The organism is Citricoccus zhacaiensis (assembly GCF_014645315.1).
Lineage (GTDB): Bacteria > Actinomycetota > Actinomycetes > Actinomycetales > Micrococcaceae > Citricoccus > Citricoccus zhacaiensis.
Window position 1 is genome coordinate 1 of the sequence record NZ_BMLQ01000009.1, and the last position, 55,672, is coordinate 55,672.

A 55,672-nucleotide genomic window follows, 5' to 3' on the forward strand; every position below is an offset into this window, starting at 1 on the left:
GCACAGCCGCTTACGAGTCCTGGCTGCATCACTACAATCACCACAGACCCCACACTGGCATCGACGGCAAGACCCCCTCAGCCCGCGTTCACAACGTCACGGGGAAGTACAGCTAGAGCTGGGAAACCCCAGCCGTCAGAGGAGGGACTCCAGGGGTTCGATGAGCTCCGGACCGTTGTTGCGGACGTTGCCGACAGCAGTGCCCACCTCATCCAGAGTCCAGGCAGACGCGGTCCGATAGGCCTGCTCCCGCACCTGAGCCACCAGAGCCTCGGCTGCCTCCGCGGACGGGAGCTTCACGGGATCCAACCAGGCGTCCAGGGTGTCCCGGTCCAGGGGCAACGGGAGCCGGTCGTGCAGTCCACCCAGCTGCTCGAGCGTGTCGAGACTCGCCTGGTTCATACCGTCCCGCCGGGCCGATTCGAGGTCAGCGGCATCGGGCGAGGGCCCCGTGAGGATGGTGCAGCTCAGCAGCCACCGCCCCGGGTCACCCTCCGGCACGGATTCGTCCTTCCACCACTCATAGAGTCCCGCGAAGTAGGTCGGCGAGCCGTCCGCGGAGTGGACGTAGAAGGGACGCTTCTTCGCAGACTTAGGCGCGCCCGCGTCCGGTTTGAGCCATTCGTAGTACCCGTCCACGGGGACGGCACAGCGGCGGGCCCTCACCGCGGAGCGGAACGTCGGTTTCTCCGTGACGGTTTCAGACCGCGCGTTGAACGCCCGCGAGCCGACGGACAGGTCCTTGGCCCACGGCGGGACCAGTCCCCACCGGGCCACGTGGATCTCCCGGCGCGTTCCGGCCACGGAGCCCGACGTCGGCACGGCACGTTCCAGCACCACGGCCACATCATCGGTGGGCGCCACATTCCAGTTCGGCGGCAACACCAGTTCCTCGTCGAGGTCCGCCCCCGAGTCCGCCACCAGGTCACCGATGGCCCTGGCCATCACATACCGTCCACACATGGCTTCAGTCTGCCGCAGCCTCTCGTCTGATGGTCAACCCGTCGGGGATCAGTCTTCGACGAAGGGGTTGCCGCAGGCCCAGCCTTGCGGGTTCTCGTGGCAGTCCTCGGCGACGTTCTTGGACGTGGACCGCCAGATGTCCGCGGTAACCGGCTCGCTCGGGACCTCGGCGGTGCCCGGGATCGCGATCCACGGGCCATCGTTGACGGAGAACTGCCCCCGGTAGGACGTGGTCAGCCCCACTGCGTATTGGCCGGTGTCCTCGTAAACGTGGCTGGTGGTGGTCTCTTGGTTGAACTCCACCTGCGGCCCACCCGGGTACGGATTCGACAGCGGCTCCGAGCCGTCCCCGTAGTCCCAGGTCCACTGCACCGGAACCGCCTGAATCGCCACCTGCTGACCCAACATCGTGGTGGTCAACGTCTGGTCCTCCTCGGTCGCGAAGAAATTCGTATTCCCACGAATCAAACCGAAGCCACCCGAGTCAGACTCGATCTCGGACGGGGCAATATCCAAAGCACGGAAATCAGCCAACGTCACCACCGGCATCGGCGGTCCCGCCGGAGTACCGGTCTGGCCGGCCGCCGGGTCCTCGACCACGGGTTCGGTGTCTGTAGAACAGAACGGCGAGCCCGTGCGTTGAAGAGTGTTGAGGTCACTTGCCCGGTACGCTGCGCGGATCAGCCACTGGCCGTCGGGCCCACATGCCGACTCTTCGGCCCCGAGGCAATCAACCATCGACACGCCTTCAATGTCCATGCAGTAGACCTGAGAGATCACAATCGTCCGATTCGGGTCCGGACCGATCGATGCATCCGAGGTGTTCGCGTCATCGGACGAGGCGACGGTCTTCTCAGACGGTTCCGGGGAAGGTTCGCTACCCCCACCGCCTCCTCCACCACTCTGTACTTTCGGGTTGCAGCCCTTTCCTGCCTGAACGCCGAAAGAGGTCTCATGGGAAACCAATGATGAACTATGAGAGTGGGTACAAGTGTCGGCCCAAGCCGGAGAAGCGCTCCCCAACCCGATGGCCTGGAGCATCAACGTCAGGGCCAAAGCAACGAAGACTCCGATTGACAACCGACTGGAAGCAGACATCGTCACTGCCCCTGAGCGTTAAGTTCGTCTAGCACCCAATGACCACGGTCATCGTCAAAAGTCAGGGCTGCTACCCATGAATCGTCTTCAGTCTCGCCACCAGAGGCCTCAGGGACGTGCTCTCCGTTTGAACGAAATAGATCGACGGCCGACTCCGAAGAGAGAAACGCAGTCGTTCCGCCTCCATGATCTGGATCCAGTTTCGTAAATTGCATCTCAATCTCTGCTGGCCCCGTGACCACCCAACTTCCAGCCTCGTAAATGTCCGTCAGCCGTACGACCTGGTCCGCGCAGAAGGCGCATTCTTCCGCGGAGACGTTTTTCATCGGCTCAGCGTCGCCAGTCTCGCGGAGATAGAAACTGGTTTCCCACCAGAACTCGACGGCCGCTTCGAGCCCCTCTTCCGTTGGTTCCTTCGCCGCTTCGGGCATCTCAGGTACCGGCACGTTCTTGGCCGGAGAGGTCTCGGTCGCCGGCTCATACGATCCCGAGGCGGACGAACTCGGCGATGCACTCGACGAGCCATCGGATGAGGCAGATTCACTCGACACCGCCGTGGCACTCGGCGTAGCAGGGGACGACTCCCCCTCTCCCCCGTCACCGGAACACCCGGTCAACGCCAAACCCACGGCCATGACACCGGCCAGGCCAGCCAGTCGGACAGGACGATTCACCGGATCGGTCATGCAGACCCCTCCCTCAGGGCCACAGGGCCACCGACCACGAACCCGGAAACCAACTCATTCCCAGACGAGGCAGTACGCCGTCCCCACGGCTTGCCAACACGCATCAACACTGCAACCCAACCAGATCCCGCCTGCCAGGCTCCCGACCAGTCTAAACAGACCCCCATGAACCACGTCACAGATATCCACAACGCAAATCCGAGGCCTTCGGATACGTCTCACAGGGAACCTGCCACCCATGCCGCGCCAGATGTGATGGGATGGATCCGAAACCACCCACGAGTCGGAGCCCTGCCTCACCACGGGCCCCGGAAGGAGCAGCACCGTGCCTCAGAAGGTCCAGGCGGTCGTCGCCACGGCGAAGGACGCCCCCGTCAGCATCGAGACCATCGTCATTCCGGATCCGGGTCCGGGTGAAGCCGTCGTCGACATCCTCACCTGCGGCGTGTGCCACACCGACCTGCACTACGTCCAGGGCGGCATCGGTGACAACTACCCCTACCTGCTCGGCCACGAGGCCACCGGTGTCGTCTCCCAGATCGGTGAGGGCGTCACGGACGTGGCCGTCGGTGACAAGGTCATCCTCAACTGGCGGGCCGTCTGCGGTGAGTGCCGCGCCTGCAAGAAGGGCCAGCTCCAGTACTGCTTCAACACCCACAACGCCACCCAGAAGATGACGCTCGAGGACGGCACCGAGCTCGATCCGGCACTGGGCATCGGCGCCTTCGCCGAGAAGACCCTGGTCGCCGCCGGCCAGTGCACCAAGGTCGAGGGCGTCTCCGATGAGCAGAACGCCGCTGCCGGACTGCTCGGCTGCGGCATCATGGCTGGCATCGGCGCAGCGATCAACACCGGCGAGGCCAAGCGTGGCGAGTCCGTGGCCGTCATCGGATGCGGCGGCGTGGGCACTGCCGCCATCGCCGGAGCCAAGCTGGCCGGGGCCACCACCATCATCGCCGTGGACCTCGATCAGCGGAAGCTGGACAAGGCCGTCGAGTTCGGAGCCACCCACACGGTCAACTCCAAGGACCAGGACGCCGTCGAGGCCATCCAGGCCCTCACCGGAGGATTCGGTGCCGATCTCGTCATCGACGCCGTCGGCCGTCCCGAGACCTACAAGCAGGCGTTCTACGCCCGCGACCTGGCCGGCCGCGTCGTCCTCGTCGGCGTCCCGACGCCGGAGATGCAGCTGGAACTGCCCTTGCTGGACGTCTTCGGCCGCGGCGGATCCCTGAAGTCCTCCTGGTACGGCGACTGCCTGCCCTCCCGGGACTTCCAGATGCTGATCGACCAGTACAACCTGGGCCGCCTCGACCTGGATGCCTTCGTCACCGAGACCATCGGCCTCGGCGACATCGAGTCCGCGTTCGCGAAGATGCACTCCGGTGACGTCCTTCGCTCGGTGGTGGTGCTCTGATGGCTCGCATCAACAAGATCGTCACCTCCGGCACCTTCTCCCTGGACGGCGGCACCTGGGAGGTGGACAACAACGTCTGGATCGTCGGTGACGACGAGACCTGTGTGGTCATCGATCCCGCCCACGACGCCCTCGAGGTCCAGAAGGCCGTCAACGGACGTCAGGTCCTGGCCATCCTGCTGACCCATGGACATGACGACCACATCCGCGCCGTCCAGGTGTTCCGATCCCTCGTGGACGCCCCCGTGCTGCTGCACGAGGCCGACCGGATGCTCTGGGACACCGTCTACCCGGACCAGGCCCCTGACGGCACCATCACCGACGGCGAGACGTTCACCGTGGCCGGCATCCAGCTCACCGCGCTGCACACCCCGGGTCACTCCCCCGGCTCGGTCTGCTTCCACTCGCCGGAACTGGTCAGCGAGTCCGGAACCCAGGGCGTCGTCTTCTCCGGCGACACCCTCTTCCAGGGCGGACCGGGTGCCACCGGGCGGTCCTACTCGGACTTCGGTACCATCGTGGAGTCGATCAAGAACCGGCTGTTGACGCTGCCGGACGAGACCACGGTCAACACCGGCCACGGGGACTCCACCACGATCGGCGCCGAAGCCCCGCACCTGCAGGAGTGGATCGACCGCGGTCACTAACCGCCGGGCCGGTTTCCCGCCAGGCGCCGCCAGTCTCTGACGGGAACACCGATTCTGTGAGCACCGCCTCCTCCGAACACCCTTCCGGAGGCCTCGTCCTGTTGGGCGGGGCCTCCGGTTCGGGCAAGTCCTATCTGGCCCGCACCTACGGCCGCCCGCACCTGCTGCTGGACTCCTTCTACCGGGAGATCTCCGAGGACCAGAAGGCCGACCCGCAACGGTCGTTCCCCCGCACCGCCTACGGTGAGATCGACTGGGACCACCCACGGACGTGGAATGCACGCGCCGCCGTGGATGCGATCATCGAACTCCGGGAGACCGGCCGCACCCGCGTGCCCGACTACTCCATCACCACGTCATCCATCACCGGCTACGTGGACCTCGAATTGGCCGGAGGACCGATCGTCGCGGAGGGCATCTTCGCCGCAGAGCTCCCCCGCATCCTCACCCGGCTCGGCGTCGACTTCCAAGCCTGGTACATCGACCAGCACCAGCTCACGACGGCGGCCCGCCGGTTGGCGCGCGACCTCGCCGAACGCCGGAAGCCAGTCCCCTTCCTCGTCCAGCGAGGCTGGTCCCTCCTCCGCAAGGAGCGGGAGATCCGCGACCACTACCTGGAAGCCGGCTTCACGCCGGTGCCGAAGGGCGAACTGCATCGGCGTCTCGCGGCGCGCTGACGGCGCGGTGCCAACGCCGCCGCGGACCACAGCGGTGGCCTACTCAGACTGACTACCGAGACGAACCACCGAGATGAAGCCGGCGAACCTCCGGACGGCTGACCCGATGACCGACTGACCGGATGATCTAGCGTGGCGGAACCGTCCGGAGCAGGTCAGCCCAGGGCCGGTCCTCGACGGGCTGGTAGGCCGCGCGCAGTCCAGCGGCGAACGTCTCCACATCCAGCCCCGGCACCGCGTCCGTGGCCGCTCCCGCCGTCGCCGGATCCCAGTCCAGGCCGAGTGCCTCGTAGACATCCACGAGCACGGCCCGGATCGGCGCGGGATCCTCCACCACGACCGATGAGGAGAACAACCAGGCCCCCTTGACGACCCGCTGCGCCGTGCCCGCCAGCTTCACAGGTCCACGCTCGGCACCGCCCGGGCCGGGCGGCAACGGCGTGTGCACCGAGTACTCCCCCGGGCAATACTCCCCGGGGATCTCCCCGACGGCGGCCGGTACCCCAGCGTTCCGGAACACCCGGGCGAACATCTCGCCGAACCCGGCGAAGCGGTCCTGGAACCCCTGCATCGCGTCCTGGTCACGCTGGAGGTGATCCACCACCACGCTACCCTCGTGATAGGCCGCGGCCCGACCGCCCGCACGCCGGACCACGGGTGCGAAGCCGTGGGCACGGCACGCCTGCTGGGCTCGAGCGAAACCGGGCAGCCGGGTGTCCCGCTGGCCGAAGGCCACGGTGGGGGCGGGGCGGTAGAGGCGGACCATCGGGGAGGTGATCACGCCGTTCTGGGTGGCACGGAGCAGCGTGATCCCGTAGTCCAGATCCTCTGCCGGGCCCAGCGATGGCCCCTGCCGGGTCCACTGCAGCACGACCGGCGGAGCCGCGTGCCGAGCCGACGGCTGGACCATCTCAAGCATCGGCGGACGGGACCTTCCGCACCGTCTGGATCTGTTCGGATCGCCCGAACGGGCCCCGTTCGTCATGGAGGATGGAGGAGGTCAGGCCGATCCCGTCCGAGCCCATGTTCGAGGTGGTCGCATAACCCAGCCACGGACCCACGGGGTCGCGGTAGAGGTGGATCTGCAGGTCGACGTTCGGGAAGCCGTAGCCGCCAGGTCCGGCGTCCAGCACGGGGGCGACCCCGTTGGCGGTGTCCGCCATCCCCATCAGCCGGACGAGGTCACTGGTCGGCTCCCCCGCGATCATGTCCACCGCAGTGGTGGACCAGCAGCGCCCATGCCCGGGGGCGTGATCCGGGGCCACCCGCATCTCCAGCGACTTGATGTAGCCACCGGGCCACCGCTGTTCCATCGCGGAGAACGGTCGGCTCTGAGCCACCGAGGTGAGGGCGGAGTCGTTCGTGAGAGCCACGTCGGCCGTGTCCGAGGTGACGAGGCGCCAGGCACGGGCCACCAGGACGGCACGCCCCTGGGCCACCAGGGTCGACTCCACCAGTTCGATGGTCCTCCCGGGGCGCACGGTGCGGGTGGTGACCGTCAGGGGCCCGTAGTGCAGTGTCCCGAGGATCTCGAAGGACAACCGGGCCAACCGCAGCTCGGGACGCGGATCGTGGGCCAGGATCTCTGCCGTCATCAGTCCGGAGACCGGGGCCATGTGGAGCTCATCGTCACGCCACGTGCCCTGGGCGTGGACCAGCGAGTCGAACTCCGAGGTACGCACCCCGTCCACCACGCTGGGAGGCGAGGTCCGCTGAAAGTTGGCGCCGACGTCGTGCCCCTCGATGCCGGAACCGCCGGCCATGGTGGTGGAAGTCATGCCCTCCATCCTGCCAGAACCGTGCCGTGGCACCCGGTTGCCCGCGGCCGCTACCGGCCCTGGTCGAACCGGTAGAGGATCCGGGCGACCTCACCGCGGGTGATGGACTGGTGCTGACGGAAACTGCCGTCCGTATATCCGGTGGTGAGTCCAGCGTTCTTCATCCAGGCGATCGCGGCGTGGTGGGTGCTGCCCACGGGCACGTCCTTGAAGGACTTGCTCTTCGGCGCGGCCCCCTTCGGCTTGGCCGCCCGGTACAGGAAGGACGCGAATTCACCGCGGGTGACATTGTCATAGACGCCGAAAGCCCCGTCGGCGTGACCACGCGCGACGTTCGAGTCCTTGGCCCAGCTGATGGCGCCGTAGAAGCTGTTGCTCTTGACCACGTCCTTGAACGGCTGCTTCGCCGCGGGGGTGTGCTTCGGGTCCAGGTAGCGGTACAGGAAGGCGACCGACTCTCCGCGGCTGATGCTGCGGCCCGTACGGTACGTGTTGTCCCCCGCGTAGCCGGTCGAGACCCCGCTCCACTTCATCCAGTCCACCGCCTGGAAGGCCGCGTCATCGCTGGTGATGTCGGAGAAGGTGGCGTCGCACCGACTGGCCGTCATGGCCAGGTCCTGCGTCTGTCCCGATCGGGTCAGGGCCACCGAGGTGTACGTCACCGTGGCATTGTTCTCCAATTCCAGGCGGATGTTGGAGCCCTGGCCCACGGAGACGGCACAGACGGTCGGCCCGCCGGCCCTGATCTGCAGGCGTCCGGCTCTCTCTCCTCCGCGTTCCACGCGGATGTTGGCCGTGCCGGAAGCCACCTGGGCGGTCACAACGACACGATCAGCCTGGCCGGCGTTCTCGATCCGGATGGCCTCGCCCTTGGCGTCGGCCTGAATGGTGCCGGAGCCCTTCGTCGTGCCGTTGCCGTAGAAGATGTCATCATCAGCCCAGCTCAGAGGTGCGGTGTGCTGGCCGAGGTACCGCTGGGCGCCGGCCACTCCGCCGCGGAGGGCCCGGACGGCGTACTGGGCTGTCTCACCGGGGGTGTTGGACAACTGCGTGCTCGTGCCCGTCACGGTCTTGCCGGCAATCCACGTCTGGTTGGACACCGCGCCGCCGCCCTGCGGAACCGCGCGGTACATGATCTGGTAGTGATCCGCACCGGAAACGGCGTTCCAGCGAGCGGTGGCCTGCGCACCCGGGCTGCTCACCCGGTAGTGGTTGGACGGCAAGGACGGTGTTCCGGGCTTCTCATTGGCCTGGGCCGCGGCCACCAGGCGGTCCACATTCTTGCGAATGGTCGGCAGCTGGGCATTCAGGTACCGTCCCGGGCAGGCGGTGGTATTGGTGACCCTGTGCCCCAGAATGGTGGGAACGGTGACCCTGGTGCCATCACTCCAGCGGGCACTGCTCTTGCCCCGCTGGGTCAACGTGACCGTGGCTGTCGGGTCGACGTCATACCGGTAGGCCTGCCAGGCGAGCACCTTCTCGATGGACCGCACCATGGGTGCCGGGGCCGAGGCGACGTCATAGTCGCCCATGGCGGAGATGCCGATGGTGTCCGAGTTGAACCCGCCAGCCTGGGCGCCCTGGACGGGCTTCTCGATCGATCCCCGGCGGCCCTGGAAGATGTTGCCGTACTTGTCCACCAGGAACTGGTAACCGATGTCACCCCAGTTCAGGGAGACCGCGTGGTACTTGAAGATGCCGCGGATCTGGGCGTAGGCGCCCGAGGCGGAGTAGTTGTTCGACCCGGCCGTGTGGTGCACGTACATGGCCTGGAGGTCCGTCGACGGGGTCCCCCAGTCCTGGACCACACTCTCGTCCGCCCCCCACTGCGCGCGGGTGATGATCTTCGGCTTGATCGCATCGGCCGAGGCGTTGGCTGTGGCGGTGGCCTGCGCGGTCCCGGTGATCAGTCCCTGCTGTTCGTGGATGGCGGGCCTGAAGGCCGAGTCGCTGCCCGTGCCGAGTGAAGCGGCCGGCACGGCGGTGGATCCCTGGGCGGACTGCGCCGATTCCTGGCTGGCCAGGCCGGCCTGCTGCTCGAGTTGCGCCAGGTCACCTGAGGCGACCGAGGCTGCCTCCAGCTTGCCGTCGGTCTCGGCCGTGCCCGGATCGATCAGTTCCAACTCCAGACCGGCCGGAACCTCGCCGTCCGCCGTGGTCACCCGGACCTGGATGGCATCGCCACCGCTGGAGATCAACGGCTCGGTGCCCACGCGGTCCGCATGGGGCGCCTCATCGCCGTCATGGATCTCCATGCTGTTCCAGTCGGTCCACTCCCCGGCCTCACGCACACGCAGGGACACCTCGGTGACCTGGTCCGTCTCCGTGATATCCCACGTCACGCCCGCGACGATGAAGTCCATGGTCTCCACCGGCCGGGTCAGGGTCGCGATCCTCTCAACCTCGACCTCCTGCGTGGACGAGATGGCACCGTCGAAGACGGAGTCGGTCAGTTCCTCGGCTTCGGGGGCGACCGGTGCCTCGGCGGCAGTGCCGGAGGTGGTGTCGGTGTCAGTGGCGGGGGCGGTGCCTGCGGCTTTGGCCTGCAGTTCCCGGAGCACGACGTCGGAGGGCTGGGACACGCTGGCCGGGGACTCCGGTGCGGTGCCCGACGCGGGCGTAGAACGCGCCGAGAGCGTCGAGGACATCAACGAGACCTCGGGCTCAGAAGCCTCGGACTCAGCGGCCGCCGACTCGGTGGCGGTTTCGCTGACCTCGGGTGCCGAGGACGCCGACGGCTCGGCGATGTCAGGCGTGTCCGTGACCGAGGGAGCCGGCGTGCTGTCAGGGGTTTGCGTCGCGTCAGGAGCCGGTGTCACCTCAGGGGTGTCCGGCACCTCGGGGAGGGCCTCAGGGTCGATGCCGCCGAGGGCGATGGACCGCTCCTCGGCCCCCTTGACCTCGGAGGCCACCTCACCTGACTCAATGGCCGGGTCAACGGCATTCTCGCTGGTGGCCGTGTCCACCACCGGAGCAGCAGTGGTGTCCGGCAGGACAGGCATGGCCGTGGCCGGAAGGACGGTGGTGGCGGTGAGCGTGAGTGCCAGTGCAGTGGCGGCACCGGCTTTCAGGACAGGGTGGAGCGTCCGGGACATATCAGTTTTTCCCTCAAGTGGTGCAGAGCGGTGGACGTGGACGTGGGTTTCCCCTCCACGCCACAGATATGTTATCAAGCGTTTATTGGCTTGTAATCACTTTTGTCCCTTTGGCCTCAGCCTTAACACAGAGTTCACTCCGTGGTTGGCGCTGATGACAAGCCAGAAGTTGATGACAGGCCAATACAAGACAAAGGGACACCGAGTCACCCTCAGGGGTGGACCCGGTGTCCCTTTGCGCGCCGTCGGTGGACGGCTGTCAGAGCTCTCCGCTGACCTTAGAAGTCCCAGTCATCGTCCTCCGTGGTTTCGGCCTTGCCGATCACGTAGGAGGAGCCGGAGCCGGAGAAGAAGTCGTGGTTCTCATCCGCATTCGGGGACAGCGCCGAGAGGATGGCCGGATTCACGTCGGTGACGGTGGAGGGGAACATCCCCTCGTAGCCAAGGTTCATCAGGGCTTTGTTGGCGTTGTAGTTCAGGAACTTCTTGACGTCCTCAGCCAGGCCGACGGAATCGTAGAGGTCATGGGTGTACTGGACCTCGTTCTCGTACAGTTCGAACATGAGCTCGAAGGTGTAGTCCTTGAGCTCCTGCTGGCGCTCCGCCGACTCTTTCTCCACCCCGCGCTGGTACTTGTAGCCGATGTAGTACCCGTGCACGGCCTCGTCGCGGATGATGAGACGGATCAGGTCTGCGGTGTTGGTCAGCTTGGCGCGGGAGGACCAGTACATGGGCAGGTAGAAGCCCGAGTAGAAGAGGAAGGACTCCAGGATGGTGGAGGCCACCTTCTTCTTCAGCGGATCGTCACCGTGGTAGTAGTCCAGGATGATCCGGGCCTTCCTCTGCAGGTTGGCGTTCTCCTGGGACCAACGGAACGCGTCGTCGATCTCCTTGGTGTTGGAGAGCGTGGAGAAGATCGAGGAATAGCTCTTGGCGTGCACCGACTCCATGAACGCGATGTTCGTGTAGACGGCCTCTTCATGGGTGGTCAGCGAGTCCGCGATGAGGGAGACGGCGCCCACGGTGCCCTGGATGGTGTCCAGCAGGGTCAGCCCGGTGAAGACCCGCATGGTGAGGGTCTTCTCGTCCTCGGACAGCGTGGCCCAGGACTGGATGTCATTGGACAGCGGCACCTTCTCCGGGAGCCAGAAGTTGGACGTCAGGCGGTTCCAGACCTCCACGTCCTTGTCATCCTGGATACGGTTCCAGTTGATTGCCTCGACGGTCTCGAGGGTCTTGACAGCGTCGGCCATCATCTCAGGTGTCGTCCTCACTTCAAGGGTGCAGTGCTGTGGGTGGTTCGTGGTTCAGCCGGACGGGCCGCCGGGAAGGCGACCCGCCCGGCCAAGGCTAGTGGTCGGCGTCGGGCCCGGAAGCCTGACGGGTCAGAGCATGCAGGAGACGCAGCCCTCGACCTCGGTGCCTTCCAGCGCGAGCTGGCGCAGGCGGATGTAGTAGATGGTCTTGATGCCCTTGCGCCAGGCGTAGATCTGGGCCTTGTTCAGGTCACGGGTGGTGGCCGTATCCTTGAAGAACAGGGTCAGGGACAGGCCCTGGTCCACGTGCTGAGTGGCGGCGGCGTAGGTGTCGATGACCTTCTCGTAGCCGATCTCGTACGCATCGTCGTAGTACTCGAGGTTCTCGTTCGTCAGGTAGGGAGCCGGGTAGTAGACGCGGCCCAGCTTGCCCTCCTTGCGGATCTCGATCTTCGAGGCGACCGGGTGGATCGAGGAGGTCGAGTTGTTGATGTAGGAGATCGAACCGGTCGGCGGCACGGCCTGCAGGTTCTGGTTGAAGATGCCGTGCTCCATGACGGAGGCCTTCAGCTCGCGCCAATCGGCCTGGGTGGGGATGGTCACGTTGGCACCGGAGAACAGCTCGGCGACCCGTGGGGTGGCCGGCTCCCAGACCTGTTCGGTGTACTTGTCGAAGAACGTCCCGGAGGCGTACGTGGAGTCCTCGAAGCCGCCGAACGTCGAGCCGGTCTCCATCGCGATGCGGTTGGAGGACCGCAGGGCGTGGAACAGCACCGTGTAGAAGTAGATGTTCGTGAAGTCGATGCCTTCTTCGGAGCCGTAGTGCACCCGCTCGCGGGCCAGGTAGCCGTGCAGGTTCATCTGGCCCAGGCCGATGGCGTGCGAGGAGTTGTTGCCCTGGACGATGGACGGCACCGAGTTGATCTCAGACATGGTGGACACTGCGGTGAGCGCCCGGATGGCCGTCTCGATGGACTTGCCGAAGTCCGGCGAATCCATGGTCTTGGCGATGTTCATGGACCCGAGGTTGCAGGAGATGTCCTTGCCCACGGAGGCGTAGGTCAGGTCCTCGTTGAACTCCGAGGCCTCGGAGACCTGGAGGATCTCGGAGCACAGGTTGGACATGGTAATCCGGCCCTTGATCGGGTTGGCCTGGTTCACCGTGTCCTCGAAGACGATGTACGGGTAGCCGGACTCGAACTGGATCTCGGCAAGGGTCTGGAAGAACTCGCGGGCGTTGATCTTGGTCTTCTTGATCCGCGCGTCGTCGACCATCTCGTAGTACTTCTCCGACACCGAGATCTCGGTGAACGGCTTGCCGTAGACGCGCTGCACGTCGTACGGGCTGAAGAGGTACATGTCCTCGTTCTTCTTGGCCAGCTCGAACGTGATGTCCGGGATGACGACACCCAGGGACAGGGTCTTGATGCGGACCTTCTCGTCCGCGTTCTCACGCTTGGTGTCCAGGAACCGGTAGATGTCCGGGTGGTGGGCGTGCAGGTACACGGCGCCGGCACCCTGGCGGGCACCGAGCTGGTTCGCGTAGGAGAAGGAGTCTTCGAGGAGCTTCATCACCGGGATGACGCCGGAGGACTGGTTCTCGATCTGCTTGATCGGGGCGCCGTGCTCACGGATGTTGGTGAGGGACAGCGCCACGCCGCCGCCGCGCTTGGACAGCTGCAGGGAGGAGTTGATGCTGCGTGCGATCGACTCCATGTTGTCCTCGATGCGCAGCAGGAAGCAGGAGACGAGCTCGCCGCGCTGGGCCTTGCCGGCGTTGAGGAAGGTCGGGGTGGCGGGCTGGAAGCGTCCGCCCACCATCTCCTCCACCAGGTCGATGGCGAGTTGCTCATCGCCCTGGGCCAGGTGCAGGGCCACCATGCAGACGCGGTCCTCGTAGCGCTCCAGGTAGCGATTGCCGTCGAAGGTCTTCAGCGCGTAAGACGTGTAGAACTTGAAGGCGCCCAGGAAGGTGGGGAAACGGAACTTCAGCCCGTAGGCGCGGTCCCAGAGACGCGTCCGGAACTCGGCGGAGTACTGCTCCAGCGTCTCGGCCTCGTAGTAGTCGTGCTCCACGAGGTAGGTCAGCTTCTCGTTCAGGTCGTGGAAGAAGACGGTGTTGTTGTTGACATGCTGCAGGAAGTACTGACGGGCCGCGGCATGGTCTGCCTCGAACTGGATCTTGCCGTCCGCACTGTAGAGGTTCAGCATGGCGTTCAGCTCGTGATAGCCCAGGTTCTGCCATGCCGCCGGCAGCTCCTTGGCCGACCTGATCATGTCCTGCTCGGTGATTGTCATCCCCAAAACCTTTCCAGTCCTTCGCGCACGGCCGTGACGTCCTCCGGCGTGCCCATGAGTTCGAATCTGTACATCAGGGGCACCTCGCACTTGTGCGCCACGATGTCCCCGGCGAGGCAGTAGGCCTCGTAGAAGTTGGTGTTCCCTGCGGCAATGACGCCCCGGATCAGATTCCGGTTCGACTTGACGTTGAGGAATTTGATGACCTGCTTCGGCACGGCTCCCTTGCCGTCTCCTCCGCCATAGGTCGGCAGGATGAGGACGAAGGGCTCCGTGGCCAGGAGGGTCGGCTCCTTGGTGATGATCGGCAACCGCGCCGCTTCACCCTCCGGCAGTTCCAGTTTGGAGACGAATCGGTGGGTGTAGCCGGAGGCGGAGGAGAAATAGATCAGGCGTGCGGCCGTCTGTTGTGGGGCCTGAGACCCCACAACACCTGTCGGTCTGCTGTCGCTGACCACGCTCGTCATGGTGACCTCGGGAACCTCAGGCCACCGAGGCGGCAGCGGCGGTGGCCAGCTCCTCGATCTTGTCCGGACGGAAACCGGACCAGTGCTCGGCACCCGAGATGACGACCGGGGCCTGCATGTAGCCCAATGACCGAACGCGCTCCAGTGCCTCGGCATCCTGGGACATGTCCACGGTCTCGTAGGCGATGCCCTTCTTGTCCAGGGCGCGGTAGGTGGCATTGCACTGCACGCAAGCCGGCTTGGAGTAAACGGTGACGGTCATGGTCATTCCCCTGTCCTCGGTTACCGCGTCCGGATTGCCGGACCGGCGGGCGTTTCTGCTCTGTGGTCTGTGTTCTTGCGTCATGGCCGCGAAATCCGTCCAGGACCTGTTCAACAGGCCCCGCTACCGTGGATTCCGGGTCTGCCCGGACTCTCCGGCGTGAAAAACCGCGCGGTCCGAACTGCTGACATCAATACTACATCTAGTGGTGACCGTATGGAACAACCACAAGATCCTGTCTTACATGGTTGAGATTAGTTTCCCCCAGTTCGTCCACAGGCAGTGTGGATGAACGGACTGTAAACACATCCACCCGGAACGCCGGAATCTCGCCGATCGACGGTTGCGAGCCGGAGAACGTCCACAGGGTGTGGACGCAGAGGCCCGGCGTTGTGCACAGATTCTTTCGACCCCGCACGGCGGCGTGTCCCGTCCACAGTGGCGGCGTGTCGGCACGGTGTCGCCACCGGCCGGCATCACGGACAGGACACGGCTAGCCTCAAAGCACCACAGGAGGCACCACAGAAGGGACTCCCATGCCCACACCAGAGACACCCCGCCGCCTGGTCAACACCCAGAACCTCGTCGCCCACGCCGCCCACGCCGACCTCGCCGCGGGCGCGATCTGGAAACTCGAGGAGCCGGTCCGGGAGCTCGATTCGAACATCATCGCGTTGCCGGCCGGTGATGGGATCGACGCGCACCAGGGCCCGGACAACGACGTGATGATCCATGTCCTCAACGGCTCCGGCACGCTGGGAACCGCAGAGGGAGACCTGGCCCTACGGCCCGGAGACCTCCTGTGGATGCCCCGGCGTTCGATGCGCCGCTTCACCGCGGGTGATTCCGGACTGATCTACCACACCGTCCACGTCAGGAAGCCGGGCCTGCTGCCGACTCTGCGCCGATGACGTCGCTGCCGAACTGGGCGACCGCGTCCCCGATGGACCGGTGCAGGGTGGGGTAGGCCCATGGGATCCGGGCCAGCTCGGCCAGCGGCACCCGGGCGTGGACGGCCACGGTGAGCGCCCCGAGGATCTCCCCGGCATGAGGGCCCACGACCGCCGCGCCGACGAGCACTCCCCCACTCGTCCCGGTCCCGGCTCCCGGCCCAGTCCCCACCCCCGTCCCCTTCTCGTCCGCATTCCCCTCCGCCCGAGCCACCAGGGTCAGGTGCCCTCGAACCTCGTCGATCCAGCCCCGGCTCGAGGCCCCGAGATCCACCCTCACCACGTGGACCTCCGAGGCATCGCCGCCCTGATGCTCCACGGCCTTCCGGGCCTCACCCTCAGAGAGCCCGACGGCGGCCACCTCCGGATCCGTGTACGTCACCCGGGGTACGGCATGCCGGGGGAAGGGGCGCGGAGCCGCTCCGGCCAGGAGCTGGTCCGCCACCACCGCCGCCTGGGCCATGGACGTGTGGGTGAAGGGGCCAACACCGGTCATGTCCCCGATGGCGTATCGGCCCGGCACGGGCTGCCCACCCTCCGCGGCCGCGCCGTCCAGGACGCGGCACCAGTCATCCACGTCCACGGGGTCCCGCGGCACCCGGCCGGTGGCCAGCAGCACTCGGTCCACGGTCAGCCGGTCCCCCGTGGTCAGCTCCAGGTCCACGGGGCCGGCCGAGGCCGGGATGCCGTGCGACGTCTCATACCGGGAGGCCTCCCCGGCCTGCACACCACTGATCTCCGTCCCCGTACGGACGTCGATCCCCTCGGACCGGAACCGCTCCGCCACCAGCTCGCCGGCCTCCGGGGCCTCGCCCGAGAGCAACCGTCCACCGCGCACCAGGAGGCTGACGCGGACCCCGAACCCGGTCAGCGCCTGCGCCAGTTCACATCCCACGGGCCCACCGCCCACGATGGCGAGGGAGGCCGGGAGTGTCTCCGCCGTCACCACGTCCCGGTGGGTCCACGTCACCGCATCCGGCAGGCCGGGCACCGGGATCCGCACCGATTCCGAGCCGGTGTTCAGGACCACCGCACGGCGGGCCGTCCAGGTCTGGCGCGCGCCGCCGTCGTTCGGGGTGACGGTGACGCTGGTGCCGTCTGAGGCCGGGCCGGTTGCGGGGCCTCCCGCGATCTCGGCCCGGCCGTGGACGAACGTCGCGCCGGTGCCGAGCAGCCGCTCCACGGCCACCCCGTCGTCCCAGTGGTCCGTGGCCTCCTCGCGGATCCGCTGCGCCACCCTCGCCCACGAGGCGTCCGCCCTTCGGGACTCGTGCAGCATCATCTTCGACGGGATGCAGCCGTAGTACGGGCATTCGCCGCCGACCAGGTGCTCGTCCACGGCCAGCACCGACCAGCCGCCGCGCGCCAGCCGTGCGGCGATGTCCTCCCCGCCGGGCCCGAGTCCGATCACGATGGCGTCGACCGTCCTGGACGCCGAGATGGACGTGACAGACGTGGCGGCGGGCGTGGGAATCGACGCCGGGATGGGAGTGGACGCTGGGGTGGAGGGGGAAGCCATGGGACCAGACTTCCATCAGCGCACCCCGGGTGGCGAGAGACAGTGAACCCGGCCCACGCCGAACGCGGGCGTCCGAGCCCGGCGACCGGACACCCTCCCCCTGAAGGCGTCCCGGCCCCTACGCTGAGCCCATGGTCACCGTTGCCGAGAACCTCATCCAGACCCTCTTCCTCAATGGCGTCAAGCGCATCTACGGCCTGCCCGGTGATTCGCTCAATGCCATCACGGAGTCCCTCCGGACCCACCCCGGGATGGAGTGGGTGCACGTGCGCCACGAGGAGACCGCGGCGTTCGCCGCCGGGGCCGAGGCCGAGATGACCGGAGATGTGGCGGTCTGTGCGGGCAGTTGCGGGCCGGGAAACCTGCATCTGATCAACGGGCTCTACGATGCCCAGCGCAGCCGTGTCCCGATGCTCGCGCTCGCCGCCCACATCCCCACGGAGGAGATCGGCACCACCTACTTCCAGGAGACCCACCCGCAGGAGCTGTTCCGGGAATGCTCCGTCTATGTGGAGTACGTGGCCGATCCGAAGCAGATGCCCCGCCTGCTGGAGATCGCCCTGCGCACCGCCATCGAGCAACGCGGCGTGGCGGTCCTGGTGATCCCCGGCGATGTCGCCTCGGCGGCCGCCCACGACGATCGCCGCACCCTCGTGCGGAAGGCCCGCTCCGCCGTCGTGCCCCTGCCGGACCAGTTGCAAGAGGCTGCCGGGATCCTCAACGCGGCGCGGAACGTCACCATTCTGGGCGGTGCGGGGACCGCGGGAGCGCACGCCGAGGTGATGCAGTTGGCCGAGCGGCTGGCCTCGCCGATCGTGCACGCGATGCGCGGCAAGGAACACCTGGAGTACGACAGCCCCTATGACGTCGGCATGACCGGCCTGCTCGGCTTCGCCAGCGGGTACAAGGCCATGTACGAGGCGGACGCCATCCTCATGCTGGGCACGGACTTCCCGTACCCGCAGTTCTATCCGGACGATGCCCGGGTGGTCCAGGTCGATCTCAGAGGCGAGCAGATCGGGCGCCGGCATCCCGTGGACGTTGCCCTGGTGGGTGGGGTCCAGGAGACGGCGGCCGCGCTGGTCCCGCTGCTGGAGCAGAAGAAGGGCAAGCACCTCGCGGACGCGCGGAAGCACTACGCCAAGACGCGTGCGAAGCTGGACGACCTGGCCACCCCGGCCCGGAAGGGCGCAGCGGTGCATCCGCAGTACCTGGCACGGCGGATCAGCGCGCTGGCGGCCGAGGACGCCGTGTTCATCCCGGACGTCGGCTCCCCCGTGGTCTACGCCGCCCGGTACCTGGAGATGAACGGACGACGCCGGCTGCTCGGCTCGTTCTCGCACGGCTCCATGGCGAATGCGGTCCCGCAGGCGATCGGCGTGCTGGCCCAGGATCGCGCCCGGCAGACCGTCACGCTCTCCGGCGACGGCGGGCTGACCATGTTGCTCGGTGACCTGCTCACGCTGGTGCAGATGAGGCTGCCGGCGAAGGTGGTGGTGTTCAACAACTCGTCCCTGAACTTCGTGGAGCTCGAGATGAAGGCCGCCGGGCAGCTGCCCTTCGCCACGAGCCTGGAGAACCCCGACTTCGCCGCCGTGGCCCGGGCCATGGGCATCAAGGGCATCCGGGTGGAGGACTCCGGTGACGTGGACGCGGCCCTCACGGAGGCCTTCGCGCACGACGGCCCGGCTCTGGTGGACGTGGTGACGGACCCGCAGGAACTCACCATTCCGCCGGCCATCCAGTTCGAACAGGCCAAGGGCTTCGCGCTGTACTCGCTCCGCACGGTCCTCTCGGGCCGCGGCGACGAGCTGTTCGACCTGGCGAAGACGAACCTGCGCCGGTTGTTCTAGTCCCGGCTAGGGTTGCCGGGTGGACCGTACGCCGAAGAACCTCATCCTCGCCTACGTCCTGTGTGTGGCCCTCGGACTGGTGGGGGCACACCGGTTCTACCTGGGGCATCGTGCGCTCGGCGTGGTGTACCCGGTCCTGACTGTGGCCGGCCTCGCCAGCGCTCCGTGGGGCATCGGGTTCGTGTTCGGCGGGATCGTGATCCTGCTGTGCCTGCTCGACCTGGTGCGCCTGCCCGGACTCGTCCGGCGGGCCGACGGCGGCCTCAACTAGGCAGTTCACCGTTGCGGGATGCGGCCCCTGCAGTGCGACTACCAGGTGGCGGCGACGAAGCCGTGCAGGTCGGCCTCCAACTCGATCCGTGAGCGCATCAGCTCAGCGACCAGGCCGGCGTCGAGAGCAGTACGCAAGCGGTCCCGGGGCACGGAGACGGTCATCCCGGCCACCGCTGCGCCCGAGCTGTCCCGGACGGCCACCCCGACCGCGCCGACGCCCTCCTCGGTGCCCTGATCGTTGATGGCGAAGCCGCGGATCCGGATCATCGCCAGTTCGGCGGCGAGCCGCGTGTGGGACCGCGCGTCGAAGGGACTGCCGACCAGTTCAGCCTGGTGGCGGTACAGCTGTTCGACCGTGGCCGGGTCCATCGTCGCGAGCAGGGCCTTACCGCCCGAGGCCGCGGCGGCCGGCAGGGCCACGCCCTGGCGGTCGCCCACTCGAACGGAGTGGTCCCCCTCCACGGAGGTCAGAAAACGAACCTCGGTGCCGGCACGGACCATCAGGTTGGCCGTCTCCCGCAGCCGGCCGGCCAGCATCTCCAGGTGCGGATAACTGCGGTGACGTAGCTCGGCCGTCCAGGGGACCCCCACCGGCGGCAGACCCAGGGCCGGGCCCGGGATGTAGCGACGGGAGGCGTCCTGGACGGCGTACCCGCGGTAGACCAGCATCGCCATGAGGCGGTGTGCCGTGGAGACGGAGACGCCCAACAGCCGGGCCGCAACACTGATGCGCACCCGGCCGTAGTCACGCACCATCTCCATCAGGGTCAGGGCGTGGTCCACGGAGTCGACGGGATACCTCGGCGACTGCCGCAGGGATGGCGTTTTCTGCACAGTAGATCATTTTGGCAGTGTTCCTGTGCTGAGGTTCACAGTAGATCTATGATCCAGAGCACATCCGCCTCGGACGCACCGTCCGTGGCGCCCCACCGACAGGCCGCCATCACCGTCCAGGGCTCACCGCAGGGCAGTGGGCTGTCCCGCCGCCAGGCCACCCTGGCCGTGGTGGTCTGCTGGCTCCTCGTGGTCTTCGATGGCTACGACCTCATCGTCTTCGGCACCGTCCAGACTTCGCTGCTGGAGAACACCGGCTGGGGCCTGGACAACGCCACCCTCGGCCTCATGGGGTCCATGGCGTTCGTCGGGATGATGATCGGCGCCCTGCTGGCCGGGCGGATGGCCGATTCCTGGGGCCGCCGCCGTACCATCCTGGCGTGCGCCGTCACCTTCTCGATCTTCACGATTCTCTGTGCCATCGCCCCGAGCGCCTGGGTCTTCGGAGCTTTCCGGCTGCTGGCCGGGATCGGCCTCGGCGGCCTGGTGCCCTCGGCCAACGCCATGGTGGCCGAGCTGGTCCCCGAACGCTGGCGCTCCTCCATCGCCACGTTGATGATGTCCGGCGTCCCGATCGGCGGTTCCCTGGCCGCCCTCATCGGCATCCCCCTGATTCCGGCCCTCGGCTGGCAGTCGATGTTCCTCGTGGCCGTCCTGGCCCTCGTCATCGTGGTCCCGATGGGCCTGGCCTACCTCCCCGAGACCCTGCCGTCCGAAGCCGCGGCCCGGGATCGCCCCGGCGCCTCACCGGCCACTGGCAAGGCGGCGAAGGCCGGCGGTTTCTCCCTGTTGCTCCGTGATCCCTTCCTGCTGGCCTCCATCATGTTCGCCCTGGCCACCCTGGCCACGCTGTTCGCCTGGTACGGACTCGGCACGTGGCTGCCGCGCGCCATGGAAGCCCAGGGCTATGACCTCGGCTCCGCCCTGACCTTCTCGCTGTCCCTGAACGTCGGTGCCGTTCTCGGCTCGATCGTCACGGCCTGGGCCGGCGACCGCTTCGGCGCTGTCCGCTCCAGCGTCATCGCCGCCGCTCTGGCCGGCGTGGCCCTGCTCGGCCTGTTGCTCTCCCCGCCCGTGTGGCTCGTGTACGTGATCTTGATGGTGGCCGGCGTCGGGACGCACGGCACGCAGTGCCTGATCATCGCCGCCGTGGCCAACCACTACCCGGGGCACCTGCGCGGCACGGCCCTCGGCTGGGCCCTGGGCGTGGGGCGCCTGGGTGCCGTGACGGCCCCGCTGGTGGCCGGTTTCCTGCTCGACGGCGGCTTCGGCGCCGGATCGATCTTCGTCGCCTTCGGCGTGGCAGCCCTGGTGGCGGCGGTGCTGCTGGTCGTCATCATCGCCCAGGGCAACGGCGGGCGCGGCGTCGGATCGCGCCAGGTCACGGCGAGCTGAATCGTCTGACAGAGTTCCACGGCCGGGGTCATCAGCCCGCGAACGGGCGCGTCGGGATTCCGGGCACCCCTACCTCCGCCACGAACAAGGCACCGGCCAGCGGGTCCGCATCGGTATCCACGTCTTCCTGCGAGGTGGTGATGAACAGCCGGTCCAGGTGCTCACCGCCGAAGGTGCAGGCGGTGGTCTTGGTGGCCGGCACCTCGATGACCTCGTCGAGGTGGCCATCCGGCCGGTACCGGTGGATCACGCCCTGGTCCACCACGGCCACCCAGACCCCTCCGTCGGCGTCCACGGTCAACCCGTCCGGCTGGCCGCCGCCGGGAATACGCACGAAGGTCCGCCGGCCGCTCAGGCCGGACTCGGTGTCATAGTCGAAGACCGAGACCAGACCGGTCGGCGTGTCGTTGTAGTAGGCCAGGGACCCGTCCGGGCTCCAGTCCAGCCCGTTCGAGTTGGTGACGCCGTCCAGGACCACATCGACCCGGCCGTCGGCATCCAGGCGGTAGAGGGAGGCAGCACCCGGCGTCTGGTCATACGCCATGGATCCGCAGTAGAACCGGCCGTCCGGATCGCAGGCGCCCTCGTTCATCCGCACGCCGGTCGAGGCCCACACCGGGGACAGGGTGGCGATGGAGCCGTCGGGCTCCTCCAGGGCGAAGCCCCGTTCGACGCCGATCACCGCGCCCCCGCCACGGCGTGGCCGCACCGCGGCGGCCACCGAACCGACGTGGTGGCGGGTCACCGTGTCCCCCGCGTCCCCGGACAGCGTGAGGATGTCCCCGGCCAGCATGTCCACCCAGCGCAGGCCTCCCCACTGCTCAGACCAGACCGGCCCCTCGCCGTGGTAGGCGACCGGGTCGGTGATCTGCTGGGCACGCATGGGGACCTCCTGTGTGGGGCAACGCGGAAGCGATGACGGGCGGACGGGAATGAGGGCTCACCCTCAGACAACCCCGTCGGCGTGCTGGGTGCAAGGGGTTCCTTCCGGTCCTCGAGCTCGAGGACCAGTTCCTCTGGTCGGCAGAGGTCGGCCGCATCCCGGATGCCGCGCATACGGGACCGGGTCACCCTGCTGGGCCTCGAGAATGCGGCGGGCGGGCCGATCTCGGTACTGAGCCTCCGCGGCCTACCGGAGCAGACCGTCCCGCAGGGCGCGGAGCACCGCGTTCGTCCGGTCCCGCGCACCCAGCTTCAGGAGGATGGTGGAGACGTGGTTCTTCACCGTGCCCTCGGCGAGAAACAGGGCCTGGGCGATCTGCCGATTGGGGTAGCCCTCGGCCATCAGCCGCAGCACCTCCTGTTCCCGGTCGGTGAGGTCCTGGGCGGGCACCGAAGCCTCCGGCGTGGGTACAGCGCCGGCGCGGATCGCCCGCAGCAACCGGTCGGTGATGGACGGGGCGATGAGCGTTCCGCCGTCCGCCAGGGTCTGCACCGCATAGGTGAGTTGTTCGACCGTCACGTCCTTGAGGAGATAGCCGCGAGCGCCGGACTGCAGGGCGTCCAGCACGAGGGTGTCATCGTCGAAGGTCGTCAGTACCAGCACGGGCACCTCGATCCCCCGGTCCCGCAGGTGCCGCAGGGTCCACAACCCGTCGTAGCGGGGCATCCGCAAATCCAGGAGCACGACGTCGGGCGCCTCCTGAGCGATCACCTCCAGCGCCGCAGCGCCGTCGTCCGCCTCCCCCACCACCTCGACGTGTGCGATGTCCAGGAGGGTTCGGATCCCGTGCCGCACGAGGGTCTGGTCGTCGACGACCACCACGCGGGTCATGCGGACGGCACCCGGGCGACGACGCGGAACCCCTGGCCCACGGGGTCGCGGCCACGAGCAGTGCTTCCAGTGCTTACAGTCCTTGCAATCCGTGGAGCGGCGGTTCCGAACTCCGCCGTGCCGCCCAGCAACTCGAACCGTTCTGCAATCCCCCGCAGCCCGTTCCCACCTGCGCCCGCGTCCCGGGGCCCACACCCGTCGTCCTCGGCCGCGAGCACCACATCCCCGCAGAGGCGACCGTCCCGGCCGTCCAGCCCCACCGTGATCCACAACCGGGTGGCGTCGGCGTGACGGAGGGTATTGGTGGTGATCTCCTGCACGGCACGGACAAGGGCCTCGGTGCGTGCCTCATCCAGGCTGATCTCCGGTTCCACGTCAAGCTCCACGTGGAGTCCGGGCAGGTCCGCCACCACCTCTTCCAGAGCCCGGGCCAGGTCGGTCGGTTCGGTGCGCAACTGCTCCACGGTGGCGCGCAGGTCCGCCAGCAGCTCCCGGGCCACGGATCCGGCCCGTTCGACGTGCTCCCTCTCCGGCCCCGGCGTCCGGTGCCTGGCCGCCTCCAATTCGAGGGCGAGAACGGTGAGCTGGTGACCGATCGTGTCATGCAGGTCCCGGGAGATCCGCAGCCGTTCGGCAGCGCGGGCGTTCACGGCCAGCACGGCGGAGGCCGCCCGCAGATCCACATGGGCCCGGGCCAGTTCGCGGCGCTGCCGTTGTTCACGGATCAGGGTCACGGTACTCAGCAGCGTCGCGACCTGGATCATCAGGTAGAACCCGAGGAACAGTCCGACCTCCATCAGGGCGGCGTCTGGGAGGGCGCCGTCCCCCGATGGCGCGGTTTCCTGCACGGCATCCACCGCGAGGACCACCGTGTTGATTCCGACCAGCGCGAACCCACCCCACACGGGCACCAGGTAGGCGCTGATGGCGGCGGTCAGCACGAGGAGGACATTCAGCAGTCCCATCCCCGGGGCGGTCAGCACCAGCACCCAGGAGAACACGACGGCGGCACAGAACCCGATCAGGTCCACCCGCCGTGCCATTCCGGACACGGCGGCGCCGAGGTTGAGCAGGAAGACCACGAACAGGCTGGTCCACAGGGTGCGGTCGATCGAGGGCTCGACGGCGCCGAGCAGGACCGGGGACGCCACGGCGATGGCGACGACCAGCATCGCCAGTCCCGACCAGATCTCATACCCGTACCGCTGGCTCATCTTCCGAGTCTAGAAGGGCGTGGGGTACCGGCGCCCGTGCCGATGGTCATGGGCGGTCGCCCACCACCATGATGACGGGCGGCACCTGTGCGCGCGGCTCGAGATGCCTAGCGTCAGGACCATGACGTCTCCAGCATCAGCACCGGCCATCCACGCCGAGAATCTGCGCAAGTCCTATCGCGGCAGGACCGCCGTGGACGACATCTCCCTGTCCGTTCAGCCCGGTGAGGTGATGGGCGTCCTCGGGGCCAACGGTGCCGGCAAGACCACCACCGTGGAGATGATCGCCGGACTGCGCACGCCGGAGACCGGCACCGTCCGCGTCCTCGGCCTCGATCCCCGGCACGAACGCGGTGCGGTGCGCCAAGTCCTCGGCGTCCAATTGCAGCAGTCCTACCTGCACGGGGCGTTGACCGTGGCCGAGCTCATGGACCTGTATCGCAGCTTCTACCCTGACCCGGTCCCGGCGGCGGAGCTCATCGACCGCGTGGGCCTTGCCTCACAGCGCCGGACCCGGTTCGAGAGGCTCTCCGGCGGCCAGCAACAGCGGGTGTCCATCGCGCTCGCCCTGGCCGGCCGCCCGCGCGTCGTGATCCTGGACGAGTTGACCACGGGACTGGACCCGCGGGCACGCCGACGGCTGTGGTCGCTGGTCGAACAGATGCGCGATGACGGCGTGACCGTGCTGCTCGTCAGCCACGCCATGGACGAGGTGGAGCACCTGTGTGACCGGCTCGTCGTGCTCGACGCCGGACGCGTCATCGCCCGCGGCACCCCCGGCGAGATCACCTCGGCCACCAGGACGCCCTCCTTGGAGGAGGCCTTCCTGGCCCTGACCGGCCGGGATATCGACGAGGACGACGACCGCCCAGCAGAGCGATCCGCCACGGAAGCAGAGGCCCACTGATGACAACCGACATTGTGCCCACACCGACGGCACGACGCCCCGGCCCGAAATCCTGGCTGGCCCTGGTGGGCGCCGAGGCGAAGATGGTCACCCGGGACACCTCCGGGCTCATCATCCCGCTGGGCCTTCCCCTCCTGATCCTGGTGATGAGCGCAGCTCCGGCCTCTCAGGAGGTCATCGTGAACGGACGTACCGCGCTGGACCTGTTCGTGCTGCCGCTGGTGCTGACCGTCATCATCGCGACGATCGGCATCATCAACATGCCCAGCTTCCTGGCGTACTACCGCCGCTCGGGCATCCTGCGCCGGCTGGCCGTCACCCCGGCGTCTCCGGCGATGGTGCTGGTGGCACAGGTGGTGGTGAGCCTGCTGCAGGCCGTGCTCGGAATGATTCTCGCCCTGGCGGTGGCGTTCTGGGGGTTCGGGGCGAACCCGCCCGCGCACCTGTGGGCCGGCGTCGGGATCTTCCTCCTGGCCCTGGCGGCCATGTATGCCCTGGGAATGATGGTGGCCGCCGTCGCCCCGACGCCGAACTCGGCTGTGGCGATCGGCCTGGTCCTGTTCTTCGCCTTCGGCGCCCTGGGCGGGTTGTTCGGTGGGGTGCAGATGCTGCCTGAGGCTCTGGCACCGCTGGCCGACTGGCTGCCGTTCGGAGCCGCGGTGCAGGCGTTGGGATCAGCCTGGGCCGGCGTCGCCCTCGAGCTGACGCACCTGATCAGCCTCGTGACCACCACGGTGGTCGGGACCGGGGTGGCGATCTGGCTGTTCCGCTGGGAGTAGGACTCCCGCGTCAGGAACCCTTCGGGACCTTGACCGCGATCACCGGGACGGATGCGCCCAGCAGGATCTCCTGGGCGTTCGAGCCGAGCAGCAGCTTGCCCACCGGACTGCGGTGCTTGATACCGACCACGATCACGGACGCGTTCAGTTCCTCGGCCACATCCAGCAGATCACCGGCGGCATCCCGGCTGCGGGCATCCGGCTGACGGTGCGTGATGGCGAGACCTGCCGGCGCCGGGTCGCCGGCCAGACCGGCGTCGGGGTCCAGGGCTCCGGACCCAGCCGCGCCGCCGTCGAGGTCGAAGACGATGAGGTCCTCCCCACGGCGCGTGGCCTCAGCCACCGCGAAGTCCACCGCAGCCCGGCCCTCCGGGCTGCCCGTCCGCCCCACCAATACCGACATGCCGACTCCCTCCGGTGTGCGGACGCGTCACCACGACGCTCCCGCCCTTCGTCCATGACTGTGACTCAGGATACATTTCCCTGTAGACCAGGGGAGCACCAGCCCGTGAGCCAGTCCAGAGGGGGACATCCAGCATGGCAGCTGACCACCACGCCACACCCGGTAGACCCGGCGCCGGCATGATCATCTATGGCGTGATAGCAGCCCTGGTGATCGGGACGGCGTCGTTCTTCTCGATCCAGTCGGCCACGGCCGGGGCGGACCTGCGCAGCAACCTGACCCTGATCGCGCCGGCGGGCGCCGGCGGCGGCTGGGATGGGTTCACCCGCTCCCAGCAGTCCGCGATGCGCGTCAACGGGATCGTCAACAACGCCCAGGTCGTCAACATCCCGGGCGCCGGCGGAACCATCGGCCTCGGCCGGTTCAGCACCATGCACGGACAGGCGGACACCCTCATGGCCACCGGCTCGGTGATGCTCGGGGGGATCGAACTGAACAACTCCCCCGTGGACCTCTCGGACGTGCGGCCCATCGCCCGGCTCTCGGACGACTTCGATGCGATCGTCGTCCCGGCCGATTCGCCCTACGAGACGATCGACGACCTGGTGGCGGACTGGAGGAAGGACCCAGCCTCATTCCCGTGGACCGGCGGCTCGGTCGGCTCCATCGATCACCTGATCATCGCCGAGCTGGCCCTGGAGGCCGGCATCGACCCGGCCGAGATCACCTACATCCCGAAGACCTCCGGCGGCGAGGCGATCCAGACCATCGCCTCCGGCACCGCGAAGGCGGCGACCTCCGGATACAACGAGTTCGCGGATCAGATCGAGGCGGGCCGGATCAGGGCCCTGGGCATCTCCAGTCCTGAGCGGCTCGATGGCGTGGACGTCCCCACCATCACCGAGCAGGGGTATGACGTGGTCATGGCCAATTGGCGCGGCATGCTCGCCGCCCCGGGCATCACCGATGAGCAGTTCGAGGAGCTCGAGGCCATCGTCACGGAGACGTCCCAGACACCCGAGTGGCGTCAGGCCCTCGAGGACAACCAGTGGACCGACTCCTTCATGACCGGCGAGGAGTTCGAACAGTTCATTGCCGAGGACCAGGAGAAGATCGCCGCCCTGATCGAGGAGTTGGACCTGTGAGCCAGTCCCAGCCCACCGCCCCCTCCCACCCCGTGGGCGACGCCGGCCCCGCCACCGCCCGAGGCTGGTGGCACGGACGCAGCGGCCTCTTCCTCGCCGCCTTCATGGCGGCCTTCTCCACCTACCTGCTGGTCGGCGTCCTCACCATGGCCGTCCCGGACGGCGCCGACGCCCCTGGCCCGCAGTTCGTCCCCCTGATCATCGCGGTGGCCGGGTACATCCTCGCCGCCCTGCTGGCCGTCCACTACATCCGCACACCCGAGCCGGCGGTCACCCCCACCTTCACCGCCGAGGACGATGCGACCGATGAGGAGCGGCGCGCGGCAGAGGCCGCCGCCACCGTGCAGTACCGGACCTTCTCAGACTGGTATGCGGTGGGCTGGAGCGTCGCCGGGTTCCTGGCCTTCGCACTGCTGCTGAACGTGCTCGGCTGGATCCTCGGAGCGGCGCTGCTCTTCTGGTGCGTGGCTCACGGGATCGGCAGCCGCCGCCACCTCTTCGACGCCAGCCTGGGCCTACTGCTGAGCAGTTTCATCTACCTGGCCTTCGACGTGGGACTGGGCCTGTCCCTGCCCTCCGGCCTGCTGGGAGGGGTGTTCTGAGATGGAATCCATCATGAACCTCATGGACGGTTTCGGCTCGGCGCTCTCTCCCATGAACCTCCTGTGGGTCATCGTCGGCTGCCTGCTCGGCACCGCGGTCGGAGTACTGCCCGGACTGGGCTCCTCCATGGCCGTGGCCTTGCTGTTACCCATGACCTTCGCCTTGGACCCCACGGGTGCCTTCATCATGTTCGCCGGCGTCTACTTCGGTGGACTCTTCGGCGATTCCACCATGGCCATCCTCATGAACACCCCGGGCCAGGCCTCGGCCATCGCCTCCACGTTCGAGGGGCATCGCATGGCGAAGGCCGGGCGGGCACCCCAGGCCCTGGCCACCGCCGCCATCGGCGCTTTCATCGGCGGCATGATCGGCTCCATCGTGGTGGTCTTCCTGGCCCCGGCACTGGCCGACTTCTCGGCCAACTTCGGCCCCCAGGAGTTCTTCGCCCTGGCCCTGTTCGCCTTCGTGGCCACGTCCTCCGTGGTAGCCGACTCGATCCTGAAGGGCCTGTGCTCGCTGATCATCGGACTGGGCATCGCCGTGGTCGGCATTGACCAGACCTCGGGGGCCGAGCGGTTCAGCTTCGGGGTCCCCCAGCTCTTCGACGGCATCTCCCTGGTGACCGTGACCGTCGCGATCCTGGCCCTCGGCGAGGTCTTCCATATCGCCTCGAGGGTGCGCCGCGATCCCACCAACCGCGTCATCCAGGCCAAGGGCCGGCCGTTCCTGTCCGGTCGGGAGTTCCGCGAGGCCCTCCCTGCCTGGCTCCGAGGTACCGGCATCGGCCTGCCCTTCGGCGTCATCCCGGCCGGTGGAGCAGATGTCCCGACCTTCGTGGCCTACGGCCTGGAGCGTCAGCTCGACCGTCGGCGCAGGAAGCCCCAGTTCGGCAAGGGGGCCATCCGTGGACTCGCTGCCCCGGAGGCCGCCGGCAATGCCACTACGGGTACCGCCATGGGTGCGCTGCTGTCCCTGGGCCTGCCCATCTCCGCCACCGCAGCCATCATGCTCGCCGCCTTCGAGCAGTACGGATTGCAACCCGGACCGCTGATGTTCGACCGGTCACCCGATCTGGTCTGGGCGTTGCTGGCCAGTTTCTTCATCGCGATGATTGTGCTACTGATCCTCAACCTGCCCTTCGCGCCGCTCTGGGCCAAGCTGCTGGCGATCCCCCGCCCCTATCTCTACGCCGGGATCACGGTCTTCTGCGGCATGGGCGTCTACGCGACCTCGGGTTCCACCTTCGATCTGCTGATGCTCTTGGGCATCGGCCTGCTGGGTTTCGCGCTGCGCCGGTTCGGCGTGCCGCTGGCCCCGCTGATGATCGGCATGGTCCTCGGCCCCCTGTTCGAGACGAGCATGCGGGACGCCCTGGCCAGCTCCAACCAGAGCTACGGAGTCTTCGTCGATGGACCGATCCCCGTGGCCATCTACACGCTCCTCGCCCTATCCCTGGTGATCTCCATCGTGGGCCGCGTCCGGTCAACGGCACGGAAGGACACCTGACCACCGCGTCCCTGTGTGACGTGGGAAGCGGTATGAGTTCGCACTCCACACGGAGAAGAGTTTAGGTTAGGCTTACCTTACATACTGGAAGTGAGCCGTTCCCAGACCACCGAGCACCTGAAACGCCCCACTCACGACGCCGGAAGTGCAGTCCCAGCGGACCAGGCCACCGGACGTGGTGCCGGGCGCGCCGAAAGGGAAAAGTCATCATGATCTCACAGGACAACGCACGGCCTTCGGCCGGTGTGCCCATGCTCGCCGTGGTGGGCACGCGCCCGGACGCGCGGCTGGAGTACGCCACGGAGCTGGCCCGAATCCTGAACCGGCAGCTGGTGACCTCCTTTCAGCTGCGGGCGGCCGAGGAGCCCGTGGCCGAGGCCAGTCGGCTGACTGCCGCAGTAAAGGCGCCGGCCGGTGCCGTGGTGGAGATCCCCGATCGGGTGTCTACGGCAGATCTCGCCGCCGAACTGTCCTCGCCCGTGTCCGCCACGCGGCTGGAGGGTGTGATCTGCGTGGTGGACGCCGCTCACGGCGTGCAGGACCTGTTCCGCGAGGACTACCTGGTCCCCCGGAGCGGTCACCCCTCCACCGCCACGGCCCGGTCCCTCGTGTCCATCACGCACGTGGAATACGCCTCCCTGATCGTCCTGGTCAACTGGGAGGACGTCGCCACGGACGAGCTCCGCACCCTGTTAGCGCTGCTCCACCATCTCAGTCCGCTGGCGCGGATACGCCTGCTGGAGGACCTGGCAGACATGGGGCACACCCTGCCGGATCTGCCTGCGATCCCCGGATATGACGCTCACCTGGACCGCCCCGGTTGGACGAAGCTGCTGGCCCGCGGTTTCGAGACCTTCATCCACGATGACCGCGTGACGGCCCTCCACTACGACTGCGCCCGGCCGTTCCATCCCGTGCGGATGCATGAGCTGGTCCACGAGCTGATGTCCCCGGAGCGGTTCGGTACCGTGGTCCGCTCCGCCGGCTACTGCCGGGTGGCCAGCAGCGCCAACGTCACCGGGCATTGGAACCACGTGGGCAAGGTGATGGCGCTCAGCCCGGTCAGCCTCGACGACGACCTTGAGCTGTTGCTGGACCCCTGGGCGGACACGGACCCGCTGACCGTCGGCCAGAACCTGGCCTTCATCGGCCTGGACCTGGACCGCGAGGGGCTGATCAACGCCCTCGACCGGGCCGTGCTGACGGACGAGGAGTTCCTCGCAGGACCCTCCGCGTGGGCAGAACAGGTGAAGCGGCTTCGGTAGCTTTGGATTCCCTGGCTCAGGGAACCAGCATCACCTTGAGGGCCTCACGGGCGTCCATGGCGGCGTAGGCGGCCGGTGCCTGCGTGAGCGGCATGGTGACGTCGAAGACACGCCCGGGGTTGATCTCCCCGGCGACGACCTGGGCCGTGGCGGACTCGAGGTAGCGGCGCACGGGAGCCGTTCCTCCCGTCAGCGTGATGTTGTTCAAGAACAGGCTGCCGCCGATCGGGGCCTCCCGGTACTGGGGGACGCCCACGCGGGAGATCGTCCCGCCGGCGCGCACCACCCCGACCGCCTGCTCGTAGGCCGGGCGGTGGCCCACGGCCTCGAGCACCACATGTGAACCGTGGCCATCCGTGAGATCCCGCACCAGCCCGATCCCCTCCTGACCACGTTCAGCCACGACGTCCGTGGCGCCGAACTCGCGGCCGAGGTCCGTGCGCGAGGCGTGCCGGCCCATGAGGATGATCCGGTCGGCACCGAGCTGGCGGGACGCCAGGACGGCGGAGAGCCCCACGGCACCGTCACCGATCACGGTCACGGTCTGCCCGGGGCCCACCCGGCCCATCGTCGCGGCGTGGTATCCGGTCAGGTAGACGTCGGAGAGACTCAGCAGGCTCGCGAGCAGCTCCTCAGAGCCGTTGCCCGTCTCATCGACGGCAGAACCGTCGGCGGCTCGGACCGCCACCAGGGTGCCGTCGGCGAGCGGGACGCGGACAAACTCGGATTGCAGGCCGATCCCCTGGCCACCGAAGAACCCGCCATGCAGGCAGGAGACGTGGAATCCCTCGCGGCAGAACTCGCAGGTGTTGTCCTGGTAGGTGAAGGAGGAGATCACCAGGTCGCCCGGGCGCAGCGAGGTCACGGCCGCGCCGATCTCCTCCACCACGCCCATGGCCTCGTGGCCCATCGGGCTGCCCTGCTCCGAGGCCTCCATCGAGTGATAGGGATGCAGGTCCGAGCCGCACACGCAGGAGCGCACCGTGCGGATGACGGCGTCCGTCGGCTCGATCAGCCTCGGGTCGGGAATGGTCTCGACGCGGACGTCTCCGGCACCGTACATGAAGGTCGCTTTCATACCTCCCACGCTACCGGCAGTCTCCCGTCCGAGCGTCCTGGTCGCCGGCCAACCGTCGTGAGGCCCTACCCCACGATGGTGACGGTTCCCGCGTCCCCATCCACCTCCACGATGTCGCCGGTGCGGATGACCTGGACCGGGTCACGGTCGAACTCGCTGACGGTGGGGACACGGGTCACGACGGCGCCGAGCACGGCCTTGGTGGTCACCGTGGTGAACACCATCGCTGCCGGGGCCGTTCCAAGCAACCGTGTGCTCTGGAAGAAGCCCGACCACCCGGACGAGCCCTTGGCCCCGGGGAAGACCAGGACCTTGCCGGTGAAGCACACCCCGCACAAGGCGTGGCGCCGCTCGATGATGGTGCCCTGGGCCGGGTCGATGCCGCCCCACCCGGAGATGGTCTCCGGGGAGACGAGGGCCTCAGCCCGGACGATTCCGGGAACGATACCCCTTCCTCTCAACACCGTTCCCCGTGCTACGGCGCGGGCTTCTGTGGAGGGCACGCTCATGACAGCTCTCCTTTCCAGGTCCCGGTGATCGCGGCCTGAACGCAGTCGGCCGTGGTGCCGAACCAGGCCTCGATCCCGAGGATGGCGGGCAGATAGTGGGCTTGCTTGGCACTGTCGGTGGCGAAGACCCGCGTGCCCTTCGGCGCTGTGCGGGACATGGCCGGACAGGAGTCCGTCAGGAGGCGCCCACCGGCACGGTGGATGACCTCTGTGTAGCCGTTGCGGTCAGCCACGGCCCGCAAGGCTCGCGGCGTCATGATCCACAGCTCCGTCCCGGGATGCAGGGTCCGCCCGTCCAGCAGCGCGGCGATCTCCCCCAATTGGTCCAGGGAGGCATGGGGACAGCCCAGCAGCACGAAGTCGACGTCCTCGGTGTCCCCCTGGTTGTTGAGCAGTTCGTACATCTGGCGTCGATCCGACGCGGTGAACGCGACGGGTTCCGGGACCTCGTGCGGACCGAAGGCAGCCTCCACCGAGGGCGCCTCCGGCGTGACACCGGGCAGGTGGAAGATCTCCACACCCCCGGTAGTCGCCAGGGCCGCCCCGAGATGCTTCAGGTCGGCCTGGCTGGGCAGGCCCAGCTCGCCCGTCAGGACAGGCCGCTCCTCCTGGACCACGTGCCCCGCGAAGTACCCGAACAGTCCCCAGTCCAGGAAGGAGTCGATGGGCACGTCCGCCCGGATCAGGTGGGATCCGTGGCGGTTCTCATCCAGGTGGTTGCCCCAATAGGGGATGCGGCCGGTCAGGCCGGCCGCTCCCGTGGACGCAGTGCCCTCGCAGTTGGACTTGGCTCCGATGACCGAGTTCGCGTAGACCACCGCCGAGGATTCCATCCAGGCGATGTGCTCTCCCCGCACGGGCAGGTTGCCCACCTGGTAGGGCGTGCACGTGGCCAGGATGTTGATGCCCCGGTCACTGGCGAAGGCCTCGGCGTCGGCCTGCAACTCCACCAGGTGGGGGTTGTAGGGGGTGATGTTGAGGGCATCGGCACTGAATCCGTGCTGCAATTGGCACGTGGGGACCCGCATCTTCGGGATCTCGATCTCGTCGTCGCAGTCGAGGTTGATGACGGCATACGCCTTGTTCCAGCCGCCCTCGGCGGCGATCTTCTCCTTCGCAGGCGTGGGTTGGGTGGAGGTTCCGGCCACATTGCGGACACTGCACAGCCTCTCGGCCCCCAGTCCCTCCCCGTAGCGGACCAGCAGGTCCATGGCCGCCGCCACGGCGTCACCGTCCCGCCCGTCCCGCATGGCCCGGTCGTCGTCAGTGAGCAGCATGGAGGGGCTCCTTTTCTTCGTCTTTCTCCTCATGACGGTCGCTGGCTGGCACCCCGGCCGGAACCGCGCCGTCCCCGGCCTCGTCCGGACCGATATTGGCCCGGAGGCGTTCGCGCAACTGGGCCCGGTCGATCTCGGCCACAGGACCGCCGTCGGCCAGGTCGAGCGCGTGGGCCGCGGCCTCCCCCATGGCTGCACAGGGACCCATCACGCGGATGCTGGAGAGGGCGGCTGCGTCGCCGTCCACGCACCGTCCGGCAGCCAACAGGTTGACGGCACCTCGGGGGGTGATGCTGCCCAGGGGCACATAGTGCACGTGATCGCCGTCGAATTGCTCCCAGACGTACCCCTCGGGCTGGTCATGCAGCTCGATGGGCCAGGAGGTCCGGGCGATCGCGTCCTCGAACCGGAACCCTGAGCGCACCTCGTGTTCGGTGAGCTGGTGCTCACCGGCAATCCATCGTGTCTGGCGCCGGCCCGGAAGACCGTAGAAGCGGACGGAGGCCTGGCCGAAGGCCGCCGGATGGTGGTCCCGGAGGAATTGGATGACGCGATCGGCCTGATCCTTGCCGCGCAGTTGGGCCTCAGCGGCCCCCACAGCCTCAAGAGGGGATTCGATATGGGTCATGTTCAGCACCGCCGTGTCCCGGCCGGGGAAGAAGAAGGCCAGCCCGTCCCGACGGATCAGCCCGTATTCGTCGGCATGGTCGTACACGCTCTGGGCCAGGTCCTGAGGATCCGGCGCGGCTGAGGGGACGAGCCCCTCGACGCGCACCTGCTGCGATCCCCAGATGGTCCGTTCCGGGACCCGGCATTCGAGGCCGGCTTCCCAGGTCAGCGCCGCGTCTCCGGAGGCGTCGATGAAGGAATCCGCCTCGACCTTCAGCAGTCCGTAGCGGGTTGCGAACGTCACTGACCGCAGGTGACCGGCGTCGTTGTCCACCGAGAGGATGGAGGCTCCAGTCACGGGAACCACTCCCGACTGGACGATCTCGCGTTCCATCCAGCGGCCCACGGCGTGCTCGTCATAGTTCACCGTGATGGTGTGGCGGTGGTTGTAGGAGAGATCGCCCGTCTTCTCCAGGTCGGGGAACATCCGGTCGAAGAGGCCGTGCGTGAGCTGGCGGTATTCCGGCCCGTTGCCGTAGACCCCGCAGAACAGTCCGATCAGGGAGTTCGCGCACTGTCCGCCCAGCATGGGCAGGGCATCCACGAGGATCACCCGCCGGCCCAGACCCGCCGCGGTCAGGGCGGCGGAGACGCCGGCGATGCCGGCGCCGACGACGCAGAGGTCTCCGCGCAGTTCCTCCAGCGGTCCGCTCGGTGGTTTCGTGATGGTGTGGATCTTCACGTCGGTCAGCTTGTGGGGCATCAGGAGTCCTTGGCGTAGTGGTGGTGCTGCAGTGCGGGGGCGGTCTCAGGGACCAGGGTGGCGCCGCGTTCGAGCGGCGTGACGGTCCGGGCGTAGACGCCCAGCCACCCCTCGGTCGTGGTGGGCTCGCGGGCCGGCTGGGTCAACCGGCGTCGCTCGAGCTCCTCGCCGGAGACAAGCAGGTCCACGCTCCTGGCCGGGATGTCGGCTCGGATCGGGTCGCCGTCGTGGACCAGCCCGAGGGGGCCCTCCAGGGCTCCTTCCGGCTTGACCTCGCCGACGACGATGCCCTGGTTCACGAGCCCGGAGAGCTGGCCGTCGGTCACCACGGCCACCTGACCGGTGAGTCCGGCGCCGTTGAGGGCGAACACGACATTGGAAGCCATACCCATCCCCGGTGTTCCGGAGGGACCCAGGCCGCGCAGGACCAGAACGGTCCCCGCCTCGACCTGATGTGTGTTGATGGCCGCGATGGCCTCTGCCGCGTCCTCGAAGACCCGGGCAGGGCCCTCGAAGCTGTCCTGGCGGCGCTCGGTGGCGGAGAGCTTGACGATCGAACCGGCCGGCGCCAGGGACCCGTACAAGATCTGGATGGTGGCGTGTGTGGCGCGAGGCTCATGCAGGGGGTGGATGACACTCGCGTCCGGCTCCGGTGCCCGTTGCAGGACCTCGCCCAGCGTTCGCCCGCCGATGGTGGCGACCTCGAGGTCCAGGACGGGCTGCAGTTGCGAGAGGACGCCGAGTGCTCCCCCGGCGGCCTCCAGGTCTTCGATGCTGTCCGGGCCACTCGGCCGGATGGCCGTGAGTGGACCCACCTCGCGGCCGAGCTCGGCGAACAGTGCACTGATGTCCACGTCCACACCGGATTCCACCGCGATGGCCTGCAGGTGCTTGACGCTGTTGATCGATCCACTCACGGCCAGCACGGCCGCGACGGCGTTGCGGAAGGCGCCCGGGGTCAGGATGTCCCGGGGACGACGCTGGGTCAGCACCGCCTCGACGATGGTCCGGGCGGAGGCACGTGCGTTCTCCCACATCGCAGTGCTGTTGGCCGCCACGGGTGCCGATCCCGGCAGGCTCATGCCGAGTGCCTCGGCCATGATGTGCATGGTGTTGGCGGTTCCCATGCCGGTACAGACGCCGGGGCCGGCGATGGCCCGGTCGCTGATCGTGCAGAGGTCCTCGATGGTGATGCCTCCGGTGGCCACGTGGCCGGCCTTCAGGAAGACCTCCTCGATGTCCGCGGGCTCGCCGTTGTCCAGGATTCCGCAGGGCTGGTATCCGCAGGGCACCACGATGGTGGGCACGTTGATCCGTCCGGCCGCCATCAGCTGGCCCGGTGTCGTCTTGTCGCACGAGGCCAGGCAGATCATGCCGTCCAGTTGGCTGCCCTCCACGGCCGCTTCGATGTCATTGGCCAGGAGGTCCCGGCTGGACAGGACGTAGCCGCCTCGGCCCCCGGCGGCCATGATGAAGTCGGTGGGTGCCACCGTCCGGATCTCGAAGCCCACAGCTCCGGCCTCCCGGATGGCCTCGACCACCTGGTCGGCGATGGCGTCGAGATGGCTGAAGCAGGGTGAGAGTTTCGAGGAGGAGTTGACCACGGCGATCTTCGGCTTGACCACATCCTCGTCGCTCAGGCCGAGTGCCTTCCATTGCGTCCGGCGGGTCGCCCACCGGGGAGAGCCGACGGGGAAGTTGCTGCGCAGTTCCATTCAGCCCACGTCCTTTCGCCCATAGACGGATTCGTGCCAGGGGATCGCCACGCGCTTGAAGGAGGTCACGATGAAGTACATGATCAGCCCCACGGTCGCCAGCATCAGGATGACCGCGAACAACGCCGGTGCATTGAGTTCGTTGAGGGTCTTCACCACCATGTAGCCCAGCCCCTCGTTGCCACCCAGGTACTCTCCGACGATGGTGCCGATCACCGCCAGCACGATGGCCGTCTCCATGCCGGCGAAGACGTGCGGCATCATGCTCTTGTACTCCAGGTGCCGGAAGGTCTGCCACCGGCTGGCGTTGATGCTCTGCATCAGGTCTCGGTGCCCCCGTTCCACGGAGCGCACGCCCAGCAGGACGTTGAGCATGACGGGGAAGAAGGCCAGGAGGCCGGCGATGATGACCTTGGTGGTCATGCCGAACCCGAACCAGATGACGAACAGCGGGATGAGGGCGACCTTCGGCACCACCTCCAGTGCGATGATCAAGGGCCTGACGCTGGCTTCCACCAACGGCAGCTTCCCCAGAACGACCCCGACGAGGACGCCCGCCAGGACGCCGGCCACGAAGCCGAGGACGATCTCGATGACGGTCACCCGCACGTTGTCCCAGGTGGTGGGCTGGGCGAGGAGTTCGCCGAGGTTCTCGAAGATCATGGTCGGCGGAGGCAGGATGAGCGGCGAGACATCCAACGCCTTGACGCTCAGCTCCCAGATCACGAACAGCACCACGAGGAGTCCGGGAGTGGTGATCCACGGAAGGACCTTCAGCAGTTTCTTACGATTCATGGTCGTCCTCTTCGTTCAGTGAGGTGTGCAGGTTCCCGACCAGCCCGTGGAAGGCGGCGTCCTTCTTGATCTCGAGTCCGCGGGGCCGGGCCAGGGGGACCTCGACGACGTCCTTGATGCGACCGGGGCGCGGGGTGAGGTGGACGACCCGATCCCCCAGGGCCACCGCCTCGTCGATGTCATGGGTGACGAAGACGACGGTGGCGCGGGTCGCCAGGGCGATGCGCTGGATCTCCATGTTCATCTTCTCCCGGGTCAGCGCGTCCAGGGCGCCGAACGGCTCGTCCATCAGGAGGAGCTCGGGGTTGTCACTGAGCGCCCGGGCGATGGCGACGCGCTGGCGCATGCCGCCGGACAGCTCGCGGGGATAGTTGGGGAGGAAGTTCTCCAGCCCCACCAGTGCGGCCAGTTCCCGGACCCGGTCCCGCCGCTCGTTCTTCTTGACCCCGCGCAGGCGCAGGGGCAGGGCGATGTTGTCCTCGATGTTGTACCAGGGGAAGAGATTCGAATCCTGGAACACGACGCCGAGACGGCGGATGACGGACGAGTCGACGGTCTCCTGGTGCCACAGGGCGCGTCCGCCGATCTCGACGTGGCCGGCGGTGGGCGGGACCAGTCCGGCCATGATGCGCAGCAGTGTCGTCTTGCCGCAGCCGGAACGGCCGATCAGGGAGACGAACTCCTCCTTGCGGATGTCCAGGTTGATGTCGGAGAGCGCGTGGGTGGTCCCGCGTTCGGTCTTGTAGGTCTTGCCGAGTCCGGAGACCCGGATCTCCGGACTCGGGTCGGGCGCCGCGGTCTCAGGCATTGCCACGGTGGGCTGGGTTTGCATGCTCATGGTTGCTCCTCGGGGATGGGCGGAACTCAGGAGGTGGGCAAGTAGCTGTTGTCCAGCCACTCCAACGGGTCCGAGCCGGCCTCGACCATCCCGGCAGCGACGAGCTCCTCGTACCCTTCGGCCCAGTAGCCCTCATCCGTGGTGAGCAGAGGCTGGGTGCCCTTCGCGGTCCAGAGATCCCTGCTCTGGCTCAGGGATTCCTTGGCGACGTCGTCGTCATCCAGGGACCCGAAGGAGTACTTCGACCGCATCGTCTCGATGACCGATTCCAGAGATTCGTCGTCGACGATCTCCTGGACGGCATCCCGGATGGCGGCCATGTAAGCCTTGATGTGTTCACCGTGCTCCTCCAGGGACTGCTGGGTGGCGGTGTAGATCTGGGAGTCGGCGCGCACGGCATCGCCGGCGTCGAAGGCCTGTGCCTCGCCCGCGAACTGCTGCTGGGTGACGATGGCCTGGTCGATACTGACCATGTACCCGGCGATGTCCCCGCGCTTGACCAATTCGAAGGTCCCGGGGCCCAGGCCGACGACCTGGCGTGCGACGTCGTCGGGGTTCAGGCCGGCCTTGTGCAGCATCAGGGACAGCGACTTGTCGCTGGTACCGCCCTCGGATGGCACGCCGATGGTCTTGCCGAGGAAGTCCCCGGGCTTCTCCAGCGGGTTCGCCGTGGAGTTGAGGATACGGATGGATGAGCCGCGCACGATGCTGCCGACATTGACGAGGGGCTGCCCGTCCGCAGCTGCGGTGATCAGGTCGATGGCCCCCACGCGGGTCAGCGGCCCCGCCCCGGCCACGAGCGTCTGGATGGCCTGGGGTGAGCCCTTGGTGGACTGGAACGTGACGTGGAGGCCGTGGTTCTCGAAGTGGCCGCCGGCGTCCGCCAACAGTTCGGGAGCGACCGAGAGGGTCTCCATCGGCAGGTAGCTCAGGTATGTGAACGGGGCGGTTCCGCCCTCACCGCCCCCCGCGGCACCGGAGGACGCGGTACCGCAGCTGGTGAGAAGGCCGGTCATGCCGAGTGCCGACAGTCCCAGTGTGCCGGCAAGGAAGCCGCGCCGGTTGACCTGAGAACGGACGAGTGGGGATTGCAGGGACATCGTTGACTCCTTGTTCGGATGGATCGCCGAACACGACTTTGCCAACGGGGGTGACGCGGCTCTACAGAGATCTCAGTCAGTGAGATCTGAGTCACAGCACGAGACGAAAACTACCGGTTCATCTGGACGTTCAGTGCCATTGACCTCGTGATGGCCAAGGCGGTCGTCTGAACGGCATGCGCCATGGTCTGTTCCTTCAGGCTCCCCAGGGGCGTGTTGACGGACAGGGCCGCGATGACCTGGCCATGGGTGTCACGGATCGGCGCCGCCACCGAGATGGCGTCCATGACGACCTGACGGTCACTGACGGCGAAGCCCCGTGACCTGATCGAGGCCAGCATCCGCCGCAGTTCCTGGGGACTGGTGACAGTCAAGGGCGTCCGCTGCTCCAGGCGGCCCGACAGGTAGTCCTCCTGAGTCTCCACGGGTGCGTGGGCCAGCAGCATCAATCCCACTGAGGTCAGATGCAGCGGATAATGGCTTCCGATGTAGGGGCGGGAGTTCCGCGCACGCCAATGTGACATCCGTTCGATGAAGACGGCTTGCGACCCCTCCCGCACTGCCAGGTGGACCGGGTGACCGGTGATGTCCATGAGGTCCTGCATGAACGGCAGTGCCGCCTGCTGCACCCCGCCGGACCGCGGCGCATGGGCAGCCACCTCCCACAGCCACAGGCCCACGTGATAGCGGTGCCCCTCGCCGATCTCCAGCACTCCCTCCTCGGCCAGGGAGCGCATGATCCGGTGGCAGGTGGAGGCCGGCAGCCCCGTCCGACGGCTGACCTCGGTGGCGGTCAGTTCCTCCGCGCCCCGCTCGAAGGCTCGGAGGATGGACGCCATCCTGGACAGCATGCTTCGTTGATCCTCGCCAGCCAGGGCTCCTCCTCCTCGTGTGCCTCTCATCACACGATAGTCGCCGAGGCGGATGGCCAGCGCCCAGGGTGGGGGCAGATCAGGAGGTCAGAAGCTCAGGGGTGGGCGGGTGGCTGGACCCAGCCCTCCGGCGGCCCCTTCGATGGCGGAGGAGCCGAGGGCCGGAGCACCCCAGACGTGGCCCTCGTCGCCTCCGGCGGTGATGGCGAATCCCGGCGGAATGAGCAGGTCCTGGGCGGAGATCTCGGACAGGGTCGCATGGCCGTTGCCCATCATGGCGGCCTTCAGGCCGTCCTTCATGATGTCCAGGACGTTCTCCACTCCGGCCTGCCCGTTGGCGCTCATGCCCCACAAGTAGGCCCGGCCGATCAGCACACCGCGGGCCCCCAGTGCCAGGGCCTTGTAGACGTGGGAGCCGCGGCGGATGCCGCCGTCGAGGTACACCTCGACGTCGTGACCGATGGCCTCCGCGACGGCGGGCAGCAGGCGGATGGTGGCCGGCGTCGTATCGAGGTTGTTGCCGCCGTGGTTGGACACGGAGACAGCGGTGACGCCAGCGTCCCGGGCGGCCTTGGCGTCGTCCACCCGGGTGATGCCCTTGACCATGAACGGCCCGTCCCACTGGCGGCGCAGCCAGGCGATGTCCTCCCAGGTCGGGATCTCGGTCTGGCGCCACCAGCCCATGGCCTCGAAGAACCCCGGTGCGGGCTCGCCCTTCGGCACGGCGTTCGGCACGGAGAGCTCCGGCGGACGCAATGTCCTGGCCCAGTCCAGGGCGTAGCCGAACTTGCCGCCCCGGATGATCTCCGGGGCGTACTTGAGGATGGCCTTGAGGTTCATCTCCTGCGGGATCTCCGGGCTGCCCCAGTCCCGGCCGTAGCCGTTCGTCCAGTCGAGGGTGATGATCAGGCCTGCCGCCCCGGCGTCCTTGGCACGCTGTGCGAGCGCCAGCATCTGGTCACGGCCTCCCGACCAGTACAGCTGGAAGAAGGTCCGGCCGGGGTTCTCCGGGATGACATCCTCCATGGCCTTGGAGGAGTATGCCCCGAGCCCCATGGCCGCGCCCCGGTTGTTCGCCGCCCGGGCGACCGCGATCTCACCGTCGGGATGAACGGCCTGGACCCCGGTGGGAGAGATCATCACCGGCGACTCGACGGGCACACCCATGATGGTGGTCCTGGTGTCCTGTGCGAGCGGGTTCCCAGTGATCTTTGGCGCGAAGCCGAGCTCGGCGAAGGCGTCGATGTTGTTCTGCACGGTCATGCCGCGCTCCGAACCGGCCACCAGGGCCATGTACACGGACGCCGGCAGGCGCTTCTTCGCGCGGCGCTGGGCCTCTGCCACGCTTTCGAACCACGGATTGGTCATGGTGATGCCGTCCTCACTGTTGGATGTCGTTGGTCGTTGTTGATCAGGGTGAATCTCATGGGCTCAGGATCCTGGACAGTGCCCGCGGCAGGTCCCGGAAGGTGCGCACGGTCTCCAGCCGTCCGCGCCCGAGCCGGGCCAGGTCGCGCCCCAGGTCCACGTCCTTCTCCCCCGAGGTGTCGAGGAGGACGTCCAGCCGAGGCAGGCTGGCGGCCGCAGCGCGCGGGTCCGGTCCGGCGTTGTGCACGCAGTCGGACAGCAGCAGCACACGGCCCTCGGCCGCGGGGGCCCTGGCCAGTTCGTCGCGCGCCAGGCGCAGCGGATGCTCCACATTGGTCAGCCCGCGTGCCGGGATGCGCACGAGCGTCTCGAGGATCCCGCCCGGAGTGCCAACCTGGCCCATCGGTACGATGCGGGCGGCATCGGACCAGAACGCGATCACGGCCAGATCGTCCCGGGCGAACTCCCCCACGATCGCGCCCACGGCAGCAGCGGCCGAGCGGACTCTCTCCCCGCGCATCGAGCCGGAGACATCGAGGAGGAGCACCATCGCCCGGCGTTGCCGGATGCGCTCGCGCACCACGATGTCCGAGGGCTCCGGGACCGGCCTGGCCACCAGGTTCTCGACCGTCGCCTCCAGGTCGATGTCCTCGGCACTGCCACGGAAGGGAAGTTGCTCCAGGTCGCCCAGCCCGCGCCGCGCCGTGGCCCGCCGCGGCGGCTGGGGAATCGCCAACGCCAGGGCGATCTCCCGTGCCCGGCGCAGCACCTCCCCGTCGGCGTGCTCGTCCAGGTCCTCCAGGTCGATGACCTGACTGTCCTCGCCGGTCTCCCCCGGCGCAGCTGTTCCCCTGACCCGAGCGGCGGTGGCGTCCTTGCCGGCTCCGCTGGCCGTCAACACCTGCCCTCCACCCTCGCCGGTCGCCGGCTCGAAGACCGTCGGGGCCTCCTCGAGCACCTTCGGCCTGCGACGCCGGCCCGGCGCCTTCTGCGACCGGCGCACGATCGGAGCGTCGTCCTCGATCTGCTTTCAACCCGGCTCCGCCGCTGCAGGTCTCAGGATGAAATGGTCCTCCCAGATCTCCCGCAGCACGCGCTCGGGCGTGGTCCCCGCCGCCTCGTCCACGTGGATCCGCCCCGAGAGGGAGACCATGGCCGCATCCAGGATGACGTCGGCATAACGGCGCCGCAGGGTGTTCTCTGCGCCCACCCGGCCTTCGCCCGGAGTATCGAGGCCGTGCAGGTTCAGCAGTTGGGCGGCCACCAGTGCCAGGTCGATGGCGCCTCGCACCGAACTGCCCTGGCGGGTGTCCTCATGCTCCCGGGTGGCCCGGGTCAGGGCGACGGCGTCCGTGACCAGCGCGGAGGCGAGCCGCGCTGGGACATCTTGGCCGCCGTCGGGCCCCAGGCCGGTGCGCAGCGCCACGATCTGATGCTCCGCCGCGGCGTCCTGATACCCGAGGACGAGGCGGTTGAAGCGGTCATGCACCGAGGTGGACAGGCGGGTGGTCCCGACGTTGTCATAGGGATTCATCGATCCGATGATGCGGAACGTCGGCTGGGCCGTGATGGTTCCGATCCGCGGGATCGTGACCTGCCGCTCCGCCATGGCCGTCAGCAGCGTGTTGAGCGTGTCATCCGGCGCACGGTTGAACTCCTCGATGTAGAGGAAGCCGCCCTCGCGCATGGCCCGCACGAGTGGGCCGTCCACGAAGTTCTCATCCCGGTATCCCTCCCGCAGGACACGGGCGGGATCATGCCCTCCGAGGAGCTTCGACGGGGTCAGGTCCGCATTGCCCTCGACCAGGACGAAGGCGATGCCCCACTCCTCGGCGATGGCCCGCAGGATCGTGGACTTGGACGTCCCCGGGGGGCCCTCGAGCAGGATGTCCCGCCCAGCCGCCACCGCGGCGAGGACCAGGTCGAGTTCGCGTTCGCGGCCGACGACGCGGTGGCCGAGGCTCTCGCGGACGCGGGTCACGTGACTGCTGTCCCGCAGGCCCGTTGACTGGATGCTCATGCTCGTCCTACTGGATCGCCGCGCCTCCGTCGACCGGAATCTGGCCGCCGGAAACGTAGTACGACTCATCGGATGCGAGCCACAGGACTGCGTTGGACACGTGGATGGGCTCGATCCACGCCTTCCCGAAGGGATTCAGCCCGGCGAATGCAGCTTCGGCGTCAGACGCTGTCGGTTCGTCCAGGTCCGGCCGGAAGAGCCGGTACGCACTCTTGTTCTTGACCATGGGCGTGTCAATCGAATTCGGATGGATGGTGTTGACGCGAATACCGTGTGGACCCAGCTCGTTCGCGAGCACCTTCATCAGACCGACAATGCCGTGCTTCGCGGTGGTATACGCGGCGACGTTCGCCAGTCCCTTGAATCCGGCAAGAGAGGAGATGATGATGACCGACCCACCCTTGCCGGCCTTGATCAGGTGCTCGGCAGCCGCGGCGTAGGTGTGCCAAACGCCAGTGAGATTGATGTCCTGGATGTCGTTCCACGTCGTCTCGCTGACCTCATGCGTGTTTGCCCCGAAGGTGAAGATCCCCGCATTGGCGACGATGATATTGACGGCACCGAGTTCGGCCACGCCATCGTTGACGGCCGACTTCAGTGCGTCGAGATCCCGCACGTCTGCAACGCGAGTCACCACTCGACGGTCCAGCGCCTCCACTTGACGCGCGGTCTCCTGCAGCTCGTCCTCTCCCGGCAGTTCGTAGAAGCCTTCAAGGCTGTCCACCGGTGCGCAGAGGTCGACTGCGATGATGTCCGCGCCCTCCTCCGCCAGCCGGATTGCGTGGCTCCGGCCCTGCCCTCGTGCGGCCCCGGTGATGAAGGCGACCTTGCCTTTCAGACGTCCTGTCATGATGTGTGGCTCCTGTGTCGTGATGCGGTGATGGTGTCGAGAGCGATAAAAGGTCAGGCGGCGGGCTCAGAAGACGACGGACTTGAGGCCGGCGCCGGCGTCGACGGGCAGCGGTACGCCGGTGATGTATCTGCCCTCGTCCGAGGAGAGGAAGAGGACGGCGTTGGAGATGTCCACGGGCTCGACCCACGGGATGGGCAGGGAGTTCATGGATTGGGAGGTTGCGGCGAAATCCTCGTCGGTGGGGTTCTCCAGGTCGGGGCGGAAGAGCTTCTTCGTGGCCTCGTTCATGATCATGGGGGTGTCCACCTGCGTCGGGTGGATGGAGTTCACGCGGATGCTGTGCGGGGCCAGCTCGAGGGCGAGCGTCCGCATCAGGCCGACCACGCCGTGCTTGGCCGAGACATAGTGGGCGATGTTGCCCATGCCCTTGAGGCCGGCCAGGGAACTGGTGAGGACGATCGAGCCGCCGTTGCCACCGGCCTTGATGTGCGGGATCGCGGCCTTGGCCGTGTGCCACACCCCCGTGAGGTTGATGTCGATCATCGTCTGCCAGCCGCCTTCCGACATGACGTCTGCTTCGGCCATCTCGCCAGAGATCCCGGCATTGGCCGAGACGATGTCGATACGGCCGAACTCGGCGAAGCCCTCGTCGGCCACGGCTTTGATGGCGTCGAAGTCACGGACGTCGGCTTGGCGGGCGATGATGCGCCGGTCCAGGGCCTCAACCTGACGGACTGTCTCCGCCAGGTCCTCTGCGGTGGGGCCTGCGTAGGGAACGTGTTCGACATCCTGGCAGATGTCGAACGTGATGATGTCGGCGCCTTCCTCCGCGAGCCGGACGGCATGGCTTCTGCCCTGCCCCCGTGCTCCTCCGGAGATGAACGCGACCTTGCCTTCGAGACGTGCACCCATGATCAATATCCCTTCTGCTTAGAGGCTCGTCTGGCCGGCGTCGACCTTGAGCTGCTGACCGGTGATGTAGCGGGCCTCGTCGGAGGCGAGGAATAGCAGCGCGTTCGAGATGTCCCGGGCCTCGACCCAGTCGATGTCCAGCGCCTGCATCGTCCGGGAGACCTCTGCGAAGTCCTCCCGGGTGGGATTGTCCTTGCCGGGGACGAACAGTTTGTAGATCGCCTCGTTCTGGATCATGTCCGTGTCCACCTGCGTGGGGTGGATGGTGTTGACACGGATGTTCTCCTGGCCCAGCTCAAGTACCAAGGTCTTCATGAGTCCCACCACGCCGTGCTTCGCGGCAACGTAGTGGGTCATGTTCGCGTAGCCCTTGATGCCGGCCGTCGAGCTGGTGAGGACGATCGCACCACCGTTGCCACCGGTCCGGAGGTGCGGAAGGGCGGCTTTCACCGTGTGGCGGACACCGGTGAGGTTGATGTCGATCATCTCCTGCCAGCCCTCTTCGGACTGGTCAGCCAGGGGATTGATCTCGCCCAGGATGCCGGCATTGGCCGAGACGATGTCGAGTCGCCCGAACTCGGCAAAGCCCTCGTCTGCAACGGCCTTGACTGCCGCGAAGTCGCGGACGTCGGCCTCACGGGCGATGATGCGGCGGTCCAGGGCTTCCACCTGGCGGACCGTCTCCGCCAGGTCCTCGGCACGCGGACCGGGATAGGGATTCGACTTCACGTCCCGGCAGATGTCGAACGTGATGATGTCGGCGCCTTCCTCCGCGAGACGGACGGCATGGCTTCTGCCCTGCCCCCGTGCTCCTCCGGAGATGAACGCGACCTTGCCTTCGAGACGTGCACCCATGATGTGACTCCTTGTTCAGATTGCTGTTCTGATTGCCGTGGGGGTGGCTTGACGGTGGATGGAGGTGGATGTGGTTCAGGGGGGTGATGGCGGAGGGGGATCTGGTCAGGACGATGAGGCCGTGGCGGCGCCAGGAGGCACGAATCCGGCCAGGGGGTCGATCTCGCAGGCGCTGACCGGTGGGCGGGCGGGTGCGCCCATGCCGATGCTCACCGGGACCGGGCGGGACTTCGCGCGCGGGCGGGGCGGTGAGGTCCGGTGGGACCGGTCAACACTCGGCCGCGGGAACTCCAGGTCCGCCTCGCGTCCCTGGAGGAGTTCCTCGCCGAGACCACGCACGCATTCGGGGTCCGGTCCGTCGAGCGGCAGGCCGGTGAAGAACTTCGCGGCCATGCAGCCGCCGCGGCAGGTGTCCATGAACTGACACCCGGCGCAGGCGCCACCCGTCTGCGGCTCGCGCAGCTCGGTGAACAGCTCGGCACCCCGCCAGACCGCAGCGAAACCGCCGTCGGTCACCGTGTTGCCGGCCTTGAACTCATCGTGGATCGCGAAGGGACAGGCATAGACATCGCCCACCGGGTCGATCAGGCACACCACCCGCCCGGCACCGCAGAGGTTCAGCCCGGGCAGGGTCTGCCCATAGGCGGAGAGGTGGAAGAACGAGTCACCGGTCAGCACGCCCTCCCCGTGGGCCACGAGCCAGTCGTAGAGCTCGCGCTGCTGCTCGGGACGCGGGTGGATGTCATCCCAGACATCCACCGCCCGCCCGGAGGGCCGCAACCGGGTGATGCGCAGCGTGGCACCGTACTCGTCCGCCAGGGCCTTGAACTCATCGAGCTGTGGGATGTTGTGCCGGGTCATGACCACGGAGATCTTGAACCCCTCGACGCCGGCATCCTTCAGGTTCTGCATCGCCCGGACCGCAAGGTCGAAGGAGCCCTTGCCCCGCAGGGCGTCGTTGACCTCCGCGGTAGCCCCATCGAGGGAGATCTGCACGTCGATGTAACCGTTGTCGGCAATCCGCTGCGCGGCCTCCGGCGTGATACGCACCCCGTTCGTGGAGAACTTCACACCGACGTCGTGGCTGGTGGCATACTCGACGATCTCCCAGAAGTCAGAGCGGACGGTCGGCTCACCACCGCCGATATTGACGTAGAAGACCTGCATCCGCTGGAGCTCGTCAATGATCTCCTTGCACTGCTCCGTGGACAGCTCGTTCGGATCGCGGCGGCCGGAGGCCGAGAGGCAGTGCGAACAACTGAGGTTGCAGGCGTAGGTCAGCTCCCAGGTCAGGCAGATCGGCGAATCGAGACCGCGTTCGAAGTGGTCGATGAGGGAAGGACGGCGCTCGGGCGCGAGGGTCAAGGCAAACTCCAGGGGTTCAGGCGTGGTCGGTGGACGGCAGCAGCATGTCCGTGTCGGCGAGCCGTTGCAGGGCGGACACGTAGCCCGGACGGGCATCCTCGGCGATCCCCAGGGCAGCGAACGTCGCATCCACGCTCGGGAAGTCGGCCAGTGCGGTGACCAGATCGACGAGCCGGGTGTCCTTGAGGAAGCTGAGGCGGCGGGTGCCGAAGTGGTAGAGCAGGGCCCCGAAGGGCTCAGGCCGCACCGCCACGCGGGGATTCAGGGTCCAGGCCGTCCCGGGATCGAGGACGAGCCCCGATCCCGGATCCACAGCCCGGTGTGTGGTGGTGGCCAAGGTCAGTAGACCCCGCACATGCCGTCGATCGAGACATCCTCGACGAGGTCGTCCGCCGTGACTTCGGGGTCAGTGCTCTGGGCGTGGGCGCTGGACTGATCCATAGTTCCTCCGTGGAAAGTGCCGTGAATGTGTGAGTTGGATCACTCACATGATGGGAGACTAAATGACACTGGGTGCCAATGCAATGGATCGTGCACAACGTGGTGAACAATCTTTCTAGAGGTGAGAGGAGGGGCCATGACCGAGAACCAGGAGACGCCTGACCGGACCCTGGGCCGTCCCCGTGCCACCACGCATGACGTACTGGCCGAGATCGGCGTGGAGCTCTTCACCCGCCACGGGTATGAGCACGTCTCGGTCCAGCAGATCGCCGATGCGGCGGGAGTGTCCCGACGGACGTTCTTCCGCTACTTCCCGACGAAGGCGGACCTGCCCTGGGGGGACTTCGCCCGGGAGGTGGAACGGCTCCGCGGAGAACTGGCCCTCGTACCGGATGACATCCCCCTGATGGCCGCCGTGCGCCATGCCGTCGTGGAATTCAACCGCGTCCCGCCGGAGGCCGTCGACCAGCACCGTGCCCGGCTCGGACTCATCCTCACGGAACCCGAGTTGATCGCCCGGTCCCTGTTGAAATTCCGCGACTGGCGGCAAGTCATCGCGGAGTTCACGGCTCGGCGCCTCAATCTGGATCCCACATCCTTCTTCCCCGAGCTGGTCGGTGAGGTCGCCTTGAGCGCGGCCGTCGCCGCCTATCGGCAGTGGATCCCCTCACTCGACACCGACCTCTCGACCTTCATCGACACCGCCTTCGCCGCAATCGTGGACCTGGACCGGCTGGAGCAGGGCGTCGCCGCTCAGCTGTCGATGCGACTGGACACCCGGGGGCGGGACCACAGGAGAATCACGGGCACCGCGACGATCCAGGAAATGCAGGAATCGCAGGAGGAGAACGCCGATGAGACTCGCTGACGCCACCTGGCCGGACATCCGACCGCAGACCTTCGGCGGCGCGGCCCCGGTGCTCGTGCTCCCGGTCGGGGCGTTGGAGCAGCACGGTCCGCACCTCCCCCTGGACACGGATGCCGTCACCGCCACGGCGGTGGCCACCGCCGTGGCAGACGCCAGACCTCGTGCCGCCCTCGCCCCGACCCTCCCGATCGGTGCCAGCGGGGAACATGCCGACTTCCCCGGCACGCTGTCCATCGGCAGTGACGCCCTGCGTCAGCTCATCGTCGAGGTGGTTCGCAGCTCCACCCCGACGTTCTCAGCGGTCATGGTGGTGAACGGACATGGCGGCAATGTGGATGCCCTCCGGTCCGCAGCCGAACTGTGCACGGCCGAAGGACGGACACTCCTCGCCCACCACCTCGGCCTGCCGGGCATGGACGCCCATGCCGGCCGGACGGAGACCTCGCTGATGCTGCACCTGACCCCGGAGCGGGTGCGGCTGGATCACGCGGAGCCCGGCAACACCACTCCCGTGCGAGAGCTCCTCGCCGAGATGAAGGCGCACGGGGTGCGGGGCGTCAGTCCGAACGGCGTGCTCGGCGATCCGACCGGGGCCAGCGCCACCGAGGGAGCGGAGCTGTTCGCCCGGCTCCGCGACCGGGCCATCGCAGCGTTCGACGGCATCCCGGGTTAGACGACAGAGCGCAGCAGAAACAGCAGAGGCGGCGGAACCTATGCCCCGCTCTGGCGCAGCCGCGGCCGCAGCACCGCCCACCGCCGGGACCGCACCGCGGCACGGAGCACGCCGGTACCGTAGGCCGCGTCCGCGACGAGTCGCAGCGCAAGGTGCCGGGCGGGATCGAGGGCTGCGCCGGCGTCGTGCGCTGGGCCGTCATGGCTGAGGCGGTCCTGAACCCAGTGCCGGGCAGCCTGCACGGTGTCCGGCACCGTGGGAGCCAGGGCCAGCACGACGACGGCGCGCGCCACCCGCCTCGCCCGGCTCACCGGAGCCGCGCACACCATGGACACCGCGAGGGCCAGCGCCCCGAGCGGCCACCATTCGCGACGCAGGGCGTTGCCGACGGCGGTGACCTCGGACCGCAGTCCGAGCACGGCGACCTCGGCGCCGCCGGACACGGGCAGACCCCGACGGTGGAAGCGGCGGACGCTGGCGCCGAGCTGGACCGCTGACCCGCCCACGGCACCCGCAACACCCAGGGCGCGCACCGGTCCGCGACCACCCACTGCCACCAGGCTTCCAGCGAGCACCGCCAGGCCGGGCCACCCCCAGGTCGCTGGAGCGAGCCGGCCAGGGTGCCGGTCCTCGAGCGGGACGGCCGAGGTTCCATAGGCCGTATGCCGCTGGCACCATCCCGCCAGCCCAGCGCGGACCTCATGATGGACCTCGGCGGAGGGCACATACCGGACGGTGTGTCCGGCGGCGACGAGGCGCCAGATGAGGTCGACGTCCTCCCCCACCCTCAGCCCGGGTTCGAAGGGCGGATCCGGCAGGGCCGCGCGACGCACGAGCAGGGCAGCGGTGGGGACGTAGCCGATCTGCCCCCCCGGGGCGACGCGCCGTGCCTGGGGCCCGAGGTCGAGTCCGCCGCGCCGGGACTCGAACCGTTCCAGGACGGTGCCGGGGCCGGCACCGGTCACGGAGCCCCGGACCCGGGGAGCTGCGACGGCCACTGTCGGGTCGTCGACGTGAGGAAACAGGACGTCCAACCAGTACTCGGTGGGCACGGTGTCCGCGTCCAGGAACGCGACGAAGTCGGCCGGTCCCTCGGCTGAATCGGTCGACGCGGCCAGGCCGGCGTTGCGGGCGCCGCCGGGTCCGACGTTCTCGGGCAGGACCACCAGACGCACGCCGTGGGCTGCGCAGACCCGTTCGATCTCCCGGGCATCGGTGGCGCTCGAGGCATCATCCACCACGGTCACCCGATGGCCGTGCACGGCCGGGAGGAGACGCGTCAGGGGCACGGCCGAACCGTGGACCGGCACGATCACCTCCACCTCGTCCGGACGGGGCCGCCGGGGCGGGTGGACGGGCAGGGCCAGACCTCGGTCCACGAGCAGTCGTGCGGTGGCGCGTTCCACGTCGTCGACCGGCTCGACGGCCCCGGCGCCGCGGCGCAGGACCTTCCTGGCAAAGGGACGGGCCGGAGCGGACAGCCGGGCCAGTCCCCACGGCGATCCGCCGAACACCAGTTCGCCGTGGCGGCGGGTGTAGGAGCCCTGGGTCCGGGCGATGGCCGTCATCGGCCCTCCCGGATCCGGGACCCGGCGAGGTGCCCCAGTGCCATGGCCACCGCGGCCGTCCCTCCAGAGGGGTGCGTGGGCAGGACGGAGAGGTCCGCCACGTGCAGCCCGTCGATGCCGCGCACCCGTAGCTGCTCATCCACGACGGCGTCCGGTCCGCCGGCCGCGCAAGTCCCCACGGCGTGGTAGATGCCGCCACCGGACGTGCGGACGAAGGCGGCGGCAGCCTCGTCATCACCGCCGGCGACGCTGACGCCCGGCAGCTCCTCGTCAATGACCACGCCCGAGAGCGCCGGTGCGGCGAGCGCGGCGCGGGCCGTCTTCAGGGCACGGGCGGCCGCGTCCCGGTCGCGGGGATCCTCGAGCAGGGGCGCACGGACGTGCGGGGGCCGGCAAGGATCGGTGTTGGCCGCATGGACTGACCCCGTGGAGTACGGACTGAGGGCATAGGCCTGGATCATCAGTCCGGCATGGTCCGCCGGTTCCAGGCCCGTGCCGTCCGTGGAGATGTCGGTGAGCAGAAGTTGCAGATCCGGCCGGTTCCCGCCGGTCGAGTCCACGGAGGCGGCGAGCGGGTAGGGGCCGGAGGCAAGCGGCCCCGACCGGGTCACGAGGTATTGAGCGGCGGCACCGAGCAGTCCTCGGGTGGTCCCGAGCCGGCCGTTGAGGCCCAGCCCGAAGCGGATCCGGGCCTTGACGGTGGCCCCGCGTTGTTCCCGGAGGCCCTCGCCCACCCGCGGCGCTGAGACGACGGGGTCGATGCCGAGGTGCCGCAACCGGTCCGGGTCTCCGATGCCCGAGCGCTCCAGGAGCGACGGCGTCTCCAACGTCCCCGCGGTGAGCACCACCTGACGTCGGGCGTGGTGACGAATGCGGCTGCCGTCTGCGAGGACAGTCTCCACGCCGACCGCACGGTCACCGGCGGTCAGCACCCGCACGGTCGTCTGCCCCGTGAGCACCCTCAGGTTCCCTGCACGGAGCCCGGGTCGCAACAACGTGGCTGCACTCCGCCGCATTCCGCCTCGGATGGTGGCTGGGGTGCGTCCCACCCGAGGCCCGACGGCGGCGCGCACGTCCGGCACCAACGGCACCCCGGTCTCCCCGAGGCCGGCGATCAGGGCCCGCAGGACCTCGGACGGAGGTTCAGACGAGGGTTCGGACGGGGGCGCGGAGACGGGCAGTACGGCTTCCAGGTGATCGAAGGCGCGTCCGAAGGCAGGCCAGGACCAGTCCGCGCCGAGATGATCCGCCAGGCCGTCGTAGAGGTGCGACTCTCCGCGCAGGTACATGGTGCCATTGATGAGCGTGGAGCCGCCGACCCCGCGGCCCCGCCGCCACACGTCCACGGGGCCCGGTTCCCGTGCCGGGAGCGCCGGGTACTCGAGGCTGATCCGCGGGTCGAACATGGTCCGCACAAAGCCCTTCGGCACGGCCACCAGGGGGTTGCGGTTCCACGGGCCGGCTTCCACGACCAGCACCCGCAGGGACGGATCCTCAGCGAGGGCGGCAGCCATCGCACATCCGGCCGCACCGGCACCGACCACGATGACATCGGCGGTCAGTCCGCGCGCCGCCTCAGGCGGGTCAGGGGATCCAGCGCGAGAGCCGGCGGGACGTGGTGTCATAGTGCGTTCATCGTAGTCACGGGAGGGACTCAGGCCGTCACCGCCAACATCAGGCCCTCTCGATAGGAATCCACAGTTGGCCGCTGCCGCTCGTTCCTCCCTCGTCCGATTGCACGGAGAGCAATTCGGGGCCCGGAGCCCATCGGTACGGATTGGCCGGGAACCACTCGGTCGCCGCATCGGCCCAGAGCTGTTGCAGTGCCTCAGGGAAGTCGCCTTCCGCTTGGAAGACGACCCACAGACCAGCCGAGACGTCGAGCGATTCCAGGCCGGCCGGCGTCGGGCGCGTGGTGGCGACCGCGCGCCAATAATCCAGCCAGCTGCCCTCCGAGCGAGGTGCGTCGATGTTGACGGTGACGGCGAGGCTGCCGGCCGGTTCCTGATCCGAGAGCTCGGCCAGCTGCGTCCGGATGGTGGGGTCTATAGAACGTTCGAAGTCGGCGATGGCGGCGTTCTCCCCCTCGTGGATGAGCGGGACGCGGGTATGGACTCCCACCAGGGTGAAGGCGGCCTTCTCGATGATGCGGTGCTTCACGTCTGTGGTCCCTTCGACGGTCAGATGGAATCTGAGTTGCGGTTGAGAATGGAGGACGGCGCCGGGACGACGTGCCTCGGTCGGTGTCATGCCGTGCAGTGATTTGAAGGCCCGGTTGAACGCCTCGGCAGAGCCGTAGCCATAACGCACGGCCACGTCCAGCACCGTGGAGCCATCCAGGATCTCGGCGGTGGCCGCGGTGAGACGCCGGCGTCGGACGTACTCGGACAGCGGCATGCCGGCAAGGGTGGAGAACATCCGGCGGAAGTGATACTCCGAGGTCATGGCAGTCCTGGCCAGTGCCTGGACGTCGACGGCGGCCGTCAGATCCGCTTCGATGTCGCCGATGGCGCGATTCCATTGCTGCATGGTGTCCTCCCTTCACAGCCCAACTGTAGGGAGGAACCGCTGTCCACCACCCGAGAAATCGTGCCCGGTTGGGTTGGAGCCGGCCCCACTGCGTTCCAGCCGATGGTCAGGCCCGGTCAAGGCAGCCGCCATGGAGAGTCGCGCCAGTGTCCTCGCGGTGTTCCACCCGGACATGACGGCAGCAGCACGCGCCTCGGGGGCGCTCGAATGCCTTGGTCTCTCATGACGAGATGGATACATTCGGCTGAGGAGGGGCGATGTCCGGTTCTCGTAACGGTGGCCGGTGGGGGTGATGACGCCCAGTCCGTCAGGGGTGGCCTCGTGACGCCAGCCGGCGTTCTCCTTGGTGTAGTTGCACCGCGCGCACAGCCCCGAGCCATTGTTGAAGCTCGTCAGGCCTCCCTCGCTGTGCGGCGTCGCATGGTCGGCGTGCCTGATGGGCGCCTCACACCACGGGGTGCGGCAGACGTCGTCCCGCAGGACGAGCATCCTGCGCAGTAGCGGCGGGAACACCCGGGCCTTCGAGTCCATGGCCACCAAATGCGCGGATTCCGGTGCCGTGAAAAGCCGACGGAGGAAGACCTCGGCTTCAGGGTCAGTCACCATCTGCCGGGCCTGCTCCGCTGGGATCGGCCCCTGGCCGGGCAACCAGCCGGAGGCGGGGTCTCCATCCAACAGGGTGGCGTCCGTCATCACGAGGTGGATCTCCGTGGGGATCGCCGGCGCCGAGGACTGTCCGGTGGCGCGTTCCACCAGGAGGTCGGCCATGGTCTGGTCCCGCGTCCGCCCCTCCGCATCGCCCACCCCCACGGCAGTGCTGGCGTCCCGGTGCAGGTTCGCGTACACCGCCACGGCCTGGGGCATCGGCAGCAGAGCCGTCAGGTAGGCCATGCCGCCGGTGGCCGGACGGACTGAGACCCGGCGTTCGGCCGTGCCCCGCTCCAGCTGGGCGACGGCGGACTCCTGATCCAGACGCTGGGCATGGGCCCTGGCCTCAGCGGCCAGCTTCTTCACGCCGATGGGTCCCAGACGGCATGACATCAACTCGTCCACGGTCCGGCGGTGTTCCACCGGCAGCCAGGCCGTCTCGCGTGCCATGGCCGTGGCGTGCTCCTCGGAGATCTCACCGTCCGTCAGGGCGCGGAGGGTATTCGGCATCTCGTGGCAGAGGGCACGGGCCAGGCCGATGTGGCGTCCGCCCCGTTGTGCCGGATCCCGGCGGGCCAATGCCACCTCGCCGCCGACTCCACGACCCTGTTGATCGGCCGGCACTCCTTCTGCGGCTTCCCGATTTCGGCGCAGGCCATCCAGGGCCACCGCCTCGCGGGCCTGGAGTGCCGCGCACGTCGCTTTGAGGGACTCCAGGACCCGGATCCTGTCTATGGCCTCGACCTCAGTTCCAGCAGAGGCCATCCCCGCGAGGGCTTCCCGGAGTTCCGTGAGTTGCTCGGAGCTCTTCACCTGCCCGAACAGAGCTCCGGCCACATCCGCAGGGGGTTCGCAGGTGGCGCTTCTGGTACCAACGCGCGCGTCACCGACGGCCCCGTCGGCGGAGCCGAGGGCCGAAGCGATGCACGCGAGTTCTTCCATGTTCTGACCC

At 67.9% G+C, this 55,672-nt stretch carries 54 protein-coding genes; 16 read left to right on the forward strand and 38 right to left on the reverse strand.

All coding sequences use genetic code 11. The features are described 5' to 3' along the window. On the forward strand, window positions 1-116 hold a 116-nt coding region (locus tag IEX49_RS13790), incomplete at its 5' end, for an integrase core domain-containing protein (RefSeq protein ID WP_188806747.1). Between the two features lie 19 nt (window positions 117-135). On the opposite strand, the gene IEX49_RS13795 is transcribed toward IEX49_RS13790, so the two are convergent. The 3 genes from IEX49_RS13795 to IEX49_RS13805 form a co-directional block, all read right to left on the reverse strand. Beyond that, a complete protein-coding gene (locus IEX49_RS13795; RefSeq protein WP_188806748.1) occupies window positions 136-963 on the reverse strand; it encodes an SOS response-associated peptidase in 828 nt (275 codons plus the stop codon). Window positions 964-1,011: 48 nt separating this feature from the next. After that, entirely contained in the window at window positions 1,012-1,722 is a 711-nt protein-coding gene (locus tag IEX49_RS16920; protein ID WP_229672715.1) for a PKD domain-containing protein, read from the reverse strand. 341 nt (window positions 1,723-2,063) lie between these two features. Beyond that, window positions 2,064-2,747 carry a DUF6318 family protein gene (locus IEX49_RS13805; protein ID WP_188806749.1) on the reverse strand — a complete coding sequence of 228 codons (684 nt, stop codon included), beginning with the start codon at window positions 2,745-2,747 and terminating at the stop codon, window positions 2,064-2,066. A gap of 325 nt (window positions 2,748-3,072) precedes the next feature. On the opposite strand from IEX49_RS13805, the gene IEX49_RS13810 reads away from it, so the two are divergent. Genes IEX49_RS13810 through IEX49_RS13820 form a run of 3 tightly spaced genes read left to right on the forward strand, consistent with a single transcriptional unit; the run spans window position 3,073 to window position 5,488 of the window. Then, window positions 3,073-4,164, forward strand: a complete 1,092-nt coding sequence (locus IEX49_RS13810) for an S-(hydroxymethyl)mycothiol dehydrogenase (RefSeq protein ID WP_188806750.1) — start codon at window positions 3,073-3,075, stop codon at window positions 4,162-4,164. Beyond that, the gene (locus IEX49_RS13815; protein WP_188806751.1) at window positions 4,164-4,811 is read left to right on the forward strand and encodes an MBL fold metallo-hydrolase; all 648 of its coding nucleotides are present in this window, start codon (window positions 4,164-4,166) and stop codon (window positions 4,809-4,811) included. The genes IEX49_RS13810 and IEX49_RS13815 overlap by 1 nt, the downstream gene beginning before the upstream one ends. A gap of 56 nt (window positions 4,812-4,867) precedes the next feature. Further along, window positions 4,868-5,488, forward strand: a complete 621-nt coding sequence (locus tag IEX49_RS13820; protein WP_188806752.1) for a uridine kinase — start codon at window positions 4,868-4,870, stop codon at window positions 5,486-5,488. Between the two features lie 127 nt (window positions 5,489-5,615). On the opposite strand, the gene IEX49_RS13825 is transcribed toward IEX49_RS13820, so the two are convergent. From IEX49_RS13825 to nrdH, 7 genes are all read right to left on the reverse strand, one after another. Next, window positions 5,616-6,398 (reverse strand): lipoate--protein ligase family protein, encoded by a 783-nt coding sequence (locus tag IEX49_RS13825; protein ID WP_188806836.1) that lies wholly within the window; start codon window positions 6,396-6,398, stop codon window positions 5,616-5,618. Window position 6,399: 1 nt separating this feature from the next. Continuing rightward, window positions 6,400-7,266, reverse strand: coding sequence for a thioesterase family protein (locus IEX49_RS13830; protein WP_188806753.1), 867 nt, complete (start codon window positions 7,264-7,266; stop codon window positions 6,400-6,402). Between the two features lie 50 nt (window positions 7,267-7,316). Further along, window positions 7,317-10,361 carry an S-layer homology domain-containing protein gene (locus IEX49_RS13835; RefSeq protein ID WP_188806754.1) on the reverse strand — a complete coding sequence of 1,015 codons (3,045 nt, stop codon included), beginning with the start codon at window positions 10,359-10,361 and terminating at the stop codon, window positions 7,317-7,319. Between the two features lie 278 nt (window positions 10,362-10,639). Then, the gene (gene nrdF, locus IEX49_RS13840; protein WP_188806837.1) at window positions 10,640-11,614 is read right to left on the reverse strand and encodes a class 1b ribonucleoside-diphosphate reductase subunit beta; all 975 of its coding nucleotides are present in this window, start codon (window positions 11,612-11,614) and stop codon (window positions 10,640-10,642) included. Window positions 11,615-11,746: 132 nt separating this feature from the next. Further along, window positions 11,747-13,915, reverse strand: a complete 2,169-nt coding sequence (gene nrdE / locus IEX49_RS13845) for a class 1b ribonucleoside-diphosphate reductase subunit alpha (RefSeq protein WP_188806755.1) — start codon at window positions 13,913-13,915, stop codon at window positions 11,747-11,749. Next, window positions 13,912-14,382: a class Ib ribonucleoside-diphosphate reductase assembly flavoprotein NrdI gene (gene nrdI, locus IEX49_RS13850; protein WP_188806756.1), complete on the reverse strand. Its 471-nt coding sequence runs from the start codon at window positions 14,380-14,382 to the stop codon at window positions 13,912-13,914. Before nrdI ends, nrdE begins: the two co-directional genes overlap by 4 nt. A 16-nt stretch (window positions 14,383-14,398) precedes the next feature. After that, window positions 14,399-14,644: a glutaredoxin-like protein NrdH gene (gene nrdH / locus IEX49_RS13855; protein ID WP_188806757.1), complete on the reverse strand. Its 246-nt coding sequence runs from the start codon at window positions 14,642-14,644 to the stop codon at window positions 14,399-14,401. Window positions 14,645-15,180: 536 nt separating this feature from the next. Between nrdH and IEX49_RS13860 the strand changes: the two genes are divergently transcribed. Beyond that, on the forward strand, window positions 15,181-15,555 hold the full coding sequence (locus IEX49_RS13860) for a cupin domain-containing protein (protein ID WP_188806758.1): 375 nt from the start codon (window positions 15,181-15,183) through the stop codon (window positions 15,553-15,555). Here the strand turns inward: IEX49_RS13860 and IEX49_RS13865 are convergent. After that, window positions 15,518-17,113: a dihydrolipoyl dehydrogenase family protein gene (locus IEX49_RS13865; RefSeq protein ID WP_188806759.1), complete on the reverse strand. Its 1,596-nt coding sequence runs from the start codon at window positions 17,111-17,113 to the stop codon at window positions 15,518-15,520. The two genes, IEX49_RS13860 and IEX49_RS13865, sit on opposite strands and share 38 nt — an antisense overlap. A 131-nt stretch (window positions 17,114-17,244) precedes the next feature. Between IEX49_RS13865 and poxB the strand changes: the two genes are divergently transcribed. Further along, complete coding sequence (gene poxB / locus IEX49_RS13870) at window positions 17,245-18,966, forward strand: ubiquinone-dependent pyruvate dehydrogenase (protein WP_188806760.1); 1,722 nt, start codon at window positions 17,245-17,247, stop codon at window positions 18,964-18,966. Between the two features lie 19 nt (window positions 18,967-18,985). Beyond that, window positions 18,986-19,237, forward strand: a complete 252-nt coding sequence (locus IEX49_RS13875; protein ID WP_159550784.1) for an NINE protein — start codon at window positions 18,986-18,988, stop codon at window positions 19,235-19,237. A gap of 38 nt (window positions 19,238-19,275) precedes the next feature. Here IEX49_RS13875 and IEX49_RS13880 read toward each other — a convergent pair whose 3' ends face one another. Next, complete coding sequence (locus IEX49_RS13880) at window positions 19,276-20,073, reverse strand: IclR family transcriptional regulator (protein WP_188806761.1); 798 nt, start codon at window positions 20,071-20,073, stop codon at window positions 19,276-19,278. A 48-nt stretch (window positions 20,074-20,121) separates the two neighbouring features. On the opposite strand from IEX49_RS13880, the gene IEX49_RS13885 reads away from it, so the two are divergent. After that, complete coding sequence (locus IEX49_RS13885; protein ID WP_159550780.1) at window positions 20,122-21,468, forward strand: MFS transporter; 1,347 nt, start codon at window positions 20,122-20,124, stop codon at window positions 21,466-21,468. Between the two features lie 31 nt (window positions 21,469-21,499). On the opposite strand, the gene IEX49_RS13890 is transcribed toward IEX49_RS13885, so the two are convergent. The 3 genes from IEX49_RS13890 to IEX49_RS13900 form a co-directional block, all read right to left on the reverse strand. Beyond that, window positions 21,500-22,351: an SMP-30/gluconolactonase/LRE family protein gene (locus tag IEX49_RS13890; protein WP_188806762.1), complete on the reverse strand. Its 852-nt coding sequence runs from the start codon at window positions 22,349-22,351 to the stop codon at window positions 21,500-21,502. 246 nt (window positions 22,352-22,597) lie between these two features. Then, window positions 22,598-23,242 carry a response regulator gene (locus IEX49_RS13895; protein WP_188806763.1) on the reverse strand — a complete coding sequence of 215 codons (645 nt, stop codon included), beginning with the start codon at window positions 23,240-23,242 and terminating at the stop codon, window positions 22,598-22,600. After that, entirely contained in the window at window positions 23,239-24,456 is a 1,218-nt protein-coding gene (locus IEX49_RS13900; protein ID WP_229672717.1) for a sensor histidine kinase, read from the reverse strand. The genes IEX49_RS13895 and IEX49_RS13900 overlap by 4 nt, the downstream gene beginning before the upstream one ends. 121 nt (window positions 24,457-24,577) lie before the next feature. Here IEX49_RS13900 and IEX49_RS13905 point away from each other — a divergent pair, with 121 nt between their 5' ends. Next, window positions 24,578-25,363 (forward strand): ABC transporter ATP-binding protein, encoded by a 786-nt coding sequence (locus tag IEX49_RS13905; RefSeq protein ID WP_188806764.1) that lies wholly within the window; start codon window positions 24,578-24,580, stop codon window positions 25,361-25,363. After that, complete coding sequence (locus IEX49_RS13910; protein ID WP_188806765.1) at window positions 25,363-26,142, forward strand: ABC transporter permease; 780 nt, start codon at window positions 25,363-25,365, stop codon at window positions 26,140-26,142. Before IEX49_RS13905 ends, IEX49_RS13910 begins: the two co-directional genes overlap by 1 nt. A 10-nt stretch (window positions 26,143-26,152) precedes the next feature. Here the strand turns inward: IEX49_RS13910 and IEX49_RS13915 are convergent, their stop codons facing one another. After that, a complete protein-coding gene (locus IEX49_RS13915) occupies window positions 26,153-26,545 on the reverse strand; it encodes a universal stress protein (protein ID WP_188806766.1) in 393 nt (130 codons plus the stop codon). 134 nt (window positions 26,546-26,679) lie between these two features. Between IEX49_RS13915 and IEX49_RS13920 the strand changes: the two genes are divergently transcribed. From IEX49_RS13920 to IEX49_RS13935, 4 genes are all read left to right on the forward strand, one after another. Continuing rightward, complete coding sequence (locus IEX49_RS13920) at window positions 26,680-27,690, forward strand: Bug family tripartite tricarboxylate transporter substrate binding protein (protein WP_229672718.1); 1,011 nt, start codon at window positions 26,680-26,682, stop codon at window positions 27,688-27,690. After that, window positions 27,687-28,292, forward strand: a complete 606-nt coding sequence (locus tag IEX49_RS13925; protein ID WP_229672720.1) for a tripartite tricarboxylate transporter TctB family protein — start codon at window positions 27,687-27,689, stop codon at window positions 28,290-28,292. The genes IEX49_RS13920 and IEX49_RS13925 overlap by 4 nt, the downstream gene beginning before the upstream one ends. A gap of 1 nt (window position 28,293) precedes the next feature. Next, complete coding sequence (locus tag IEX49_RS13930; RefSeq protein WP_188806767.1) at window positions 28,294-29,799, forward strand: tripartite tricarboxylate transporter permease; 1,506 nt, start codon at window positions 28,294-28,296, stop codon at window positions 29,797-29,799. 209 nt (window positions 29,800-30,008) lie between these two features. After that, complete coding sequence (locus tag IEX49_RS13935; protein WP_188806768.1) at window positions 30,009-31,064, forward strand: GTP-binding protein; 1,056 nt, start codon at window positions 30,009-30,011, stop codon at window positions 31,062-31,064. Between the two features lie 16 nt (window positions 31,065-31,080). On the opposite strand, the gene IEX49_RS13940 is transcribed toward IEX49_RS13935, so the two are convergent. From IEX49_RS13940 to mftA, 18 genes are all read right to left on the reverse strand, one after another. Continuing rightward, on the reverse strand, window positions 31,081-32,142 hold the full coding sequence (locus IEX49_RS13940; RefSeq protein ID WP_229672722.1) for a zinc-binding dehydrogenase: 1,062 nt from the start codon (window positions 32,140-32,142) through the stop codon (window positions 31,081-31,083). A 65-nt stretch (window positions 32,143-32,207) separates the two neighbouring features. Then, entirely contained in the window at window positions 32,208-32,651 is a 444-nt protein-coding gene (locus IEX49_RS13945; RefSeq protein WP_188806769.1) for an aconitase X swivel domain-containing protein, read from the reverse strand. Further along, window positions 32,648-33,928 (reverse strand): aconitase X, encoded by a 1,281-nt coding sequence (locus tag IEX49_RS13950; protein ID WP_188806770.1) that lies wholly within the window; start codon window positions 33,926-33,928, stop codon window positions 32,648-32,650. The genes IEX49_RS13945 and IEX49_RS13950 overlap by 4 nt, the downstream gene beginning before the upstream one ends. Continuing rightward, window positions 33,915-35,300, reverse strand: a complete 1,386-nt coding sequence (locus IEX49_RS13955) for an FAD-dependent oxidoreductase (RefSeq protein ID WP_188806771.1) — start codon at window positions 35,298-35,300, stop codon at window positions 33,915-33,917. The genes IEX49_RS13950 and IEX49_RS13955 overlap by 14 nt, the downstream gene beginning before the upstream one ends. Further along, window positions 35,300-37,015, reverse strand: coding sequence for a dihydroxy-acid dehydratase (locus IEX49_RS13960; RefSeq protein WP_188806772.1), 1,716 nt, complete (start codon window positions 37,013-37,015; stop codon window positions 35,300-35,302). Before IEX49_RS13960 ends, IEX49_RS13955 begins: the two co-directional genes overlap by 1 nt. Continuing rightward, window positions 37,016-37,810 (reverse strand): ABC transporter permease, encoded by a 795-nt coding sequence (locus IEX49_RS13965; protein WP_188806773.1) that lies wholly within the window; start codon window positions 37,808-37,810, stop codon window positions 37,016-37,018. Beyond that, complete coding sequence (locus tag IEX49_RS13970) at window positions 37,800-38,648, reverse strand: ABC transporter ATP-binding protein (protein ID WP_188806774.1); 849 nt, start codon at window positions 38,646-38,648, stop codon at window positions 37,800-37,802. Before IEX49_RS13970 ends, IEX49_RS13965 begins: the two co-directional genes overlap by 11 nt. A 26-nt stretch (window positions 38,649-38,674) precedes the next feature. Further along, window positions 38,675-39,748, reverse strand: coding sequence for an ABC transporter substrate-binding protein (locus tag IEX49_RS13975; protein ID WP_229672724.1), 1,074 nt, complete (start codon window positions 39,746-39,748; stop codon window positions 38,675-38,677). Window positions 39,749-39,858: 110 nt separating this feature from the next. Next, window positions 39,859-40,587 carry an IclR family transcriptional regulator gene (locus IEX49_RS13980; RefSeq protein WP_188806775.1) on the reverse strand — a complete coding sequence of 243 codons (729 nt, stop codon included), beginning with the start codon at window positions 40,585-40,587 and terminating at the stop codon, window positions 39,859-39,861. Window positions 40,588-40,707: 120 nt separating this feature from the next. Continuing rightward, the gene (gene mftD, locus IEX49_RS13985) at window positions 40,708-41,988 is read right to left on the reverse strand and encodes a pre-mycofactocin synthase MftD (protein ID WP_188806776.1); all 1,281 of its coding nucleotides are present in this window, start codon (window positions 41,986-41,988) and stop codon (window positions 40,708-40,710) included. Window positions 41,989-42,043: 55 nt separating this feature from the next. Next, a complete protein-coding gene (locus tag IEX49_RS13990; protein WP_229672725.1) occupies window positions 42,044-42,991 on the reverse strand; it encodes a vWA domain-containing protein in 948 nt (315 codons plus the stop codon). 27 nt (window positions 42,992-43,018) lie between these two features. Then, window positions 43,019-44,008, reverse strand: a complete 990-nt coding sequence (locus tag IEX49_RS13995; RefSeq protein ID WP_188806777.1) for an AAA family ATPase — start codon at window positions 44,006-44,008, stop codon at window positions 43,019-43,021. A gap of 7 nt (window positions 44,009-44,015) precedes the next feature. Beyond that, window positions 44,016-44,858, reverse strand: coding sequence for a mycofactocin-coupled SDR family oxidoreductase (locus IEX49_RS14000; RefSeq protein ID WP_188806778.1), 843 nt, complete (start codon window positions 44,856-44,858; stop codon window positions 44,016-44,018). 66 nt (window positions 44,859-44,924) lie between these two features. Continuing rightward, on the reverse strand, window positions 44,925-45,773 hold the full coding sequence (locus IEX49_RS14005; RefSeq protein ID WP_188806779.1) for a mycofactocin-coupled SDR family oxidoreductase: 849 nt from the start codon (window positions 45,771-45,773) through the stop codon (window positions 44,925-44,927). An 18-nt stretch (window positions 45,774-45,791) separates the two neighbouring features. Beyond that, window positions 45,792-46,628 (reverse strand): mycofactocin-coupled SDR family oxidoreductase, encoded by an 837-nt coding sequence (locus IEX49_RS14010; protein WP_188806780.1) that lies wholly within the window; start codon window positions 46,626-46,628, stop codon window positions 45,792-45,794. A 105-nt stretch (window positions 46,629-46,733) separates the two neighbouring features. Next, window positions 46,734-47,993, reverse strand: coding sequence for a mycofactocin radical SAM maturase (gene mftC, locus IEX49_RS14015; RefSeq protein ID WP_229672726.1), 1,260 nt, complete (start codon window positions 47,991-47,993; stop codon window positions 46,734-46,736). A gap of 16 nt (window positions 47,994-48,009) precedes the next feature. After that, complete coding sequence (mftB, locus tag IEX49_RS14020) at window positions 48,010-48,330, reverse strand: mycofactocin biosynthesis chaperone MftB (RefSeq protein ID WP_229672728.1); 321 nt, start codon at window positions 48,328-48,330, stop codon at window positions 48,010-48,012. 2 nt (window positions 48,331-48,332) lie between these two features. Next, window positions 48,333-48,434, reverse strand: coding sequence for a mycofactocin precursor MftA (mftA, locus tag IEX49_RS14025; RefSeq protein ID WP_188806783.1), 102 nt, complete (start codon window positions 48,432-48,434; stop codon window positions 48,333-48,335). Window positions 48,435-48,570: 136 nt separating this feature from the next. Between mftA and mftR the strand changes: the two genes are divergently transcribed. Next, window positions 48,571-49,302, forward strand: a complete 732-nt coding sequence (gene mftR, locus IEX49_RS14030; RefSeq protein WP_188806784.1) for a mycofactocin system transcriptional regulator MftR — start codon at window positions 48,571-48,573, stop codon at window positions 49,300-49,302. Then, window positions 49,289-49,975, forward strand: coding sequence for a mycofactocin biosynthesis peptidyl-dipeptidase MftE (gene mftE / locus IEX49_RS14035; protein WP_188806785.1), 687 nt, complete (start codon window positions 49,289-49,291; stop codon window positions 49,973-49,975). Before mftR ends, mftE begins: the two co-directional genes overlap by 14 nt. Window positions 49,976-50,013: 38 nt before the next feature. On the opposite strand, the gene mftF is transcribed toward mftE, so the two are convergent. From mftF to IEX49_RS14055, 4 genes are read right to left on the reverse strand one after another with little or no spacing between them, the layout of a single operon-like run. Further along, window positions 50,014-51,543, reverse strand: coding sequence for a mycofactocin biosynthesis glycosyltransferase MftF (gene mftF / locus IEX49_RS14040; protein ID WP_188806786.1), 1,530 nt, complete (start codon window positions 51,541-51,543; stop codon window positions 50,014-50,016). Next, window positions 51,540-53,168 (reverse strand): GMC family oxidoreductase, encoded by a 1,629-nt coding sequence (locus IEX49_RS14045; RefSeq protein ID WP_188806787.1) that lies wholly within the window; start codon window positions 53,166-53,168, stop codon window positions 51,540-51,542. The genes mftF and IEX49_RS14045 overlap by 4 nt, the downstream gene beginning before the upstream one ends. A gap of 49 nt (window positions 53,169-53,217) precedes the next feature. Then, on the reverse strand, window positions 53,218-54,072 hold the full coding sequence (locus IEX49_RS14050; protein ID WP_188806788.1) for an AraC family transcriptional regulator: 855 nt from the start codon (window positions 54,070-54,072) through the stop codon (window positions 53,218-53,220). Between the two features lie 12 nt (window positions 54,073-54,084). Next, the gene (locus tag IEX49_RS14055) at window positions 54,085-55,662 is read right to left on the reverse strand and encodes an HNH endonuclease (protein ID WP_188806789.1); all 1,578 of its coding nucleotides are present in this window, start codon (window positions 55,660-55,662) and stop codon (window positions 54,085-54,087) included. Window positions 55,663-55,672: the final 10 nt, after the last annotated feature.

What these genes read in the sequence shown, in the direction of transcription:
- IEX49_RS13795 (WP_188806748.1), bottom strand. Translation starts at nt 963, where the DNA reads ATGTGTGGACGGTATGTGATGGCCAGGGCCATCGGTGACCTGGTGGCG.
- IEX49_RS16920 (WP_229672715.1), bottom strand. Translation starts at nt 1,722, where the DNA reads ATGGACATTGAAGGCGTGTCGATGGTTGATTGCCTCGGGGCCGAAGAG.
- IEX49_RS13805 (WP_188806749.1), bottom strand. Translation starts at nt 2,747, where the DNA reads ATGACCGATCCGGTGAATCGTCCTGTCCGACTGGCTGGCCTGGCCGGT.
- IEX49_RS13815 (WP_188806751.1), top strand. Translation starts at nt 4,164, where the DNA reads ATGGCTCGCATCAACAAGATCGTCACCTCCGGCACCTTCTCCCTGGAC.
- IEX49_RS13825 (WP_188806836.1), bottom strand. Translation starts at nt 6,398, where the DNA reads ATGGTCCAGCCGTCGGCTCGGCACGCGGCTCCGCCGGTCGTGCTGCAG.
- IEX49_RS13830 (WP_188806753.1), bottom strand. Translation starts at nt 7,266, where the DNA reads ATGACTTCCACCACCATGGCCGGCGGTTCCGGCATCGAGGGGCACGAC.
- IEX49_RS13835 (WP_188806754.1), bottom strand. Translation starts at nt 10,361, where the DNA reads ATGTCCCGGACGCTCCACCCTGTCCTGAAAGCCGGTGCCGCCACTGCA.
- nrdF (WP_188806837.1), bottom strand. Translation starts at nt 11,614, where the DNA reads ATGGCCGACGCTGTCAAGACCCTCGAGACCGTCGAGGCAATCAACTGG.
- nrdE (WP_188806755.1), bottom strand. Translation starts at nt 13,915, where the DNA reads ATGACAATCACCGAGCAGGACATGATCAGGTCGGCCAAGGAGCTGCCG.
- nrdI (WP_188806756.1), bottom strand. Translation starts at nt 14,382, where the DNA reads ATGACGAGCGTGGTCAGCGACAGCAGACCGACAGGTGTTGTGGGGTCT.
- nrdH (WP_188806757.1), bottom strand. Translation starts at nt 14,644, where the DNA reads ATGACCGTCACCGTTTACTCCAAGCCGGCTTGCGTGCAGTGCAATGCC.
- IEX49_RS13860 (WP_188806758.1), top strand. Translation starts at nt 15,181, where the DNA reads ATGCCCACACCAGAGACACCCCGCCGCCTGGTCAACACCCAGAACCTC.
- IEX49_RS13865 (WP_188806759.1), bottom strand. Translation starts at nt 17,113, where the DNA reads ATGGCTTCCCCCTCCACCCCAGCGTCCACTCCCATCCCGGCGTCGATT.
- poxB (WP_188806760.1), top strand. Translation starts at nt 17,245, where the DNA reads ATGGTCACCGTTGCCGAGAACCTCATCCAGACCCTCTTCCTCAATGGC.
- IEX49_RS13885 (WP_159550780.1), top strand. Translation starts at nt 20,122, where the DNA reads ATGATCCAGAGCACATCCGCCTCGGACGCACCGTCCGTGGCGCCCCAC.
- IEX49_RS13890 (WP_188806762.1), bottom strand. Translation starts at nt 22,351, where the DNA reads ATGCGTGCCCAGCAGATCACCGACCCGGTCGCCTACCACGGCGAGGGG.
- IEX49_RS13895 (WP_188806763.1), bottom strand. Translation starts at nt 23,242, where the DNA reads ATGACCCGCGTGGTGGTCGTCGACGACCAGACCCTCGTGCGGCACGGG.
- IEX49_RS13900 (WP_229672717.1), bottom strand. Translation starts at nt 24,456, where the DNA reads ATGAGCCAGCGGTACGGGTATGAGATCTGGTCGGGACTGGCGATGCTG.
- IEX49_RS13905 (WP_188806764.1), top strand. Translation starts at nt 24,578, where the DNA reads ATGACGTCTCCAGCATCAGCACCGGCCATCCACGCCGAGAATCTGCGC.
- IEX49_RS13910 (WP_188806765.1), top strand. Translation starts at nt 25,363, where the DNA reads ATGACAACCGACATTGTGCCCACACCGACGGCACGACGCCCCGGCCCG.
- IEX49_RS13915 (WP_188806766.1), bottom strand. Translation starts at nt 26,545, where the DNA reads ATGTCGGTATTGGTGGGGCGGACGGGCAGCCCGGAGGGCCGGGCTGCG.
- IEX49_RS13920 (WP_229672718.1), top strand. Translation starts at nt 26,680, where the DNA reads ATGGCAGCTGACCACCACGCCACACCCGGTAGACCCGGCGCCGGCATG.
- IEX49_RS13930 (WP_188806767.1), top strand. Translation starts at nt 28,294, where the DNA reads ATGGAATCCATCATGAACCTCATGGACGGTTTCGGCTCGGCGCTCTCT.
- IEX49_RS13935 (WP_188806768.1), top strand. Translation starts at nt 30,009, where the DNA reads ATGATCTCACAGGACAACGCACGGCCTTCGGCCGGTGTGCCCATGCTC.
- IEX49_RS13940 (WP_229672722.1), bottom strand. Translation starts at nt 32,142, where the DNA reads ATGAAAGCGACCTTCATGTACGGTGCCGGAGACGTCCGCGTCGAGACC.
- IEX49_RS13945 (WP_188806769.1), bottom strand. Translation starts at nt 32,651, where the DNA reads ATGAGCGTGCCCTCCACAGAAGCCCGCGCCGTAGCACGGGGAACGGTG.
- IEX49_RS13950 (WP_188806770.1), bottom strand. Translation starts at nt 33,928, where the DNA reads ATGCTGCTCACTGACGACGACCGGGCCATGCGGGACGGGCGGGACGGT.
- IEX49_RS13955 (WP_188806771.1), bottom strand. Translation starts at nt 35,300, where the DNA reads ATGCCCCACAAGCTGACCGACGTGAAGATCCACACCATCACGAAACCA.
- IEX49_RS13960 (WP_188806772.1), bottom strand. Translation starts at nt 37,015, where the DNA reads ATGGAACTGCGCAGCAACTTCCCCGTCGGCTCTCCCCGGTGGGCGACC.
- IEX49_RS13965 (WP_188806773.1), bottom strand. Translation starts at nt 37,810, where the DNA reads ATGAATCGTAAGAAACTGCTGAAGGTCCTTCCGTGGATCACCACTCCC.
- IEX49_RS13970 (WP_188806774.1), bottom strand. Translation starts at nt 38,648, where the DNA reads ATGAGCATGCAAACCCAGCCCACCGTGGCAATGCCTGAGACCGCGGCG.
- IEX49_RS13975 (WP_229672724.1), bottom strand. Translation starts at nt 39,748, where the DNA reads ATGTCCCTGCAATCCCCACTCGTCCGTTCTCAGGTCAACCGGCGCGGC.
- IEX49_RS13980 (WP_188806775.1), bottom strand. Translation starts at nt 40,587, where the DNA reads ATGGCGTCCATCCTCCGAGCCTTCGAGCGGGGCGCGGAGGAACTGACC.
- mftD (WP_188806776.1), bottom strand. Translation starts at nt 41,988, where the DNA reads ATGACCAATCCGTGGTTCGAAAGCGTGGCAGAGGCCCAGCGCCGCGCG.
- IEX49_RS13995 (WP_188806777.1), bottom strand. Translation starts at nt 44,008, where the DNA reads ATGAGCATCCAGTCAACGGGCCTGCGGGACAGCAGTCACGTGACCCGC.
- IEX49_RS14000 (WP_188806778.1), bottom strand. Translation starts at nt 44,858, where the DNA reads ATGACAGGACGTCTGAAAGGCAAGGTCGCCTTCATCACCGGGGCCGCA.
- IEX49_RS14005 (WP_188806779.1), bottom strand. Translation starts at nt 45,773, where the DNA reads ATGGGTGCACGTCTCGAAGGCAAGGTCGCGTTCATCTCCGGAGGAGCA.
- IEX49_RS14010 (WP_188806780.1), bottom strand. Translation starts at nt 46,628, where the DNA reads ATGGGTGCACGTCTCGAAGGCAAGGTCGCGTTCATCTCCGGAGGAGCA.
- mftA (WP_188806783.1), bottom strand. Translation starts at nt 48,434, where the DNA reads ATGGATCAGTCCAGCGCCCACGCCCAGAGCACTGACCCCGAAGTCACG.
- mftR (WP_188806784.1), top strand. Translation starts at nt 48,571, where the DNA reads ATGACCGAGAACCAGGAGACGCCTGACCGGACCCTGGGCCGTCCCCGT.
- mftE (WP_188806785.1), top strand. Translation starts at nt 49,289, where the DNA reads ATGAGACTCGCTGACGCCACCTGGCCGGACATCCGACCGCAGACCTTC.
- mftF (WP_188806786.1), bottom strand. Translation starts at nt 51,543, where the DNA reads ATGACGGCCATCGCCCGGACCCAGGGCTCCTACACCCGCCGCCACGGC.
- IEX49_RS14045 (WP_188806787.1), bottom strand. Translation starts at nt 53,168, where the DNA reads ATGACACCACGTCCCGCCGGCTCTCGCGCTGGATCCCCTGACCCGCCT.
- IEX49_RS14050 (WP_188806788.1), bottom strand. Translation starts at nt 54,072, where the DNA reads ATGCAGCAATGGAATCGCGCCATCGGCGACATCGAAGCGGATCTGACG.
- IEX49_RS14055 (WP_188806789.1), bottom strand. Translation starts at nt 55,662, where the DNA reads ATGGAAGAACTCGCGTGCATCGCTTCGGCCCTCGGCTCCGCCGACGGG.